This is a genomic window from Actinoallomurus rhizosphaericola, from assembly GCF_024055675.1.
GTDB classification, from domain to species: Bacteria; Actinomycetota; Actinomycetes; order Streptosporangiales; family Streptosporangiaceae; genus Actinoallomurus; species Actinoallomurus soli.
The window spans coordinates 112,370-170,040 of record NZ_JAMXMW010000019.1 but is presented as its reverse complement, the minus strand read 5'-3'; the positions used below and the strand labels follow the sequence as shown (position 1 = coordinate 170,040).

General features: G+C 67.5%; 40 protein-coding genes (1 of these 40 cut by a window edge). 15 read left to right on the top strand and 25 right to left on the bottom strand.

Annotated elements, in window-relative coordinates:
* Window positions 1–259: 259 nt before the first annotated feature.
* From NE234_RS34185 to NE234_RS34175, 3 genes are read right to left on the bottom strand one after another with little or no spacing between them, the layout of a single operon-like run.
* Window positions 260–910: an ABC transporter ATP-binding protein gene (locus tag NE234_RS34185; protein ID WP_252785033.1), complete on the bottom strand. Its 651-nt coding sequence runs from the start codon at window positions 908–910 to the stop codon at window positions 260–262.
* Window positions 897–1,823, bottom strand: coding sequence for an ABC transporter ATP-binding protein (locus tag NE234_RS34180; protein ID WP_252785032.1), 927 nt, complete (start codon window positions 1,821–1,823; stop codon window positions 897–899). Before NE234_RS34180 ends, NE234_RS34185 begins: the two co-directional genes overlap by 14 nt.
* A complete protein-coding gene (locus tag NE234_RS34175) occupies window positions 1,820–4,363 on the bottom strand; it encodes an FtsX-like permease family protein (protein ID WP_252785031.1) in 2,544 nt (847 codons plus the stop codon). Before NE234_RS34175 ends, NE234_RS34180 begins: the two co-directional genes overlap by 4 nt.
* Before the next feature lie 359 nt (window positions 4,364–4,722).
* Here NE234_RS34175 and NE234_RS34170 point away from each other — a divergent pair, with 359 nt between their 5' ends.
* Together NE234_RS34170 and NE234_RS46150 are read left to right on the top strand one after the other, a co-directional pair.
* The gene (locus NE234_RS34170) at window positions 4,723–4,890 is read left to right on the top strand and encodes a hypothetical protein (RefSeq protein WP_252785030.1); all 168 of its coding nucleotides are present in this window, start codon (window positions 4,723–4,725) and stop codon (window positions 4,888–4,890) included.
* Entirely contained in the window at window positions 4,845–5,231 is a 387-nt protein-coding gene (locus tag NE234_RS46150) for a transposase (protein WP_406567103.1), read from the top strand. The genes NE234_RS34170 and NE234_RS46150 overlap by 46 nt, the downstream gene beginning before the upstream one ends.
* A gap of 35 nt (window positions 5,232–5,266) precedes the next feature.
* Here NE234_RS46150 and NE234_RS45580 read toward each other — a convergent pair whose 3' ends face one another.
* The 15 genes from NE234_RS45580 to NE234_RS34100 all read right to left on the bottom strand — a co-directional run bounded on the left by NE234_RS45580 (window position 5,267) and on the right by NE234_RS34100 (window position 29,407).
* Entirely contained in the window at window positions 5,267–8,368 is a 3,102-nt protein-coding gene (locus NE234_RS45580; protein ID WP_252785029.1) for an FtsX-like permease family protein, read from the bottom strand.
* A 1,116-nt stretch (window positions 8,369–9,484) separates the two neighbouring features.
* Complete coding sequence (locus NE234_RS46145; protein WP_406567102.1) at window positions 9,485–10,387, bottom strand: LLM class flavin-dependent oxidoreductase; 903 nt, start codon at window positions 10,385–10,387, stop codon at window positions 9,485–9,487.
* Between the two features lie 318 nt (window positions 10,388–10,705).
* Entirely contained in the window at window positions 10,706–12,487 is a 1,782-nt protein-coding gene (locus NE234_RS34160; protein WP_252785028.1) for an ABC transporter ATP-binding protein, read from the bottom strand.
* 572 nt (window positions 12,488–13,059) lie between these two features.
* Window positions 13,060–14,004, bottom strand: coding sequence for an LLM class flavin-dependent oxidoreductase (locus tag NE234_RS34155; RefSeq protein WP_252785057.1), 945 nt, complete (start codon window positions 14,002–14,004; stop codon window positions 13,060–13,062).
* Between the two features lie 74 nt (window positions 14,005–14,078).
* Window positions 14,079–15,008 carry a sulfotransferase domain-containing protein gene (locus NE234_RS34150; protein WP_252785027.1) on the bottom strand — a complete coding sequence of 310 codons (930 nt, stop codon included), beginning with the start codon at window positions 15,006–15,008 and terminating at the stop codon, window positions 14,079–14,081.
* Window positions 15,009–15,074: 66 nt separating this feature from the next.
* Window positions 15,075–18,122, bottom strand: coding sequence for a lantibiotic dehydratase (locus tag NE234_RS34145; protein WP_252785026.1), 3,048 nt, complete (start codon window positions 18,120–18,122; stop codon window positions 15,075–15,077).
* A 302-nt stretch (window positions 18,123–18,424) separates the two neighbouring features.
* The gene (locus NE234_RS34140; RefSeq protein ID WP_252785025.1) at window positions 18,425–19,747 is read right to left on the bottom strand and encodes a lanthionine synthetase C family protein; all 1,323 of its coding nucleotides are present in this window, start codon (window positions 19,745–19,747) and stop codon (window positions 18,425–18,427) included.
* A gap of 80 nt (window positions 19,748–19,827) precedes the next feature.
* Complete coding sequence (locus tag NE234_RS34135) at window positions 19,828–20,022, bottom strand: hypothetical protein (RefSeq protein WP_252785024.1); 195 nt, start codon at window positions 20,020–20,022, stop codon at window positions 19,828–19,830.
* Between the two features lie 1,292 nt (window positions 20,023–21,314).
* Window positions 21,315–22,472: an NF041680 family putative transposase gene (locus NE234_RS34130; RefSeq protein WP_252785023.1), complete on the bottom strand. Its 1,158-nt coding sequence runs from the start codon at window positions 22,470–22,472 to the stop codon at window positions 21,315–21,317.
* Window positions 22,473–22,625: 153 nt separating this feature from the next.
* Window positions 22,626–23,717: an IS110 family RNA-guided transposase gene (locus NE234_RS34125; RefSeq protein WP_252785022.1), complete on the bottom strand. Its 1,092-nt coding sequence runs from the start codon at window positions 23,715–23,717 to the stop codon at window positions 22,626–22,628.
* A 207-nt stretch (window positions 23,718–23,924) separates the two neighbouring features.
* Window positions 23,925–24,800 (bottom strand): IS5 family transposase, encoded by an 876-nt coding sequence (locus tag NE234_RS34120; protein WP_252785021.1) that lies wholly within the window; start codon window positions 24,798–24,800, stop codon window positions 23,925–23,927.
* A 433-nt stretch (window positions 24,801–25,233) separates the two neighbouring features.
* Window positions 25,234–26,439, bottom strand: a complete 1,206-nt coding sequence (locus NE234_RS34115; protein ID WP_252785020.1) for an HD-GYP domain-containing protein — start codon at window positions 26,437–26,439, stop codon at window positions 25,234–25,236.
* Window positions 26,439–27,014: an RNA polymerase sigma factor gene (locus tag NE234_RS34110; protein WP_252785019.1), complete on the bottom strand. Its 576-nt coding sequence runs from the start codon at window positions 27,012–27,014 to the stop codon at window positions 26,439–26,441. Before NE234_RS34110 ends, NE234_RS34115 begins: the two co-directional genes overlap by 1 nt.
* Window positions 27,011–27,268 carry a hypothetical protein gene (locus tag NE234_RS34105; protein WP_252785018.1) on the bottom strand — a complete coding sequence of 86 codons (258 nt, stop codon included), beginning with the start codon at window positions 27,266–27,268 and terminating at the stop codon, window positions 27,011–27,013. The genes NE234_RS34110 and NE234_RS34105 overlap by 4 nt, the downstream gene beginning before the upstream one ends.
* A 909-nt stretch (window positions 27,269–28,177) precedes the next feature.
* Window positions 28,178–29,407: an acyl-CoA dehydrogenase family protein gene (locus NE234_RS34100; RefSeq protein WP_252785017.1), complete on the bottom strand. Its 1,230-nt coding sequence runs from the start codon at window positions 29,405–29,407 to the stop codon at window positions 28,178–28,180.
* A 253-nt stretch (window positions 29,408–29,660) separates the two neighbouring features.
* Between NE234_RS34100 and NE234_RS34095 the strand changes: the two genes are divergently transcribed.
* Together NE234_RS34095 and lanKC are read left to right on the top strand one after the other, a co-directional pair.
* Window positions 29,661–30,944, top strand: a complete 1,284-nt coding sequence (locus tag NE234_RS34095) for an MCE family protein (RefSeq protein WP_252785016.1) — start codon at window positions 29,661–29,663, stop codon at window positions 30,942–30,944.
* Window positions 30,945–31,134: 190 nt separating this feature from the next.
* Window positions 31,135–33,903, top strand: coding sequence for a class III lanthionine synthetase LanKC (lanKC, locus tag NE234_RS34090; RefSeq protein ID WP_252785015.1), 2,769 nt, complete (start codon window positions 31,135–31,137; stop codon window positions 33,901–33,903).
* Window positions 33,904–34,086: 183 nt separating this feature from the next.
* Here the strand turns inward: lanKC and NE234_RS34085 are convergent, their stop codons facing one another.
* Both NE234_RS34085 and NE234_RS34080 read right to left on the bottom strand, forming a co-directional pair.
* A complete protein-coding gene (locus NE234_RS34085) occupies window positions 34,087–35,052 on the bottom strand; it encodes a glucosyl-3-phosphoglycerate synthase (protein ID WP_252785014.1) in 966 nt (321 codons plus the stop codon).
* Between the two features lie 101 nt (window positions 35,053–35,153).
* A complete protein-coding gene (locus tag NE234_RS34080; RefSeq protein WP_252785013.1) occupies window positions 35,154–36,590 on the bottom strand; it encodes a helix-turn-helix transcriptional regulator in 1,437 nt (478 codons plus the stop codon).
* Window positions 36,591–36,741: 151 nt separating this feature from the next.
* Here NE234_RS34080 and aceA point away from each other — a divergent pair, with 151 nt between their 5' ends.
* From aceA to NE234_RS34060, 4 genes are all read left to right on the top strand, one after another.
* Entirely contained in the window at window positions 36,742–38,037 is a 1,296-nt protein-coding gene (gene aceA / locus NE234_RS34075; RefSeq protein ID WP_252785012.1) for an isocitrate lyase, read from the top strand.
* 203 nt (window positions 38,038–38,240) lie between these two features.
* Window positions 38,241–39,686 (top strand): M1 family metallopeptidase, encoded by a 1,446-nt coding sequence (locus NE234_RS34070; protein ID WP_252785011.1) that lies wholly within the window; start codon window positions 38,241–38,243, stop codon window positions 39,684–39,686.
* 426 nt (window positions 39,687–40,112) lie between these two features.
* Window positions 40,113–40,952 (top strand): hypothetical protein, encoded by an 840-nt coding sequence (locus tag NE234_RS34065; protein WP_252785010.1) that lies wholly within the window; start codon window positions 40,113–40,115, stop codon window positions 40,950–40,952.
* A gap of 168 nt (window positions 40,953–41,120) precedes the next feature.
* Entirely contained in the window at window positions 41,121–42,134 is a 1,014-nt protein-coding gene (locus tag NE234_RS34060; RefSeq protein ID WP_252785009.1) for an NAD-dependent epimerase/dehydratase family protein, read from the top strand.
* Window positions 42,135–42,154: 20 nt separating this feature from the next.
* Here NE234_RS34060 and NE234_RS34055 read toward each other — a convergent pair whose 3' ends face one another.
* Window positions 42,155–43,666 (bottom strand): lipopolysaccharide biosynthesis protein, encoded by a 1,512-nt coding sequence (locus tag NE234_RS34055; protein ID WP_252785008.1) that lies wholly within the window; start codon window positions 43,664–43,666, stop codon window positions 42,155–42,157.
* A 40-nt stretch (window positions 43,667–43,706) separates the two neighbouring features.
* Window positions 43,707–45,614 (bottom strand): asparagine synthase (glutamine-hydrolyzing), encoded by a 1,908-nt coding sequence (gene asnB / locus NE234_RS34050; RefSeq protein WP_256529875.1) that lies wholly within the window; start codon window positions 45,612–45,614, stop codon window positions 43,707–43,709.
* Window positions 45,615–45,837: 223 nt separating this feature from the next.
* Here asnB and NE234_RS34045 point away from each other — a divergent pair, with 223 nt between their 5' ends.
* From NE234_RS34045 to NE234_RS34015, 7 genes are all read left to right on the top strand, one after another.
* The gene (locus NE234_RS34045) at window positions 45,838–46,575 is read left to right on the top strand and encodes a sugar transferase (RefSeq protein WP_252785006.1); all 738 of its coding nucleotides are present in this window, start codon (window positions 45,838–45,840) and stop codon (window positions 46,573–46,575) included.
* A 4-nt stretch (window positions 46,576–46,579) separates the two neighbouring features.
* The gene (locus tag NE234_RS34040; protein ID WP_252785005.1) at window positions 46,580–47,788 is read left to right on the top strand and encodes a glycosyltransferase; all 1,209 of its coding nucleotides are present in this window, start codon (window positions 46,580–46,582) and stop codon (window positions 47,786–47,788) included.
* Window positions 47,785–48,969, top strand: coding sequence for a glycosyltransferase family 4 protein (locus NE234_RS34035; protein ID WP_252785004.1), 1,185 nt, complete (start codon window positions 47,785–47,787; stop codon window positions 48,967–48,969). The genes NE234_RS34040 and NE234_RS34035 overlap by 4 nt, the downstream gene beginning before the upstream one ends.
* Before the next feature lie 67 nt (window positions 48,970–49,036).
* Complete coding sequence (locus tag NE234_RS34030; RefSeq protein WP_252785003.1) at window positions 49,037–50,485, top strand: polysaccharide biosynthesis tyrosine autokinase; 1,449 nt, start codon at window positions 49,037–49,039, stop codon at window positions 50,483–50,485.
* Between the two features lie 78 nt (window positions 50,486–50,563).
* Window positions 50,564–51,934 carry an oligosaccharide repeat unit polymerase gene (locus NE234_RS34025; RefSeq protein ID WP_252785002.1) on the top strand — a complete coding sequence of 457 codons (1,371 nt, stop codon included), beginning with the start codon at window positions 50,564–50,566 and terminating at the stop codon, window positions 51,932–51,934.
* Window positions 51,931–53,136, top strand: a complete 1,206-nt coding sequence (gene rffA, locus NE234_RS34020; RefSeq protein WP_252785001.1) for a dTDP-4-amino-4,6-dideoxygalactose transaminase — start codon at window positions 51,931–51,933, stop codon at window positions 53,134–53,136. Before NE234_RS34025 ends, rffA begins: the two co-directional genes overlap by 4 nt.
* A gap of 105 nt (window positions 53,137–53,241) precedes the next feature.
* Window positions 53,242–55,530 (top strand): hypothetical protein, encoded by a 2,289-nt coding sequence (locus tag NE234_RS34015; RefSeq protein WP_252785000.1) that lies wholly within the window; start codon window positions 53,242–53,244, stop codon window positions 55,528–55,530.
* Here the strand turns inward: NE234_RS34015 and rfbB are convergent.
* The 3 genes in view from rfbB to NE234_RS34000 are tightly spaced (at most 55 nt apart) and all read right to left on the bottom strand, a layout consistent with a single transcriptional unit that may run on beyond the window.
* Window positions 55,527–56,516: a dTDP-glucose 4,6-dehydratase gene (rfbB, locus tag NE234_RS34010; protein ID WP_252784999.1), complete on the bottom strand. Its 990-nt coding sequence runs from the start codon at window positions 56,514–56,516 to the stop codon at window positions 55,527–55,529. The genes NE234_RS34015 and rfbB overlap by 4 nt on opposite strands.
* Window positions 56,513–57,580, bottom strand: coding sequence for a glucose-1-phosphate thymidylyltransferase (locus NE234_RS34005; protein ID WP_252784998.1), 1,068 nt, complete (start codon window positions 57,578–57,580; stop codon window positions 56,513–56,515). The genes rfbB and NE234_RS34005 overlap by 4 nt, the downstream gene beginning before the upstream one ends.
* A gap of 55 nt (window positions 57,581–57,635) precedes the next feature.
* Window positions 57,636–57,671 carry the final stretch of a class I SAM-dependent methyltransferase gene (locus NE234_RS34000; protein ID WP_252784997.1) on the bottom strand. Its footprint extends 699 nt past the window's final position, so the window shows 36 of its 735 coding nt (coding positions 700–735); the start codon falls outside the window, past its right edge; it ends in the stop codon at window positions 57,636–57,638.

The following is a 57,671-nucleotide window of genomic DNA, read 5'->3' as shown; positions in this document are numbered from 1 at the left end:
CACCTGCTCCGCGGAAGGGAAGCGGAGGTAAAGTCAGGATGTCGCTTGCGGACATCGACACGCTGCCGGTCGTGATGGACCTGGTCAGTGCGGGCACAGCCCTCGAGCTGGGGTGCAAAGCGACTTGGTGCCTCGCCGACTTGCTCGCCGTGCACTAGACCACCACAGCACCACCACGACGAAGTTAGGCGTGCCGAGCGTTCTCCATGCCAACTCGTCTGTCACTGCTCAACCGTCAGCGGCGATTGGGCACATGTTGCTAGAGCACGGCGCCGTCGCGGAGTTCGATGACGCGGTCGGCGTGGCGGACCAGGAGGGGGTCGTGGGTCGCGACGACGGCCGTGACGCCCTGGTCGCGGACGACGGCGCGGATCAGCTGCATGATCGACTGGGCGGTCTCGGAGTCGAGCTGTCCCGTCGGCTCGTCGGCGATGAGCACCTGCGGCGACCGGGCCAGGGCGCGGGCGATGGCGACGCGTTGCTGCTGGCCGCCGGACAGTTCGTACGGGCGCTGCCGGGCGTGGTCGGCGAGGCCCACCATGGCCAGCAGCAGCCGCACGCGCTCCTCGCGTTCGCGGGCGGGGGTCCGCGTCAGCCGCAGCGGCACGCCGACGTTCTCCGCCGCCGACAGCACCGGGATCAGCCCGAACGACTGGAACACGAACCCGACCGTCTCCCGGCGCATGCGCTGCAGCTCCGCCGGGCCGGACGAGGTCACCTCCCACGGGCCGACGACGACCCGGCCGGAGGCCGGGCTGTCGAGTCCGCCGATGAGGTTCAGCAGCGTCGTCTTCCCCGAGCCCGAACGGCCGCGTACGGCCAGGAGCTCCCCGGCCTCGACCGTGAAGCTCACGTCCCGGAGGACGTGGTTCGCCCCGTACGCCTTGTTCAGGCCCTCAACGGTGATCATCAGGCCAGACTCCGATGTGATCCGTCTCCAGTTCCAGGCGTACCCGGTCCTTCATGTCCAGCGCCGTGGTGAACGACCGGGGGAGCTGCAGCCGCCCCGCCCGGTCGAGCACGGCGTACTCCGCGACGACGACGTCGCCGGACTCGGAGGTGCGGCGGAGGATCTCGCTGCTCGTCCGCCCGTCGCGGATGCCGATCGTCCGGTCGACGTTGCCGGCGACCTCCGGGTCGTGGGTGACGATGACGGTCGTGACGCCGAGGGACCGGTTCGCGGTGCGGAGGGCGGCGAACACCGACGCGCCGGTCGCCGTGTCGAGCTCGCCGGTGGGCTCGTCGGCGAGGACGACCTTCGGCCGGTTCGCGACGGCCACCGCGATGGCGACGCGCTGCTGTTCGCCGCCGGACATCTCGGCCGGTCGCGCCGTGGCGCGGTCGGCCAGGCCGACCAGGTCGAGCAGTTCGAGGGCGCGCGTGCGCCGCGCCTTCCGCCCGAGACCGGCGAACCGCATCGGCATCTCGACGTTCTCCGCGGCCGACAGGTACGGCAGGAGGTTCCGCGCGGTCTGCTGCCACACGAACCCGACGAGCTCCCGCCGGAACCGCAGCCGGTCGCGGCCCGACATGTCGAGCAGGTCGACCCCGGCGACCCGCGCCACGCCCGCGGTCGGCACGTCCAGCCCGGCCAGGATGTTCAGCAGCGTCGACTTGCCCGACCCGGACGCGCCGACGAGCGCGACCATCTCGCCCTCCTCGACGAGCAGGTCCAGGCCCTGCAGCGCGATCACCTCGACGCCCTGCGTCTGGTAGATCCGCACCAGGTTGTCGCAGACGATGTGGGCGTCCGCGCCGTAGGCCGGGCCGGTGGTGCCGGCGCGGCGCTCAAGTTCCGCCAGGTCGGGTTCGTCCAGACTCATACCTCTCCGATCCGCAGCACGCCGCCGAGGCCGCGCCGCGTCGCGACCAGGGCGTCGATGAACACGGCCAGGGCCGCGAAGACCAGCAGTCCGCCGGCGAGCGACGCGGAGACCGCCAGGTCGGGCACGAAGTGCCGGACCGGCGACCCGCCCGTGTACGGGCTCAGGTCGATGGCGGGCCCCAGCAGACGCGGCAGGACGAGCCCGAGCGCCCACCCGCCGGCGAACGCGACGAGCAGCACCGGCGCGATCTCGACGACGGCCAGCCAGTGCGCCTGCCGGCGGCTCAGCCCGAGTGTGCGCAGGTACGACACGGCGCGCCCGCGGCCCCGCGCGCCCGCGAACAGCATCACCAGGATCGCGAGCGTTCCGTAGCAGGTCACGAGGGCGGCCGTCAGGCCGAACCCCTGACCGACGATCCGGCCGAGCGTCCCCTGGGTGAGCGCGGCGTGCTCCTGGCGGTACGTCGTCACGGCGTTCTTCTCGGCGGCGCCGAGGGACGGCTGGGCGGCGGCGCGCGACAGCGCCGCCGCGTCGATGTGGTCGCCGCGGACGAAGATGGAGACCGAGCCGGTGTTGCCGCCGCCGGTGGCGCGGCTGAGCGCGTCGGCGGGCACGAGGACGAACGGGTCGTCGCCGGACTGGCCGGGGAAGCCCGTGACCGTGCCGGCGTTGCGCAGCGGGATGCTCTGGCCGTAGTCGGTGGACACGCTGACCCCCGATTTCGGCGCGTGCGCGGTGGGGGAGAACAGCGCCGGGATCCCGGGGCCGCGCGGCCACACCGGCGGCCGCAGGGGCGTGTCGGCCATCAGCCGCCGGTAGGCGGGCAGGTCGACGCCGATCACGGTGAGTTCGCTGATGAGCTGGCCGTCCACGGACATCCGGGCCGCGTGGACGGTCTGCGCGGGCACGACGGCCCGTACGCCGGGTGTGCGGCGCACCCGGTCGATCACGTCCCGGCTCATGGTCACCGCGTCGACCCGCGCGTCCCCGCCCACCGAGGCGTACGTCGCGAGGCGCTGTGCACGGCTCAGGCTCGCCTCGACCGTCGAGCCGAACCCGATGACCGCCACGGCCAGCAGCACGACGACGAGCGGCAGCGCCGCCGTCGACACGCGGGCGACGCCGATGAACGGGACCGCCGACCGCCCCCGCGCGAGGATCCGCTGGACCGGCCGCAGGACGTACGGGAGGGCGCGCAGGAGCACCAGCCCGGCGGCCACGGCCAGGAGCACGGGGACGGCGGACAGGAACGGATCGACGCTCCCGGTGGCGGGGAGGCCACGCCGGCGGACGAGGTACGTCCCGGCCACCGCGAGCACGACGAGCAGACCCTCGGCCACCAGCCGCCGTCCCGGGAGACGGAGCCCGGCGGCCGCCGGCCCGCCGATCGCCGTCACGACCAGGATCGCCACCGCCGCGTACGACACGGTCTGCGCCGGGCCGTCGACGAGCAGCGCGGACAGCGCGAGGCCGACGGCGGCGGCCGGCAGCGTCACCAGGGCCGTGACACCGGCGGTGAGCCCGGCGAGCCGGAGCCGTGATGCCCCGCGGGCGGCCTGCAGGTGAAGGTCGGGGTTCATCCGCCGGAGCAGGAGCCCGACGGCGAGGGCCAGCACGCCGAGCGCGGCGGCGAACAGCCCGGAGACCGACAGGAACATCAGCGCCTGCGTCGTCCGGAGCCGCTGCACGAAGTCGTCGAGCACCCAGTCCAGCCGCGTGCTCATCGAGGTGTCCTCGCCGGCGATCTTCTCGGCGGACCGGTGGACGTCGTCCACGAGCGTCTTCGCGGACCTGGCCGTGACCCGGTCGGTGCCGGGCGTGTACGTCCAGGTGGCGTTGATCCCGAACGGCGTCCGGGTGCACAGCGCGCGGTAGCCGGCCGGGTCGAGGATCCCGGTCGCCCGGATGATGTCGTTTCCCTGCTCGGCGTCTGCCAACTTGGCATGTGATGCCCAGTAGGCGCTGGCGGGGTCCGCCGGGACGAACAGCCCCGTGATCCGCACGTTGAGGGCCGGCTGGGTCGCGGTGCGCAGGACGTCGCCGGCCGCGACGCCCAGCCGCCGGGCCGCGCGTTCGGGCAGCGCGGTCTCGAGCGTGGGGCCGGGCGGGCGGCCCGAGACGTACCGGATGTGGGCGTTCACGCTGCTGGAGTAACCGAGCGCCAGGGTCTGCCTCACGCCATGCGCGAGCGGCAGGAACGACGAGCCGGCGAACTGGTCGGCCGTGACGACGGTGTCCCGCAGCGGTTGCGGGAACGTCGCGCGCCACCGCCGCGCCGCCGTCGCGAGCCCGTCCGTACTCGCGAGGAGACGCCCACCCCGCGCCTGTTCGTCAGACGGCGCGACCGACGGCAGCCCGGACGACACGACGAGGTCCGCGGCGCCGGACGGCGCCCCGGCTACCGTCTCCCCCGCGGCGCGGTCGTACCCGGCGACGAGCGCGCGCGGCCCCGCGTCGGCCAGGAACGTCGTGGCCAGCACGAGCAGCCCGAGCACGAGCAGCGCCGGCCAGTGCGCCCGCGCGGTCCGCCCGATCATCGCTCCTTACCTTTCTTGATCGTGGGTTCGGTCCTGGTCGCTCGTAGGATCGGGAGAACCCCAGGAGAACCAAATGTGGCTTTCATCCGCTATGTCGTTGCTGTGGCTAAGGAGGATTGGCCGCCTGGTGTCCTGCGGCGGCTCGGCCGCTCATTGGGATATGCGAACACGATCGCTGTGTAAGGAAACGTCGGCAAGGTCGTCTGGTGGGACGGTGACCGGACGCTGGATAAGGGAGGTGCCGGTGCCCCGGTCGCGGTCCGGTGCGCACCCGGGCAAGGCCCACCACCACTACGCGGCGACCGACGTCGGTGGTGCCCCAGGTGGCACCCAGGCGGGTAGCCAACGACGAGGCCGCGTTGCTGATCGAGCAGTTGGCCGCTGCCGTTGTCGCCCGACTACCCGAGGAGGTGATGTACCTCGATACGCAGATTGCTGAACTCGACGTCCTCACGAAGTGGCGCGCGAAGGTGATGAAAGTATGCCCGGCATTGGCACCCTGCTCAGCGTCCACTTCATCGACCTGACTGGCGGTGGAATGACCGTTGTCGCAACACCGGGCCTCCTGGCCGATGTCACTGGCTTGGCCCCGGTATCCCGCGATTCGGGCCGCAGCAGCGGCAATCTGCACGAATCCCAGCGCTCCAGTCGCCGCCTGCTGTGCGTTTTCCATCTGTCCGCCCGAACCGCAATCCGCTGCTGCCCGCAGTCCAAGCGGTCCTACGACCGCAAGAGAGCCGAAGGAAAACGGCATGCCCAGGTCCTGCTGGCAATCGCCCGAGGTCGCCTTAACCTCTTGCGGGCCTTCATCCGTGACGGCCGATGCCTCCAACCCCGGCCACCGCAGACTCACGCCATGGCGGCCTGACGCCTTCACCGATCCTCCGGCGCCGGTTGACAACCTCATCGAGGATCCTCCAGGGGACGGCCGCGCCGCAGCGAGCGGGCGAACAGCAGCAGCACCGCGGCGATCAGCACGACGATCGCGCCCAGCATCGAGACGATCGCCGGCCACCGCAGGATGACGTGCACGGGCGGGTACGGAGTGGTGGCGGCCGCCGTGAGCACGACGTGCGGCACGACGAGGCGGGCCAGCACGACGCCGAGGAGCAGACCGCCGGCCAGGCCCAGGCCGACGAGGAACGCCTGCTCGACGGCGACGAGGCCGAGGACCTGCCGCCCGCCGACGCCGAGCGCCCGCAGGACCGCGAACTCACCGGCGCGCTCCCGCGCCGACACGGCCGTGTGGACCGCGAACCCGATCGCCGCGAGCACCAGCGCGGCGCCGAACCCGAGGATGAGGGCGCCCCGGAGCCCACGCCCCAGCGGGGCGTCGCGCAACCGGCGCCGCAGGGCGTTCCGATCGACGACGGTCTGCCCGGCGAGCGCCTTCGCGGCCGGCGCGGTATCGCGGGCCGTCAGCCACCATTCGCCGGGCGCGGGCGCGGGAACACCGGCGGCGAGATCCCGGTCGCTCAGCGCGGCCCAGTCGACCATCACCCCGGGCCGGCCTGGCGCGACCGACGGCAGCGCGGGGACGATCCCCGCGACCGTGATCGGATGGGCGAGGCCGCCCTGGTCGAGGCTGAGCCGGCCGCCCACGCCGACGTGCGCGCGGGCGGCGAGGTCACGGGTGACGATCGCCGGGAGAGGCGCGTCGGCCTGCCCGCCGCGCACCAGGGCGCTGCCGACGAGCTGGGGTGACTGCCACTGGGCGGCGGACGCGGGCGGCAGGCGCAGGCTCAGCAGCCCGCCCGGCTCGGGCCGCAGGTTCTCGGCGATGCCGTCGCTCGCCGTGATCTGCCCGGTCCACTGAACGCCCGCCGGCGAACCCAGCGCCGGCACGGTCAGCGTGAGGTCGCCCGGACGGCCGCCGGACGCGCCGACGTAGGAGAAGCGGAAGCCGCGGACCGCGATCGGGTAGGCGATGGCACCGCCGGCCCCGGCGGCCGCCGACAGGTCGACGTCCTCGGTGTGGGTGCCTCCGTCGGCGGGCACGGAGCCGACGTCGACCTCGTACGTCACGTGGAACGCGTCGGTGATGATCACCGAGAGCTCGACCGGGCCGCCCGTCCCGTCGGCGCGCACCCCGACGGACAGCCGCGACGGCCGCCCCGGGACCGGTACCGCCGCGCCCGTACGGCCCGCCGCGAGCCGCGCCGGGTCCGCCGGGAACGGGGTCCGCAGCATCCGTGCGATCTTGGCGGCGTCGGCCGCGAGCACCGTGACGTCCGAACTCGCGGTCCCGCCGAACGCCCGCAGGACCGGGCTCACCGCCGTCACACCGGGCAGCGCGGCGTACCGGCCGCCCTGCCCCGCCGTCTGCGGCGACGTGTCGTCGGTCGGCGCGGTGACCCGCAGGTCCGCGCCGGCCTGGAAGTCCGCCTGGTCGAGCTGCGACTGCCGCCACGTCACGCCGGTCGTGACCGACAGCACGCCCACCGCCACCGTCATCACCAGCAGCAGAGTGGGGCCGGCGGTACGCAGCGGCCTGCGGCTGACCTGCCGCGTCGCCACCGCGGGCGCCAGGCCGCGGCCGTGCGTGGTGGCCCGCTCCCCGGCGCGCGAGGCGACCGGCACGAGCCGCAGGACGAGGACGCCCCCGGCGAGGAGCGCGAGCGCCGGACCGGCGACGATCAGCGGGTCGATGCCGAGCCCCCGCGTCGCCGTCGCGGTGACCGGGCCGCCGTAGTGCGCGAGCTGCCAGACCGCCAGCGCCGCGAGGACGACGAGGGCCAGGTCGCCGCCGGCCCGCTGGATCGCCGCACGCCGCTCGCCCCGGCCGCGCTCGGCGAGGGCCGCGACGTACGTTCGCCGGACGCCGCTCAGCGCCGGCAGGCAGAGGGCGGCGGCGCACGCCAGCGCGCCCGCGACCGCGATCGCCCAGGCCAGTACGGGTGACGGCGGCGTGGCGGTGCCTCCCGCGACGGCGCGTACGAGCGGGGGCGCGAGGAACGGCGCGGCCACCGCGGCCGGGAGGGCGAGCAACAGGCCCTCGGACGCGGCGAGGCCCGCGATCTGACGCGTCGACGCGCCACGCGCGCGCATGAGCATGACCTCGACCCGCCGGTGCTCGGCGAGGAGCCGCGCGACGAGCGTCAGCGTGTACACCGCGAGGACGACGAGCTGCAACGCCGGGATGAGCAGCGTCGACCGCGCGACGAGCAGCGCCCGGCCGACCTGCGTCAGCAGGTCCGCCAACGAGGACTTCACGCTGTAGGAGCCGCCGAGCGCGGCCGGGAGCGCCCGGGCGCGCGCCGCGACGTCCGTCAGCTCGTTCGCGCGGATCTCCCGCGTGGACGGGGACACGAGCCAGCGCACCGTCACCGTCGTGGCGAAGCGCGCGCTGAACGTCGCCGGAGGCACCACGAGCGGGCCGAACGTGGTGTAGCCGAGGCGCTCGGCCCCGGTCGTGACGAGCCGGTCGCCGCCCCAGAACCAGTCGTCCGCGTGCCGCGCCTCGAACAGCCCGGTGACGGTGACCGTGACCGGCGGGCCGCCGACCCGGCTGTGCAGGGTGACGGTACGGCCGGGGGACAGCCGCATCGCCCGCGCGGCCGGCACGGGCAGGGCGGCCTCGATCCCGTTCGCGGTCGGCCAGCGGCCCGTGACGAGCCGGGCGTGGCCCTCGATCCCGTCGTACGTCGCGAACGTCGTGAGCTGCGGGTGCGGACTCCGCTCCTGGCCCGGCACGGCGTACGAGTCGCCGCGCGCGCTGACCACGACGGCCGCCGGGACGTGCCCGTACACCCTGCGGACGGCGGCCGTGACCGTGCGCCGCGCGGCGGGGATGTCGTGCGCGGCGATGCTGGTGGTGATCCGCGTGCCGGCGTCGTCGAACGTCGCCGCGGCCAGGGTGGCGCGCAGCCCGTCGCCCGTCACGGTCGCGGCGTAGCCGCCGAGCGCGGTCAGGATCGTGACGGCGAACAGCACGGTCGCCGAGGCCGCCAGGACGAGGAGACGATGGCCGAGCGCGCGCCGGACCGTGAACTCCGCCCGTCGCACCCCCGTCGCCTCCCTCACCTCGCCGCGATCAGGCCATCTTTACGGGAATGTCAGGATCAGGGCAAGGGCACAGTCATCCAATCTCGACACCCGCGCACCTACAAGGCCGGAGCACCGACGCCATCGCGGTTTCCCACCGGTCAGACGATCGCGCGAGGCGGGCGTTGAAAGGCGAAGGTCGGTCACATGCATCGTATGGTCGGTAGCTGCTCGTATGTCGCGGCACCGCCCAGCGGTATTCGTTGAAGCGCCTGACTCTTCCTGCGCGCGATGGTCCACTCGCCGGGAAGGGGTTCAATGATCCAAGGGTTATCGCGCGACGGATCGAAGGGAGGTGACACCTGAGGCTACAGCGCGGCAAGCAGATTACTCAGGCAGTAACCCTACGCCTGCGACCCACCGTGAGGGAACCGCTATCTGCGGCGGTGGTCCATCCAATCGGTGCCTGGCCCGCGGATCGAGCGCGAGAACGCGTCGTACGCATGTAGGTCGCGGCGGGTCTCGCTGACCGGCCGCGATATTTCGTTCGCGGCTTTCGGACTACGTCCCCGTCGGCGGGTGCGTAGATCCGAGACAGCGGCGATCGCCAAGAGGAGGGCGATGATTGCTACAACCGTCATCACGACCCATAGCATGACAACAGTCTGCAGCATCACGTAGGCGCTGTCTATACGGGGGAACGGAGTTTGGCGTAGGGCAGACCGGCAGGCGCAGTTACAGTGACCGGCACCCTCGGCGAGGCTACGGCACGGGTAGCGCGAAGCGGCGCCGCGATACGCAGCACTCTCATCGTCGCGGCTAGGACCAACGGCCTCCGTACCCTCGACCGGCCAAGCACTCATACCGCGCTGTCGAAGGTCTGGCCGCTACGGTGACCCCCTCAGCCCTTACCTGCCAGGGAAGCGGTGCCTGGGGGCTCGTTCCAGGTCAATCTCATGCCTCACCGCGAGCCGCTACCGCTCGGTCTCGACATCCCCGTTGCCCTAATCGATAGCGCTGACGTCACCTTGGCCCATATCTTACGCGAGGCAATACAGGGATACCTGGAATTGGCGGCCGGCCGAAGCCGACCTGTGCGGCACCGATGCCCCCCTGCCCGCGAGCATAACGACCAAATTATCGGCCAATAGACCGCCCACTCTCCAGCTCCTCCGATATTGCATGATACAGATCTCTAACGGCAATCAGATGACGAGTGGGATCGCTACTCATTTCAGCAAGGACCAACTCGCTAGCTCCCGTCGCGCGAAGCGCTCGAGCAGCAACCCGTGCACACTCGCCTACAGACCCGACATGACTGAGCTTGAAAAACTTCGCATTTCTAGCGCGAACCGAATCTTGCGAATCAGGGTCGACGAGAAAAGCGACAGCCACAGCGGTTTGCCCATTTGACCCGGCAGAGGCATAATCAGCCAAAACCTTAGCGCAGGCATCTACATCTTCGTTTAGGAATAGACCGTGACAATAATTGAAGCCTAGACGTGCAGCCAGTTCAGCCGATCGGACCCCTGTGCCGTGAAGCCACTTCTCACTGCCATACGGCGCCTCTTCGGTCACTCCCGACGAACTCCCCAGCAGGATAGTGAAATGTTCGATCGCAGAGGTGAGTTGCTCGTCATCTTTTCGAAAGTCTTGAATGAACTTCGCGGCAAGACCGCCAACATCACCCCTGCCGAGCCCTATGTCGAATCTTCCTTTGCATACATATGCCGCGTGCATAAAGTCGACAAGAGTAAGGTAGGGATCTCGTATCCTTAGCAGAGTCGCCGCCGTACCAACACGGATGTTTCTCGTATGGCTCCCTATCACTGCAGACATGAGCACAGGACTCGCACAGGAGCTACCAGGACCATGGTGTTCCGGCAGCCAAAGCCTCTTGTATCCAAGGCGATCGGCTTCGAGTGCACACTCGAAAGTCGAATCTCTCTTTTTCGTGATATCGGTATCGCCAGGTAGAGAAAGAGATTCGATCAGCCCGATCGACCTTTGCGCAGCTTTTCCATCGAGCACACATACCATCCAACACTCGAGACTGAATAACATACATCCGTCGGTCAATATTAGCAGCCCTAAGGGTGTCATGCGCGGTCCTAGGCCGAGGTACCTCCTCGTCCGGCGAGGCGATCAGACGAGTACGATCACAGGCGCGCATAATTCTCCGGGCGGCCTTCAGACTGTGTACGGCGCCGGCAGAGAGAGCCAAACACCTACACGATCGGGCCATTGGGACCTGCGACCAGCTGCCTGTTCATCGGGCCTGTTTTGATTGTCAGGAAGAACAGCTTTATGTCCTTAGCAATGTCGATCTGCCTGCCTTTTATATGACCAAACAAGGGACTACTCGCCGAATTGTCGGTGATACAGTTCGCTGTACAGACCTCCTGCACTTATAAGCTCCTCATGCTGACCGTGTTCTACGATTCGTCCGTCGTCTATGACTAGAATCTGGTGGGCCGCCCGGATCGTCGACAGCCGATGTGCGATCACCAATGATGTACGGCCTGCCAGAGCCGTATGTAGGGCCCGCTGTACAGCTGCCTCTGACTCGGAATCGAGCTGTGCAGTGGCCTCGTCAAGAATAGCCACTGAGGGCGCCTTCAACAACATCCGGGCGATCGCAAGTCGCTGTTTTTCACCCCCGGAGAGTCGGTAGCCGCGGTCGCCGACGACGGTGTCCAGACCGTCGGGCATGCGATCAACCAGATGCCCGATCTGTGCGGCCTGCATGGCGACGAGTAGTTCCTGATCGGTCGCGCCGGGTCGCGCGTAAATAAGGTTTGCGCGAAGCGTGTCATGGAACAAGTGAGCATCCTGTGTAACAACGCCGATGGCTCCATGCAGAGATTCGAGGCTCAGGTCCCGTACGTCACACCCACCGATCCGTACATATCCATCGGTCACGTCATACAGGCGCGACACCAGGTAGGTAATTGTCGTTTTTCCCGCTCCAGACGACCCCACCAATGCAGTCATGGTTCCCGGCGGAACCTTGAAGCTGACGCCATCCAACACTTTGCGGCTCGGCGACACTTCAATTGCAGACACTGACCCTAGCGAAGCTAGCGATATATCCTCGGCCGCTGGGTATCGAAAAACAACCTCATCGAACTCTATATCCGCCGTCTCGCTCGTGACAGACAGCGGCAGCGGATCCGGCTTCTCGTCGATGAGAGGTTTGAGGTCGAGCACCTCGAAGATACGGTCGAAGCTGGTAAGCGCGGTGATCACAGCGACATGCGCGTTCGACAGCGCCGTCAACGGGCCGTACGTCCGAGCGAGCAACACGGTCAGGGCGATCAGGCTGCCGAGTTGGAACTTGCCGTTCACCACTAGGACCCCCCCGAATCCGTATACGGCCGCCACGGACAAGGTCGCGACCACTGTGACCGATCCAAACAAAACTCCAGTGTAGACTGCCGGAATGACCCCTATATCGCGAATCTGTTGCGCTCGCTGGGCGAAGGCCGACGATTCGTCTTCCGGACGTCCATAAAGCTTTGCGAGCATTGCGCCTGCCACGTTGAAGCGCTCGGTCATCAACGAGCCGATCTCCGCGTCCAGTTCCATCTGCTTGCGATTCACGTTCTGGAGCCGACGGCTCATACATTTCGAGACAAAGATAAAAATGGGGAGCAGCGCACCAGCCGCCAGGGCAACCGACGGAGACAGCGCGAACATCGTGGTTAGTAGAAGCGCCAAACTGATGATGTTCGCCCCTACTGACGACAAAACGGTGGTCAGCGCTCGCTGTGCCCCGACTACATCATCGTTGAGTCGGCTGACCAGCGCCCCAGTCTGGGCATGTGCGAAGAACCCTACTGGCATATGCAAGATGTGGTCGAATGCCTTGGTACGCAGATCATAAACAAGGCCTTCGCCGAGCCGCCCGGAGTACCACTGCTGGGCTAGGCCGATCAATGCGTCTGCAACCGCAACGGCGGTCGTGAGGGCTGCCAGCCAAATAATAACCCTCCCGCGCTGCGGCACAATGCCTCGATCGACGATCGACTTGAGCAGTAGCGGGCTAGTTACAGTGGTGACCGCAGCGATCACATTTAGCGCGAGGAGCAGAAGGAGATCAAAACTATAACTGCGGGCATAGGAAGCGATGCGCCGCATCCTGTAGACATTGGGTCGGCCAACTGTTCTGCGCTGCTGGCGGCCTGGTCCCAGCGCCGATCCGCGGGCAGTAGCGCTCATGACAGGCTCTCCCATCCGATTGAGTCGGCGTCTAAACAAGAGACCGGCAGGGGCTGAGTACAGCCTCCGGGCGATGGAACGGCAAATGGGCGGCTAGTCGGATCTGGCACCCCCGGTGATGGCCGGTGGCCGGCTGAATCGTCGTTGTCTGTTGCGGTGATGCAAGAGCTGTCGCAAGCCCGAATCCCGAAAACAACCAACCCACATGCGAGCGAACATGCGACTGAAGGACTGAAAGATCCTTGCGATGTCCCACTGCTACCCCACCGGGCCCATCCTTTTGCCAAGCGTCAGCAAGTCCTAGGGGCCTGCCAGGCCATCGAATATCAATGGGAACTCCTTGACTGCAGTTTGTCGCCGCATACGCCCAGGCAATGCGTCAACCGAGTTCGGTCCAACCTTCCAATGCCGGACAGAACAATACGAAATATCGCTCGACACAACCCTAGGCATGGCCCAAACCTAAAGCAGGTGAGTCAAGAACGTCAGCGTCAGCATTTCAGTGCATCAAGAATGGATGTTAGATCCTGTAGCACCGAACGATAGCCGGACGTAACGCATACGCCAGTCAAGTTAAGCACAACTTCGTCGATACCTGCTTCGAAATAGCTAGATATCTTGTGAGCCACCTCATCCGGCGAACCGTAAATGAACGCGCCGCCGGCGATTAGCGCACGCGCACTCGCCTCTGGACTGCTCGGATCCGTCTTGATGTCGGCAAGTCGCAACATACTCGCATAATGCTCCAGGGCTAGGTGTCGACCACAACTTCCCATTACAACGTCAGTGCCGCTTACACCGGACCGGCGAAGCGCAGTCGGAACTATCGCGATCTTTCGTGGGATAGCTCGATGCGACTCGGCCGCTCCTGCATTAACAACTGGAACTATTTCGCGCCTGAGATATTCCGCTGGCGCGAGCCATGTTATCGCTACATCCGCTGCCGAGCCTGCTGAATGCGCCATCGGCGGACGGAGGACACCCATACCGAGCCGGATGCTTGGGGTCGGAAGATCAGGCAAGTGCATCCTGGCTCTTAGGCCAGTTGGATGCCAGGCCGTTGACGGCTCTCCGGTTAGAACTTCTCGAACCGCGTCGACGTAAGTTGACGTGACGGCTCGCGGCCGACGATAGGGGCTGCCAAGAACAGCATCTTGAAAGCCTGGCGATCCGGGACCAAACCCAACCATGACCTCTTTTTGGGAGGCTATAGCGAGAGTCCTTGCTTGCATAGCGGCCGCAAGCGGCGTTCGAAGCGGGGTCAGCGCTACCCCTATCCCGAAAGAAATATCGATGGACGCCGCTGCAGCGTAACTGAGCGCCTGAAAAGGATCTAGCACAATCGACTCACCCAGCCAGAGTCGACGTACACCTGCTTTCGATACCTGGCTCGCGAAAACAGTTGCATCCCGTGGATGCGCAGGAGAAAACGGCATCAGCACGGACACCTCACGCTTCATCTGATCACCCTCGTCATCTCTTATGCGCCTAGAAGCATCTGCGAGCAGGCCTAGCCATCACATGCATCCGACCCATCGTATTCGAAAGCCTCCAGAAGATACCCGAACCGCTTATTGAACGTTTCAACTTGGGAAGACGTAAAGACTTCCCTCCATCGACCTATCCGACCTTTATTGAAAGTAAACGATCGGCGATTGAAGATTCGGCTCGTCACTTGCTCGATGGACTCACATTCCAAATCCAGGAAGGAGATTACGGACGACACCGCAGCCAACTGTCTCTCTGCCGATCCACCGCCTTCGGGCCCTACAAGATCCTCGAAGCGCACACTGAGAACTTTTGGGTGGTTATAAAGCGTTACGCTCTGTTCGAGGTAGCTACCGAATGGCACACGCGGATCCGACAGGGCGTAATCGATTCCCTGATGTACACTCAGCCGACGGAAAATAGGTGCGAACATCTGCGTTTCTGGAAACCGGATCACATTGTACCGATCGACCGCACCGAGGAACTCCACCATCGACAAAAGAATATCCCGGGGATCTCTTATATTGAAGATCCACCTAGGGTCGCCGCCCGCGTCCCATTCTGCGAGCAACATTCTATCTGTGCGCCATACGTCGATTGCATGGAACGTCCAACACAGTCCGGTAGGCGTCTTAGAGAAAGGAGCGGACCATAGCTCGGGTCGGACGTCGAAAGGAAACCCCATCGACGGCTGGGCAATCTCGGCCATTGATAGATGACTGGACGCGAGGCGGTACTGCCAGATCTTAAAGAGCTGGTGCCAAGCCGCATCAGTCCTTGCCAGGAACTCTTCACGCACCTGTTCGGATGTCAGGTCAGGCGCCACTTCTTCCCCCAATACGTCTTTGGCGATGGCTAGACGCTCTCTGATCGAGAAGCTAGGTCGGCCTGCCGATGATGGGACGACGTCGCCGCAGACGCGAAACCCGAGTGCGACCATCAACTCTTGCACGAGGTGCGTTCCCGATTTCGGTGGTGATACAAGTAGCACACGGCACTGAGGCATTGAGCTTTCAACCTACTCTGTTTTGACGGTCGGCCTTAGCTTAATCATTTGTAGAGCATGCCGCCAAAAAGCGAGGATCTTACGCTCGCGGTCTCGGTCAATACCAAGGACTCGGTTAACGTGCATATGTCCAAGGCTTGCCAATAGTGAGCTCTGCGGGACCGTAAGTGCGCGTGATTCCTCCAGGCTGGTGATCCTGCCGGCTACGCTGGACATCACCTCCTCGCGATGGCGGCCAATGTCGACCAAGAGAGACCGCTCGGCCTCAGGAAATGCGCTCCGGCCGTATTGCCACGGGCTAATCAGGGAGCTTACCACTTGCCGTACTGGTCTAAATTCCTCTATGAAGTCCGTTTTTCCTGCGAACTTTTTCGCAGCTTCGAAACGCTCATCTAGCGAAAAACCCCAAGCGGTGTAGATGCGGTCAATACTAAAGGCCATTAGAGCATCTACATCGAGCGTTACCGCTCCGCTTGATAGTGCCCGTAGAAGCTTGCACGAATAGGAGCTATCAGCACCAAAGACGGTTTCAATTTCCCCCATCGACTCCACGCCGCCGTAGCGCTCGATCTCCCGAACGTAGGTGGCAATCGAAAAATCTTTGATGAGGCTACTGCCCACCAACCCTGTAGCCCACTTGAGCATGCGAAGAAGTACCTGTTGCGCATCTTCTGTCGTCGGTGATTTGAAACGCAAGCGGATATGGGGAAGCGGGTCGGCATATCTAATGAAGAACCATTGATCCAACTTGTCGACCGAACGCAACTCTTCATTCAGATCCGCAATCGGTCCGCTGATGAGCGAATCATGTTGACTCGGTTCTGCATAAAGCTTTGCATAGTTCCACGTTCCCCCCGGCAGGGCACACCTGACATCCCGGGGCACCGGAAAGGAGTCACGGCGCCGACCGGGCAGGATATGAGATTCTGAGCCTCGAGACGGTTCCGAACCCGATGGCAAGAGAGGCACCACCACTTCGGAGAAATAGGCCCGTTTACTTTCGTCATGCAACCACAAGGAGCTTTCGCCTACGAACGCTTCGTGAAGGATTGCCGTTTGATGTTGGCCGTGGCCGGCAGGTATTTTTTGTAGCTCACGTTGCAAAGTCACCAAGCTCGCTGGATGTTCCAAATCAATCAGAAGTCGATTGTCGGCTTCGACGATATAGACGTACCGCGGAGCTCCTGAACGTTTCCGCCATGCACTAACCGCGCGGACGAAGTGGTTCTGCCAATCCTTAACATCTAGCTTGAGGTCTTCTGCAGACAGCCGCCACTGAGCCGCACACAGAATTATGTTCCCACGCTGGATGCGAGGAAGGTACGGCATGCTTTCGAAAGTGCCCCAGGAAAAGATGTTCGGGGCGGCTGCCTTCAAGCTGGAAACTTCAAGAAGGAAGCGCGCTGGATTTGGTGCTTGTATGGGGCTTAGCAAATGACTCTGCGTCGCGATGATCTCTTTGCCAAGCTTGCGGGACCTGATATAAAAATCTGTCGGACTCGCACCAATAAGAAGGTCGGATGGATATATGACGCGATCTAGTGGAAGCGATGGCGCGGTGTTAAACAGAATTTCATAACGCCTGGATTTCGGCCTTCGTGCCACGTTGGCTGCCCTGGGTGTCTTCGCTAGGTAACTAACCTCAGCGAAGAGGCCGTCAGGGTAAACGTCCTCTTCCGCGCCTAGAAGCTTCTGCAGCTGATCTTGCTGCTCCTTAGTGAACAGATCGTGGAACCTGCCGAAGGTTCGTCCGCCTTTAGCACGTGCAGCCGCCGGCCCGACGGATACTTTGAAGTCGCCCCTATCAATGTGCTCCGGTGATGCGCTGAGGACTTCAAGATATAGGTCTACGGGGTGGAGTTGGTCGACCGACGAAGCATCAGGTTCTAGACTTTCTTCCAATGACGCTACGTCTGCATCCGATAGCTCTACGGGTTGGAAACCGTTCGAAATAGACCGGGTGATCAGTCGGTATAGGACCGCGTCGCGCTTGCTTTGCCGCAAGGGTGTGGGCAGCTCCTGGATTAGGTTGAACCGAGGTGGCTGGAGGTAAGTGTCTGGAGCGCCGAGACCATACTGGTGGCTCAGCAGTTCCAGGAGTGGAACTTCTGCGTAGGTTCCGAAGTGCTCTATGAATTCACTGTGATACCGAGAGATGTGGGCCAGGTGGTTGCCCCGTCCCGATGTACGCAAAAGCAAATCGGCTGTGATTGCTCCAGCAGTTCCGATTTGATCGCTCAGCGTTGGCGTCTCAGCAGAAAGGATAGCGTCGACATCCCACGAAGTTTTCGTTCGAGTATCACCTGTGGCCACCTCTTTTGCAGCGCGGAATTCACGGATCGTTTCTAGTGGGCAACTGATACCCATGTGATCTATTTCATCAGCGAGTGATGCAACGCGTCGCACGCTAGCTTCGAACGCCTCCAACGGCGGCGATTTCGTCAGTCGATCAATGAGACGGGCATCCAGATTCGACTCCATAGTGGGCGGCCTTAGATCGCTTATAAGAAATCCCAGGTCCTGTAGCTGTTCTGTCACAACCCTTATCTTGTCTATCGCAATTTTGGGGAATCTTTCAGCTACGGCAGCCACAAGAGACGATTTTCGGATAGGAATTTTTGATAGGTTGAAGATTACGGCCAGGAGCGGCATACTTCGTGCAGTTATTGTCTTGTAATCTTCGTCATTACCTGCACCGTTGTCGCTAAGGATGAACCTGCCGGCGCACTCATAAATAGCAGGATGAGCTATTACATTTAGTTCTAGTCTGGCGTCCTTATCTTGTTCCAGGCGTCGCGCTGCGGCGTAGTGCCATGCGATATCGGTTCGCGTAACGAAACGCGAAAGTGCAGACTTCCCCAAGCGTGCCGTAGTTTTCGTATCGAAATTTCCGAACGCTATACCCGAAAAGAGTCCGAATGGAGTGGATCGGGTGGACATTCGAACCAAATAACGCGCTATACCGCTTGCCAGCTTTTCGTCTCGCCGACTGGTGCCACCGAATCCGACGCTAAGCGCGTCGCCCAGGTCAGCGCTTGCTGCCATCAAAGCGAGCCGCACGTCTTGCTGATCTGCGAAGTGTCGCACACGCTGTCTACTGGCTCGGAGGGCGCAATCGCGGTTCCCGTCAGCGCCGGTCGATTCTGGCGGCGAGTCAGGATAAAGCGCGTGAAACGTGTCAGCAGGCAGAATCGGAGCCCGTAGCATGAAGAATCCAGCGGGCTTATAGCGTAGTCCGCGGTCTGGCCCGGCTGCGTCCCGTGCGTTTCCCGTCATGAAGTCTCCTTCAGGCTGTTTGATCGTAAACCGAAAGCTTTCACCGTGGCCGCACGCCCGCATTACGGCGGCTCTGTGTTCGATGTTCAATTCAGCATTAGTATGCGGTCCCATCGTGGCTCTACCGGCGCTGAAGCTGCGAGGAGAGCAAGAAGGACGCCGGCTGCTCCATTGAGCAGGCCAGGGTCGTCAAAGACTCCTTCGGCACCCAGATCGTCACGGAAGCCAAACGGGGCGTCTGGATGGTTACGCTCAAGCAGACGTTCGACTAGCTCTTCGATAGACTCAAGATTTGCCGCGTTTTCTCCGTCTTGCGCGAAGCGACAGGCAATGGTTATGAGCCCTGCGAGTCCATGACAGAGCCCAGCGGTCAACTGACGATGACCGTCCGCCTGGGAGCGGCGCAAGGCTGCGGCGAAGATCGTACGAGAGGTTTCCTCGAGCTCCTGATTCCTAAGCGCAACGCCTGCTAGCCATAGAGATCGTGCGATGCCTGGAGCTCCGTAACACCACGTCGTTGGTGCCAGCGCTGACATTCCCGTTGCCGGCTGATCCGCGGCGCTGTTCAGGTGAACGCCGCGCGGCCAGTTTGGGCCAAACTCATCGAACTCTGCTTGAGCCAATAGCCAGTCACATAGCTTCATAAGCGGCTGCGTTATCCCGGTCGCAAGCTGTTCAGGAGCGAACGCGAGTGCGACTGCGGAGATTACCCCAGCCATCCCATGCGCTACGCCGAGGTCATAATAACCGCCAGGATACTGCTCACGATAGACATGAATCTGCGGCAACAACCGTTGTGGAATATGCCATGGGTATACACCGCTCAGCTTTGGTCCATCAATGAGGTTCAAAAGATAACTCGTCAGTCGATCACTAGCCCAACTAGCCTCTTCGACGGCCGTATCACCGAAATTCAAGAGGCCGATGATCCCTGAAGCGCCATTGATTACGTCGTACTCGTAAAAGCTGACTCCCGGCTCGCTCCGCTCCCATTGAGTCAACTTTATTCGTGTCGCGAGCTGACGAAGAAGGGAGTTCACGATTCTCTGATAGCGGTGATCTGAGGCCGACACATAAGACGTGGCGAGGATCATGCCAGCGATGCCTTCATGCAGTCCGGGGTCAGCGATAGCCTTTTCCCTGGTAGCGTTGGCCGCCGCCTTAAGATAGCCCTTCGCGAAACCATCCCAACCTTCATGCGGAAAGCATCTATGCATTTGCTCGAATGCGATGACGAGGCTGGCATAGCCACATGCCAGGGCTTGAGGCTTCCACAGCGGAGGTGCTTCGGCTGATTCCAAAGCCGCCTCGATCACCTTAGGATCGGCTAGCCTTTCCGCGACATCTTTCGCAACCCTTTGGGCTTTATGCTGGAGGTCCGAACCGAGGAATACTTGCCAAGATTTCAAAGAGTGTGCCTTTGTACGATCACCTAGGTCGCGGGCATTCTGACGGCCGCATTGCGGCCGTCAGAATGCCGTCGACTCCCTTAGCAGCAGCCGTTCCCAGAGAGGGTCGGCGAGCTTACGGAACTGGTGCAGGTGCAGGACTGGTGGCAGGTCACGTAGTTGGTGTAGATCGCAGGGCCGCCCTGGATGGCCGGCGCTACCTCGATCCTGATGTCCAGATCAATGCCGTCCAGGTCGACAAGATCTTCCGGTGAGAGAACCTGCGTCGAGGCCATCACTTCTCCTTGGTGTGGTACACGATTGATTCGGGAGACTGCGTCGACGATTTTGTCGAAGGTGGACCTCGTATACGCACGGATTTTTCACAGGTCCGGCAATGCGATTTGAGATTCAAGTTAGTGGGTTCATATGAGAGCCGAACACCAATTTTCATAGACACCGGCTAGGCGGGCAATCAAGTACTCGTCGCATCGGAGCTTCCCCCGCAGTGCCAAGTCGACTTTTGGCGGTGCGCGATTCCCCATGACCGACAAAACCGACATCTAGGTCAGAACGTTGTGAACCTATCTTCGGTTGATCATTCTTGTCAAGAGAGTCAACTTGCCCTAGTAACGGATGACCCAGCTTGCGTTTTGGTTCTGACCGAAAGACCTCAGAACCTTTTGCTGCGCTGGCCTAAGGCATGCCCGTGTTCTCAGGAAGCCTGTGGGTGGCCAGAATCCGGCTACCGGGTCTGACGTGGGTCTCCGTTTAGCAGGGCTGGCGTCGCAGCACCCAGTACCCTGCTAAAAGGTCCGGGCCTTGCCGGGTGGGGATCACCCGGGTGCTGATCCAGCGTGAGTATCCCGTCACCAGCACCGGCGGGCGGCCAGTTCGCCAGAAACCCAACGGCACATCCACGGGCGGGAACCACAGGTTCCACTGGGCTAGTTCGCCCGGCTAATAGCTTGTGTGTGAAGCGAGATCGGGCGGCTGGTACAACGGCCGCAGCTCTCGGACCGGTCTTTGAGCACAGTCAGGCCCCGCTGCCAGCCGATCCGTTCGGCGATCGCGGTGGTCGGCATGTCAGCTGCCAGACCTGCGGCTCGACCGCATCCACGATTGAGCCTTTGGGCTTGCGAACGTACTTCGGCGGATCCTGCGCCGCCAGCGCCGTACCGTGTTCCACCGACGCCCATCTTCCGGGCGATCGCCCGGATCGGTATCCCTCGCACCGATGCAGCCAGCGGATCTCCGCCCAGTCCTCCACGCTCAGCACCCCTCTCCACTAGCTTGATCTTTAACCCGTTCGGCGTGGGCGTGGGTTCGTGGATTTCTTGGTGCGCCGCTGTCTGGTGTCGTTTCCGATGATGTGCACGTCGTGGCGTGGGGTCGGGTGGGTGTTGGCGCGGCCTGCGGGTCGTCCTGGGCCGGGCCGGGAAGGTTTCGGTGCGCCGGCCGGGCAGGGCAGTTGCGGGCGCAGGTGCCGAAATCCGCGGCGGACGCGGGCGGGGGTGAGCCGCTGTTGGGGTGCTGGTCGTTCCCAGGGGCGGCGTAGGTCGGCGGCCAGGGGGCGGGCCAGGCGCAGCTAGGTGTAGGCGGCCAGGATCAGCCAGGTCCACCGGTCGGCGGCCTGGGGGGTGCGGATCTTCGGGCAGACCCATCCGAGGGTCTGTTTGAGCAGGCGGAAGGTGTGCTCGATGTCGAAGCGGCGCAAGAACGCCTGCCAGAGCCGGTCGATGTCGGTGGGTGTGGCGTCGGTGCCGGACCACCACAGCCACACCGGCTTGGGGATCGCGCCGCTGGGCAGGCGGGTGGTGTCCAGCCGGATCACCGTCCCGTCGATGACGGGCAGGGTGCCGGTCTGGGCGACCCACGCGGAACGATGCGCCAACCGGAGGTGCAGCCGGTCCCAGGAACGGGCGGTGGCCGGCCCGTAGAGGCGGGTGTCGTGGACGGTGGTGACATCTGGGGTGCCCCAGGTGGCGGGATCGCCGAAGACGAACTCGCCGCCGTGCCGGGGTGGCCGACCCTTCGTGCCCGGTACCCAGGGCGGGGCGGCGCGTCGCAGGACACGGTCAGAGCGCATCCGGGCCAAGACCTGAACGGGCAGGTCCCGGAGGAGGTAGGCCAGGCGCGGGCCGTCGTAGCCGGCGTCGGCCACCACCCAGATGTCGGGGTCACCGGGGCGCCAGTGGCCCGCCGCGATCAGCCGTTCGATGACCTGGCGTAGTTGATCGGCCGTCACCGTGGCGGCATCCTGCTCCGGTTCCAGGCGCCGCGCGTCCAGCGGCGCGGTCCAGGAACTGCGGCCAGTTTCCAGCGCGCAGACCACCGAGTACGGCCACCCCGGGATCATCAGATGCTGGTCCTTGCCACGCCCGTAGGTGTGGCACAAGATCCGCTGTGGTGAGGTGTGGGCTTCGGGGCGCAGCCAGCAGGTGACATCGACGGCCAGCACCAGCCGGCCATCGGCCGCCCGTGGTAGCGGCACCGCCGCCAGCGCCGCACCCAGCCGCGCGATGTCCACATCACCGCGAGCCAGTGCGCCATACAGCGACCCGTACCCACGGCGATGCTCGCCGACCAGCGACAACTCCACCAGCGAGCCGACCGGGCCGTCCGCGCACAAGATCGCATCGGCCAGCTCGAACAACGCATCCGCCCGGGTGGTCAGGCACTGGTAGAACTCCCGCCGGAACCGTGACAGCTCCCCGAGCGCACGCACAGCGTCGGCATCGTGCACCCTTCCATCATGATCAACCGGGGTCACCCCACCGAGACCACGGGTTAAAGATCAAGCTAGGGCCTGTCTCGAAGTGAGTGGAGCCATTCGTTGATGGCGGTGATGTGGATGGTGGCCTCGTAGCGGACGGCGAGTTTGATGCCCCTATGGATGTCAAGCGACGGCTTGTTGTGTGCGGGCTTGGGGGTCGGGTCTGGTGATGATCTGGTAGATCTCGCGGGCGACGTAGCGTTTGAGGCAGCGGATTGCTTCGCGGCGGGTCTTGCCTTCGGTCTGGCGTTTGGCCACGTAGGCGCGGGTGCGTGTGTCCCAGCGCAGGCGGGCTATGACGATCATGTAGAGGGCGGAATTGGCTTGCCGGTCGCCGCCGCGGTTGAGTCTGTGGCGGTGGGTTTTGCCGGAGGATGCCTCGATCGGGCTGGCCCCGCACAAGGCAGCGAACGATGCCTGATTGCGGAGTCGGTGGGGGTTGTCTCCGGCGGCGATGAGGAGGGCTGCGGCTGTGTCGGGACCGACGCCGTAGCAGTCCAGCAGCTGTGGGCAAAAGGCGGTGATGGCGGCGGTGATCTGGGTGTTGAGGTCGTTGATCTCCTCGGTGAGGTTGAGGATCCGCCGCGCCAACGTGCGCAGTGTGTAGTCGGCGGCGGTGCTGGCGGTGGTGGGTGCGGCCGGGCTGAGGTCGGCGCATCGGCGGATGAGCCGTGGGTTGCTCAGTCCGGTCAGTGACTCGCGCAGCGCCGGGTCGGCGCGCACCAAGACGGCCTTGAGCTGGTTGATGGCCTGTGCCCGGGACTTGACCGCCGAGCTTTTGGCCGTCTTGAACATACGCACCATCTCCACGTGGCCATCGCCGGTCTTGGCGGCTGCGGCGGCGCGGCCGGAAAGGACGGCTTGGGCGGCCGCTTCGGCGTCGATCGCGTCGGTCTTGCCGCGCCGGCGCCGATGGGCTTTGTCGGGCTGGTTGACCTCGATGACCTGCAGGCCGGCGGCGTGCAGGTGACGTGTCAGCGCGATGCCGTAGGAACTGGTGCCCTCAACACCGGCGCGTTTGAGCGTGCCGAGGCCGCGTGCCCAGGCCAGCAGGTCCTGGTAGCCGGCTGCGGTGGTGGGGAAGCTGCGGCTGCCCAAGGCCATGCCCTGAACGGTGATCACGGCGGCGACATGGGCGTCTTTATGAGTGTCGACTCCCAGCACCACGGTCTCGTCGCTGGTGTCGGTGTGACCGCATTGAGCGGTCTGGTGCATGCTGGACAAGGTCGCCTGTCTCCTGACAGCTCGGGAACGCGGGCTGGCCGACGCCGGGCCGGGCAGGCGGTCAGGACTGTGATGGTGCCTTGTTCGCGGCAAGGCCCCTATCGGGACACGCCAGCCCGGTCCAGCGGCAGCAAGCACCGCCCCGGTGTGGCGGCCGACAGATCAAACTCAAGGCACCATGGCCAGTCGTAACGCGGGTCAGACCACCACCCGAGGCGGCACCCGAACATCCTCACAGTCGTAGCGGGTGGCGACGGCACGGTTGCGTTTGAGCCGGTTGATGCCGCACTCGACCGCGTGACGCTGCCGGTAGATGACCGGGTCGAAGGCTGGTGGCCGGCCGCCTTTGGATCCTTTGCGGCGCCGGGCGGCGTCCTGGTCGGCCTTGCTGCGGATGGTGGCTTTGATGTCGCGGCGGCGCAGGTGAGCGCGGTTGGCGCGGGAGGTGTAGGCCTTGTCGGCCAGGACCCGGTCCGGCCTGGTCCTGGGCCGGCCGGCGCCCAGCTGGGGCACGCTGATCGCCCTCAGGACCGGGATGAACTGCGGGCTGTCTCCGCGTTGCCCGCCGGTCACCACGATCGACATCGGCTTTTGGCCCTGCTCGCAGCTCAGGTGCAGCTTGGTGGTCAACCCGCCGCGTGAGCGGCCCAGCGCGTGATCTGCCGGCTCTTCGGCCAGGCCGCCGCCTGGAGGCTCGGCCTGTTCATCGGGGCGGGTGCGGGCTCCGGCGGCGTGCTGGTGGGCCCGGGCGATCGTGGAGTCCACGCTGACATCCCAGGTGATCAGACCGGCCGCGTCGGCTCGTGCTTGGAGCCCGGTGATGATCTGTTGCCAGACACCGGCTCGCTGCCAGCGGCGGAACAATCCATAGACCGCTTGCCAGGAGCCGTAACACTCCGGGACATCCCGCCAGGGCGCCCCGACACGGACCCGCCAGCGGATCCCGTCGATGAGCTGGCGTTTCGTCCACTTCGACGGCCGGCCTGGCCTGGTGGGCACGGGCAGCAGGGGTTCCAGCCGCGCCCATTGCGCATCGGTCAGGTCGAACCGCCTCGTCACCGCTAGGGTGGCCACGAGGCCTCCGGTTATGGGTTCTGCTTGGTCGCTGAACCAACTACCGGAGGCCTCACTCCTTAACGATCACGACACGCCGTCATCCCGGACACAAGCCGCACTTCGAGGCAGACCCTAGCCGGAAAGGGCTTGAGGTGGGGCCGCTTCAACGTGTCGCCGCTGGCCGTGCTTTCAGGGTCCGTCGTCACTTAACCCGCTGGATCGGCGTTACATCCTTCGCAGTGGGCTTGGACTTGATAGGTAGGTTCGAGCCCCTGTCTCCCTCGCCAGTCCACGTTCGGAAGGGACTGCATTCGACTGCGAGAGAGACAGGACATCCTCATCAGGAGCGCGACAACCGAAGCTCCTCTCCTAGATTCGGTGGCGCTCTCGACTCCCCTCGGAGCGCTGATGTATTGATCGACCCGGCGTCCAAGGATCCAGATTCACGAGGTCACGTGCGACCTGCCACGCGTAGTGGATGGCTTGGGTCGTCGTGGCTCTGCCAGGTGGGTTCAACCACTCCTGCGGGTGCGGGTGGCCTGGGCTCGGGTGGTGACCAGCCATAGCGTTCGATCACTATTACCAGCGCTTCGACCATGTCGGGATCGAGGCACTTGCCGGCTTCGTAGCAAATGCGCTCAAGGGCTTGATCGACCGGGAGCGCTGGTCGATAGGAGCGGCTGGTCGTCATCGCGTCGAAGATGTCGGCGACGGCGATCACACGTGCGTACTCGGGGATCTGCTGGCCGGCGAGGCCACGAGGGTATCCGGTGCCGTCGTACCGCTCGTGGTGATGCAAGATCCCTTGGACGGATGCGTTGATGATCCGTTGGGTGTCTTTTTCGATCGGCGCGTCGAAGACCTCTGTGATCGCCTGAACGATCTCCGGGCCGCGCGCGGTATGAAGTTTGATGCAGGTGAATTCGTCCTCGGTCAACGCTCGGGCCTTGCGCAGGATGCTGGTCGGGATGTTGAGTTTGCCGATGTCGTGGAACATGGCGGCGAAGCGGATCTCCTCCACCCGTGTGCGCGGCATGTCCAGTTCCCCAGCGACCAGCGCTGCCAGGTCCGCCACGCGCTCTCCGTGCGTGCGTGTGAAAGGGTCCCTGACCTCGATCACATCGAGCAGTAGAGCGCTGACCTGAGCAAGCGTGACGTTCTTGACTCGACGGCGTCCGAGCAGACGCGGCAAGCGCCTACCGGAGGTGGTCTCTGCCTTGAGCGTGGACGGCTGCGCTGGCGGTCGTGACGTTGAAGTGTTCATGTGTGCGGTTGCGCCCAGGTTGGTGGCGTTGAGGATCAGCCGCTGGCTGGTGAGGTCGGCGGCTCGCTGACGCAGCACGTGTGGGACCGCATCGGACGGCAGGTCTTGCAGAGCGGTCACCAGTGCGGCGGCCTCCTCGATTCCGGCCGCGCCGGCCGACATCAGAAGCGATTCGGCGAATGCCTTGTCGCCGTGTTCCAGAGCGGAAAGGCCCTGGCCGTAGGCGGCGTCTTGGGTGTCGATGAGATCGGCGAGGTCGTGGATGCGCTGCCGCTCTTCTGGGCTGGTGTCGAGCCGATGGGTTGCCTGGATGAAGCGGTCTAGGGCCGCGTTGTCCTGTGCAGGGTCAGCTGCGGTGGTCATGCGATGAACCAGTTCGTCGATGCGGTCCATCATGTCCCTCCCTCCACCGTGTCGTCTTGATCTTTGAGCTGTCGCAAACGTTTGCGGGCTGCGTTGAGCTGGGATTTCACGGTTCCCAGACTCAGATCCAGGATCTTGGCGGTCTCGACTTCACTCAGACCGCCGATCACCCGCAGAGCCGCGACCTTGCGCTGCTGGACGGGCAGTTGGCGGAACCATCGGATGAGCGTGTCGTTCAACTCGACCGTGGCCGCGGTATCGCGAGGATCGGGCACGCCCGCCAGCCGTGGCTCGGGATCCCCGCGATACCGGCGCAGCGCGTGCCGGGCCGCTTGGCGCTGCCATAGGCGTAGCGCGACCTTGTACAGGTAGGCCTTTGGCTTGGCATACCCGCTGACGGTCTCCCAGCGTTCCCGCACGATCAAGAATGCGTCTTGAACGATGTCGTCGCTGTCGCACGGAGCGCATCCCTGAGCGATCAGGTAGCAGCGCAGCTGACGATGATTGTCCAGGAAGAAACTCGTCACCTGACCGTCCCAGGGACGGCCCGCCGACAGCACCGCCGTTCCCGATGATCCATCCCGCTCTTCGGGTGCAGGCGTCACCGGACCATCTCCGCGCCGGTCCCCGAGCACGGCCGATGGGTGCCGGCAGTGCGGATCTCCCAGCCGCCGCCATCGCCTGGGTGATGGATGAAGTCCGCGCCAGGAGGCAGCGAGGCGAGCGCTGAACGAATGGTCGCCTGCCTCGCCTGCTCCAGTACCAGCGCGGCCTGGGCACGCAGGATCTGACGAAGCAACGCCATCCCCTGCCAAGTGAGCGCGGTGAACACGCTGATCACCTGAGAATCACCGCTCATGCGGGGTTACCCCCTCACGGTCGACTATCTGTCACCCGCTAAAGGCTCTCCAGCCCCCAAAGGTTGGACCTCGCCATCAGAAACCAAATCCGCAGACAGCCATGCGCTCAGCCAGGCCCGCTTCACATCGACGTTAACTGCCGACGGCGGCACCACGCAGCACCCCGCTTAGGCACTTCATAGGCATGCGATCGGCACACTGTGCCGATCGCATGCCCACGTCCTCTCGCCCCCGAGCCTCGGCGCTCATCTGAGAACCGCCGGCTCCCCCAACCATCGACTAACCCGGGCATGACCTGACCGTGCCCCCGGAATGCCCCCCATCCGTGCTCCCGTGCTCCCTCCGGGAGCGGGGAGCACCGGGAGCACGCATGGTCGCTGAACCGTCCTGAACCGACGTCAACGAGTGTCATTGATACCCACTGACCTGCCGTTTCTCTAAAAGCCGCAGGTCAGCGATTGATTGGGACGACATTGACACGGTAGAGGTCACCGACCCAAACGATCGCCCGTAAGCTCCCCAATCGTGCAGGTCAGCGGCCTCTACGCCAGGCGGGCAGACCCCTTCAGCAGTCATTACACCGCTCATGACGTCCCTGCATCGGCCGACCACTACCCGTCCCGTGAGTTGTGGTCAACATCCGTGGGTTGTGGTCAGCAGCGGTTCCCATTCCCTCGCCTGGATCTGGTGCGCCCGACCACCGCTGGAGCCCAGACGGCCAGCCACTCCGGAGGTGCCGGCCCCATCCGGTCACGACATACCTAGCGGTTAGGGGTCAGCACCAAGTCAGCACCGCGTTGGGAACCAACAGGAAACGATGGGGTCTGACGAGCAATCACCGATCGACGTGCAGCGTGATCAGACCCAGCATGGACGATCACGCATGACACGTTTGACCTGCGGAAACACTAGCGGACCGGCAATCCTGTGATCGTGCGGCCGATGACGAGGCGCTGGATCTCCGACGTGCCCTCGAAAATCGTGAAGATCTTGCTATCGCGGTGCCAGCGCTCGACCGGGTAGTCGCGGGTGTAGCCGTTGCCGCCGAGGATCTGGATGGCGTCCTCCGTCACCCGGACGGCGGTCTCGCCGGCGTGCAGCTTGGCCATCGAGCCCTCGGCGCTGGAGAACTCCTTGCCGTTGCGCGCCATCCACGCGGCGCGCCAGACCAGAAGGCGGGACGCGTCGATCTGGGTCTTCATGTCGGCGAGCTTGAAGGCGATGGCCTGGAAGTCACCGATCTTCTTGCCGAACTGCTCGCGCTCGCGGGCGTAGTCCAGAGCGTATTCGTACGCGGCGCGGGCGATGCCGACGGCCATGGCGCCGACGGTCGGGCGGGACGCCTCGAAGGTGCGCAGGGCGGCCTGGCCGGCGGCGCGCTTGCCCTCGCGGACGCGGGCGAGCCGCTCGTCGAGCTTCTCCTTGCCGCCGACGAGGCAGGAGCCGGGGACCCGGACGTTGTCGAGGATGACCTCGGCGGTGTGGGAGGCGCGGATGCCGTGCTTCTTGAACTTCTGGCCCTGGGACAGGCCGGGGGTGCCGGGCGGCACGATGAAGCTGGCCTGGCCGCGGGTGCCGAGTTCGGGGTCGACGGAGGCCACGACCACGTGGACGTTGGCGATGCCGCCGTTCGTCGCCCACGTCTTGGTGCCGTTGATCACCCACTCGTCCTTGGCCTCGTCGTACTCCGCGCGGGTGCGGATGGAGCCAACGTCGGATCCGGCGTCGGGCTCTGAGGCGCAGAACGCGCCGAGCTTGATGTCGTCGGCGGTGCCGAACATCTGCGGCACCCACTCGCCGATCTGCTCGTGCGTGCCGGTCGCGGCGACGGAGACGGCCGCGAGGCCGGAGCCGACGAGTGACAGGCCGATGCCGGCGTCACCCCAGAACAGCTCCTCGAACGCCACCGGGATGCCGAGCCCGGACGGCTCCATCCACTGGCCGGCGAAGAAGTCGAGCGAGTACAGCCCGATCTTGGCGGCCTCCTGGAGGATGGGCCAGGGCGTCTCCTCGCGCTCGTCCCATTCCTGGCCCGCAGGGCGGATGACGTCCTTGGCGAACTCGTGGACCCACTCCTGCACCGCCCGAACGTCCTCGTTCAGCTCCAGCGAGAAGGCCGGGGTGCCGTCGTCCGACATGTTTCCTCCGTTCACGGCCGGCCACGGGCGGCGGGCACGCTATTGGACCCGTTGTCTGCTTTCACCCTAGCGGCCGAGGTGCTACCGCCGGTAACAGGGTGGTCAGTGTCACAATACGACCCAGAGAAGGTTGACTTGATGCGATGAGAGTCACGAGGCTGTAACGAGCGGTACGCTCCCGGCGAGGTAAGAGGTAACTTATTTCGCGATCCGCGCCTCGTGTCCTGATCGCCCCGGAAGAACGGGAGTCTGTGTGGGTTCGCCCGGTTCCCCCCGCCGTCGGGATTCCCGCCCCACCCGCGTGCTGGCCTACGGCGCGGCCGTTCTGGCCGTCGTCCTCGTCGCCGCCCTGGTCGCCGTCTTCTGGCCCGGCGGCGAGCAGACCCACGTCACCGCCTATTTCGAGCGCGCCACGGGCGTCTACCGCGGCACCGAGGTCCGCGTGCTCGGTGTGAAGGTCGGCAAGGTCACCCGCGTGATCCCCAAGGGCAACATGGTCGAGGTCGGGATGGCCTACGACGCCAAGCGCAAGATCCCGGCGAACGCCCAGGCCGTCATCATCGTCCCGTCCCTCGTCGCCGACCGCTACATCCAGTTCACGCCGGTCTACCGCGGCGGGGCGGCCCTGAAGAACGGCGCCACGCTGCCGCTGTCCAGCACGGCCGTGCCGGTCGAGCTGGACGACGCGAACCAGTCGGTCAACGACCTGGCCAAGGCGCTCGGCCCCCAGGGCGCCAACGCCAACGGCGCGCTGTCGCGGCTGCTGAAGTCCAGCGCGCAGACCCTCGACGGGCAGGGTGAGGATTTCAAGCAGACGCTGCAGGACCTGTCCGAGGTCAGCCGGATCCTCGCCGACAACCGGAGCGACGCCAGCCAGACCGTGCGCAACCTCGCCAAGATCACGCAGGCGATGGCCGCGAGCGACCGGCAGATCCGGGCCTTCTCCGAGAACCTCGCGACCGTCTCCGGCACCCTGAACGCGGAGCGGACCGAGCTGACGGCGGCGCTGAAGAGCCTGACGGTCGCGCTGCAGGAGGTCTCGGCGTTCGTCAAGCAGAACAAGACGCAGATCGCGGCGAACGTCCAGGGACTCGCCCAGGTGACCGGCATCCTCGTCAAGGAGAAGCAGGCCCTGCAGAACTTCCTCGACAAGGCACCGGTCGCGGCCACCAACGCGATGTCGGTCTACGACTACCAGGACGGCACGCTGCACTCCCGGCTGAACCTCATGCAGTCGCAGAACATCGCGATGTGGCTGTGCTCGCTGGCGTACTCCCTCGGCGCCCCGCCCAAGCAGTGTGAGACGCTGCTCAAGCCGCTGAACGCGCTGGGCGCCCCGCTCAGCAAGATCGGGCTGGACCTGTCCGGGCTGACGGAGGCCACGACGCACTTCGACGTGGTGCCGCCGCCGGCGGACGCGTACGGCAGCGGCTCCGCCCCCACCGCGGCGAAGAGGACGAAGACGACCGGCACGGCGGCGAGCGCCAACCCGGACCCGACCTTCGGCGGGATCCTGGCGCCTCCCTCCCCGGGCTGATCCTCCCGCCCCGCCGCCCTCCCCAGCCTCATTCCCGGCAGCACGGCCAGAGGCGGACACATCCGTCGATTTCACCTATCGGTGGGTGATACTCGGTCAGACGCGCGCAAATCATCCCGTTGACCTGCCCTGACGGGAACCTGCGCCGTCGCCTCTATCCGCCCGGACTCGACCGGTCAGGAGTGGCCAGGTGGCAGTGGACATGTCCTTCCTGATCGCCGATCAGGATCACTACGAACCCTGGGACACCGCCGATCCCGGTCCGCGCTACCACGCCGGCCCCATGCCCGCCGGATGGACGCGCCAGGACTCGGGCGCGTGGACCCACTGGGGGCCGGCCGGCCTGCAACTCCCCGATCAGGGCTGGAAGATCCACGTGTCCAGCTCCCTGCCGAACGCGCAGTCGGTGCTGACGGTGGTGGCGACGGCCTGCGCCGAGGCGGGAGTCCCCTTCAAGCACCTGGCCGGACGCGAGATGTTCCTGCACGCGCACGGCAAGCACGCGAACCGCGTGCAGAGCGGCAAGTTCTGCACCCTCTACCCGCCCACCGAGCAGTGCGCGCGGTCGCTCTTAACCCGGCTGGCCGGGGATCTGACCGGGATCAGCGGACCTTTCGTGCTCTCCGATCGCCGTTTCGGCGCGAGCGAGTGCGTCTCCTACCGTTACGGGGCGTTCCGCGGTCGTCTGCGGGTCGACGCGGACGGCAATCAGGTCCCCACCATGGCCGGACCGGACGGCCGGGAGATCGATGACGAACGCCGGCCGGCGTTCCATCTGCCGCCCGGCGTCGCCGACCCGTTCCGTACGGCCGCCCCCGAGGCCGCGACCGGCCCGGTCACGCTGCACGGCTACACCTTCGAGGCCGTGATCCGGCACGGCAACGCCGGTGGCGCCTACCGCTTCCGCTCCCCGGACGGCGAGCAGGTCTTCGTGAAGGAGGCGCGGGCGCACAACGGGTACACCCCGGACGGCGCCGACGCGAAGACACGACTGAACGCCGAGTACCTGACCCTGCGCGCGATCCACGGCCGCGAGCCCGGCCTGTGCCCGCGGCCCGTCGAGCTGTTCCGCCACTGGGAGCACAGGTACCTCGTCACCGAGTTCGCCCCCGGCGTCCCGCTGTACCGGTGGATGGTGCTGAACAACCCCGCGGTGCGCATCGGGCCGGACGCCGCGGCGTTCGCCGAGTATCACCACCGCTGCCTGGCCCTGCTCGACCGGCTCGACGCGCAGCTGGAGCGCCTGCATGAACTGGGCCACGTCTTCGTCGACCTGAGCCCGACCAACGTGCTCGTCGACGACGACGATCGGCCCCGGCTGGTCGACTTCGAGGCGGTGCAACGCACCGGGGACGTCCGGAGGATCATGGGCACTCCCGGCTACCTGCATCCGGATCCACGGTCCGCGGTCGAGCGCGATCCGCGCGAACTCGATCGCTTCGGGCTGGCCGCCCTGGCGCTGTTGCTCCTGTTCCCCCTGCACGAGGTCGCCGAACGGCACCCGCGGGCCCTCGACCATCTGTACGCCGACCTCACCGAGCTCGCGCCGGTCCCCCCGAGGCTGTGGCAGTGGGCCACCCGCTGCCACGACCGGCCCGAGGCCCCTCCCCCGCCGGTGCCCGGGGCCGTACGGCAGGATCCTCGCCCGCCCACGCCGCCGACCGTACGCGAAGAGCCTCGCCCGCTCGCCTCCCGGAGTCGTGAAGACATTCGGCTGCCCACGCCGCGGGCCGTGCGCGAGGACACCGTCGCCGCGCTGCGCCGGCTGGCCGACCGGACCGCGGACGCGCTGGAGGCGACGGCTGAACCGGATCATCCCGTACGGGTCTATCCGACGAATCCGTTGGGGCATCAGACCGGCACCCGCGCCGTGGCCGCCGGGACCGCCGGTGTGCTGTACGCCCTGCACCACGCCGGTCGTCCCTGCGACCCCCAGGTGGTCCGCCGGCTCCGGGACGAGACGCTGGCCGCTGCGGAGACCGGCGCTCCCGGACTGCTGTACGGCACGGCGGGCATCGCCTGCGTGCTCGCCGGGCTCGGGGAGTCCGAGGCGGCCGGCTCACTGCTCGCCTCCGCGGCGGCCCATCCGCTGAACGACACGGTCGCGACCCTCGGCGCCGGCGGGGCCGGTACCGCGCTCGGCCTGCTGGTCCACCACGGCCGCACCGGCGAGCAGCGGTGGTTGGACCTCGCCCGGCGGCTGCTCGAACGCGTTCCCGACGGCGACGAGCTCACCTCCCGGTTGAGCCGGACCAACCGGTCCGGGCTCGTCGGCGGGCGCACCGGCGTGGCGCTGGCGCTGTACGCCCTGTACCGCCGTACCGGGGACTCCCGGCCGTTCGCCCGCGGCATGCGACTGCTCCGGGAGGAGCTGGCCTATGCCGAGCCGATCCCGGTGGACGGTCTCGGCTTCAGGCTCTCCCACGACGACCGCCGCGTCTATCCGTACCTGTTCGGCGGCAGCGCGGGATACGCCGCGGTGCTGTCCCGCTACCTGGCGTGCCGTCCGGACGCGGAGTTCGACGTGGTCGGCGACGGAGATCTCGGCGCGGCGGACACGCTGGAGCGCTGCCTGCGCGCGTGCACGGCCCGCTTCGCCGTGTTCCCCGGATTGTTCCCCGGCCTGGCGGGTCTCGCCGTGACGCTGGCGGACGCGGGACGGCGGCTGGGCCGGCCCGAGCTCATCGACGCCGCGCTCATCAGCGCCCGTGGCCTGTTCCGGTCCGCGATCCCCCGTGAGGACGGCGTCGGCTGGCTCGGTGAGCCGGGACAGCGGCTGTCCGCCGACCTGTGGTCCGGGTCCGCCGGGATCCTGTTCGCCCTGTGCCGCCTGACGGATCCCGCGCCTGCTCCCCTTGACACCCTCGACGGGCACTCGGCCGGGTCGAGGGTCGCCGTTGTTCCCGCATCGATGGAAAGGAGTGGTCGGCGTGGAAGAGGTCCTGCGTTTGCAGAGTGAGGTGGCGGTCCAGGAGGAGCTGGCCTGCGGTGTCCTCACGATGAGCAGCAAGGGCAGCATCTGCCTCTGACCCCCCGGGACCTGCCGGGCACGGTGACATCCACATCCGTGCCCGGCGTGGTCGCCGCCCGTCCGAGCACGGCTCTCTCGGCGACGGGGCCACCGCCCGTCCGCGTGCGGCTGTCAGGCGGCCGAGTCGCTGTAGGAACGGATCTCGGCCATCGGCGGGCGTTCGCCGACCGAGACGTCGCGGATTCGCACCTGGTGACCGTCGCCGTCGCGCCGGAACTGCGTCAGCACGGTCGACGGCGGTTCGAGCGGCACGATCCGGCCCTGCCGGTCGAGCCGGGACCACGCGGTCTGCATGATCTGGCCCGCCATGCCGCCGAGCGCCTCGGACGACTGATGGCTGTGCTCGCGGGTGCCGAGGTCGACCTGGGCCATCGCGTCCAGGCCGACGGCCTCCAGCACGTCGATGAGCAGGCCGAGCTCGACGCCGTACCCGGTGACGAACGGGACGCGTTCGAGAAGGGTCCGCCGTCCGGCGTACTCACCGCCCAGCGGCTGGACGAACCCGGCCAGCAGCGGCCAGTGCATGTTGATCAGCGGGCGGGCGACCAGCTCGGTCACCCGGCCGCCGCCGCCCGGGACGGACACGCCGCCGGTGTTCAGCGGGCGGTCGTAGCAGGCCTTGACGTAGGCCACGGACGGGTCGGTGAGCAGCGGGCCGAGCAGGCCGGTGACGAACGAGGACGAGAAGTTCCGCAGGTCCGCGTCGACGAAGACCAGGACGTCGCCGCGCGCGGCGTGCAGCGACTTCCACAGCGCCTCCCCCTTGCCGGACAGCGGGGGCAGCTCCGGGAGCACGGCGTCCTGGGCGACGACGCGCGCGCCAGCGGCCGCCGCGACCTCGGCGGTGTCGTCGACGGACCGGGAGTCGATGACGAGGATCTCGTCGACGAGCGGGGCTCGCTCGACGAGATCCCGCCGTATCGTCGCGACGATCTCGCCGACCGTCGCGCGTTCGTTCCGGGCGGGCAGCACGACGCTCACCGTCGTCTCGCCCTTGGCGGCCAGGAGCCGGTCCACCGGCCAGTCCGCCGCGGAGCTCATGCGGTTGCGCAGCCACGCCTGTACCTGGGGCAGCACCTCATCGTCCCCTCTCCTGCGTCAGCACTCCGGGCCCATTGACACCCGCCAGCGTTTCACCCTCGTTTCGCCGGCATCACAGTGAGGGGAAACCTGGAGCGTCACGTCTCGCCGTGCTGCTCCAGGAACGCGTAGACGTCCGCCTCGTCCACGCCGGGGAACGCGCCGGGCGGCAGGACGGCGAGGACGTGGGAGTGGGCGCGCGCCGAGGGCCAGGCGTGCCCCTGCCAGCGGCGGGCCAGCTCGGCCGGAGGCCGCTGGCAGCAGTCACCGTCCGGGCAGGCGGACCTGACGCGACGGTTGGTGTCCCGGCCGCGGAACCACCGGGAGTGCTCGAACGGGACGCCGAGCGTGATCGCGAAGTCCCGCTCGTGGCTGGGGTCGATGTGCGACAGGCACCAGTACGTGCCGGTGGGCGTGTCGGTGTACTGGTAGTAGACCGAGAACCGGTCGTCGGCGCCGAAGACCCGCCGCCCGGCCCACTGGCGGCACATCCGCTGGCCCTCGATCGCGCCGTGCTCGTCGGCGGGAAAGATCAGCCCGTCGTTGGCGTACGCCTTGTAGATCGTGCCGCTCTCGTCGTTCTTCGTGAAGTGCACCGGCAGGTCGAGATGGTGGGTCGCCAGGTTGGTGAACCGGTGCGCGGCCATCTCGTAGGAGACGGAGAACACGTCGCACAGGTCCTCGATCGACAGCTCACGGTCGGCCTTGGCCTCCTGGAGGTACGGCACGACCGTGCGCTCCGGCAGCAGCGTGGCGGCGGCGTAGTAGTTGGCCTCGACCCGCTGCCGGAGGAAGTCGGCGAAGTCCCTCGGCACGGCGTGCTCGAGCGCGATGTGGCCGAGCGTCTGCAGCAGGATCGTACGCGGCGTGTGCATGCCGAGCTGCTCGCGTTCCAGGTAGATGCGGCGGTTGCGCAGGTCGGTGACGGACCGGACCGAGCGCGGCAGGTCCTGGACGTACCGCAGGGTGAAGCCGAAGTGGGTGACGAGCGACAGCAGCATGCCCTGGGAGAGCGCGCCGCCGCGGTAGCCGGCGGCCTCCAGGGACTTGGCCGCGACCCGCTCGATCTCGCCGAAGTAGTTGCCCCGCTCGTGCATCTGGCGGCGCAGCTCGGCGTTGGCCTTGCGGGCGTCCTCGGGGCTGGCGGTCGGCTTCGTACGGCTCCGCTTCACCTCGTCGTACAGCGCGAGCACGTGCTCCAGGACGTCGTTGGGCACCCGCTTGCCGACCTTCAGGTGCGGCAGGCCGAGCGCGCGGTAGACGGGGTCGCGCTGGGCCTCCTCCAGGGCGATCTCGAGCTGGGCACGCCGGTTCGGCGGCTGTTTGCGGAGAAGTTCCTCGACGGGGACCTCGAGCGCGGAGGCGAGCGCCTGGAGCAGTGACAGCTTCGGTTCGCGCCGGCCGTTCTCCAGGAGGGACAGCTGGGAGGGTGCCCGGCCCACGCGTTCTCCCAGCTCAGAGAGGGTGTAGCCCCGTGCGCGGCGGAGGTGCCGAAGCCGCTGGCCGAACGTCACGAGGTCTAGACCATTCGTCAAGTTCAGCGCTTCTTCTTTTTGAAAGCCCGTCACAGCTTCATCCTAGCGAAATTTATGCGCTTCTTCTTGTTACTGACCGGTTCACTACGCGCCTCCGAAGCCAGAGAGTAGGACACAAGCACCCAGGGGACGACAAAGGAGGGCAGTATCCATGAGCGACCGTCGCCTCAAGGGAGCAGCCGAAGAGCTGCAGCGTCAGTGGAAGACCGACCCGCGGTGGGCCGGCGTCGAGCGGACCTACACGGCCGAGGACGTCATCCGCCTTCGCGGCTCGGTGCAGGAGGAGCACACGCTCGCCCGCCTCGGCGCGGAGCGTCTGTGGACGCTGCTCCACGAGGGCGCGTACGTCAACGCGCTCGGCGCGCTGACCGGAAACCAGGCCGTCCAGCAGGTGCGGGCGGGCCTGAAGGCGATCTACCTGTCCGGCTGGCAGGTGGCGGCGGACGCGAACCTCAGCGGGCACACGTACCCCGACCAGAGCCTCTACCCGGCCAACTCCGTCCCCTCCGTCGTGCGCCGCATCAACAACGCGCTGCTGCGCGCCGACCAGATCACCTGGGCCGAGGGCGACGAGTCCGCTCCGCACTGGCTCGCGCCGATCGTCGCCGACGCCGAGGCCGGCTTCGGCGGGGTGCTGAACGCCTATGAGCTGATGAAGGCCATGATCGCCGCCGGCGCCGCGGGGGTGCACTGGGAGGACCAGCTCGCGTCGGAGAAGAAGTGCGGCCACCTCGGCGGGAAGGTGCTCATCCCGACCGGCCAGCACATCAAGACGCTGAACGCCGCCCGCCTCGCCGCGGACGTCGCCGGCGTCCCGTCCCTGATCATCGCGCGGACCGACGCCCAGGCCGCGACGCTGCTGACGAGCGACGTGGACGAACGCGACCGGCGGTTCACGACCGGCGACCGCACCGCGGAGGGGTTCTACCGCGTGCGGAACGGCATCGAGGCGTGCATCGCCCGTGGCCTGGCGTACTCCCCGCACTCGGATCTGCTGTGGATGGAGACCGGCACGCCCGACCTGGACGTGGCGCGGCGCTTCGCCGAGGCGATCAAGGCGGAGTACCCCGACCAGATGCTGGCCTACAACTGCTCTCCGTCGTTCAACTGGAAGAAGCACCTGGACGACTCCACGATCGCCAAGTTCCAGCGCGAGCTCGGGCACATGGGGTACAAGTTCCAGTTCATCACCCTGGCCGGCTTCCACTCGCTCAACTACTCGATGTTCCACCTCGCCAAGGGCTACGCGGAGGACGGCATGACGTCCTACGTGGAGCTGCAGGAGGCGGAGTTCGCCGCGGAAAGGGACGGCTACACCGCCACCAAGCACCAGCGTGAGGTCGGCACCGGGTACTTCGACCTGGTCAGCACGGCGGTCTCGCCGGACTCCTCGACCGTGGCGCTCAAGGGATCCACCGAAGAGGAGCAGTTCGCCGCCGCGCACTGAGAACCGCCTCCCCAGATCGGCGTGGTGGCCCCCGGTGACTCCGGGGGCCACCGCGTGTTCTCTCCCGAACTCCGGGATTTCCTCCGCTGAACTGCGGGATCACGACCGTCTGCCACTTTCGGTGCTGAAAGTCTGGACAATCCCGCGGCGCGTACGCCAGAGTCGCAAGGTCCACTCGATTTCTGCACAAGGAAACCCCCCACATGCGCAGAACATCCCGGCTGGTGGCCGTCGGCGCGACCCTCGCCTCCGTGGCGGCCATCTCCCCCGCCGCGTCCGCCGCGGCACGGCCTCACTTCTCCCCCGGCGCCCCGGGCATCGGCGACCCGTACTTCCCGCTGGAGGGCAACGGCGGGTACGACGCCCTGCACTACGGCCTCGACCTGAAGTACGACCCCTCGACCAAGCGGCTCGACGGCGTCGTCACCATGACGGCGCGCGCCACCCAGGACCTGTCCCGCTTCGACCTGGACCTGCAGCAGCTGACGGTCTCCAAGGTCACGGTGAACAGCCACAAGGCGGAGTTCACCCGGGACGGCCAGGAACTGGTGATCACGCCGAAGAGCGGCCTGCGGAAGAACCGGCGCTTCACCGTCACCGTGACGTACGGCGGCGTGCCGCAGACGATCGTGGGCTCGCCGGTCGTGTTCGGCTCCCCGTACGGCTTCGTCCACACCGACGACGGGGCGTTCATGGGCGACGAGCCGAACGCCGCGTCGACGTGGTTCCCGAGTAACGACCACCCGTCCGACAAGGCCGCCTTCACCTTCAAGGTGACGGTGCCCAAGGACCTCGGCGTGATCGCGAACGGGCGGCTCGTGTCCCAGCGCACGAAGGGCGACCAGAGCACCTTCGTCTGGGACGAGAAGAACCCGATGGCGACCTACCTCGCCACCGCCGACATCGGCAAGTGGACCTTCAAGAACGGCAAGACCCCGCTCGGCATCCCCGAGACGGTCGCCGTCGACCCGAAGCTCGTGGGCCGCGACCCGAACCACCCGGACCCGATGACGTTCTTCTGGGACACCACCGCCGAGGCCACGGACCTGTGGGATCAGCTGTACGGGAAGTTCCCGTTCGACTCGACCGGCGCGATCGCCGACCTGGCGACGTACAACGGGCAGGCGATCGGCTTCTCGCTGGAGACCCAGACCCGGCCGCTGTACTCCGACGTGCGCAGCACGAACACCATCGCGCACGAACTGGCGCACCAGTGGTTCGGGGACAGCGTCTCGGTGCAGACCTGGAACAACGTCTGGCTGAACGAGAGCTTCGCGACGTTCTCGCAGTGGTACTGGGCCGAGAAGCACGGCGGCCGGACGGTGCACGACCAGGCCCTCGCCACCTACAACGGCCACTCGGCGACGGACAGCTGGTGGAACGTCGTGATCGCCGACCCGAAGCGGGACACCATGTTCCACGACCGGGTCTACAGCGGCGGCGGCATGGTGCTGGAGTTCCTCCGGGAGAAGATCGGTGACGACGCCTTCTTCACCCTGCTGCGCACCTGGGCCGCCCAGCACCGCCACGGCAACGCCACCACCGACCAGTTCACCACGCTCGCCCAGAAGATCTCCGGCCAGGACCTGAGCGGGTTCTTCAAGACCTGGCTCTGGTCTCCCGGCAAGCCGGCCCTCCCGCAGGGCTGACCCTCCCGCAGGGCTGACGTTCCGCTCCGGTCCGCCGGGGACCCTTTCGGGGTCCCCGGCGGACCACTGTCCGGGCCTCCCGCCGGACCGTCACCCGGGTCCCCCGGCCCCTCACGCGTTTTCCGCGTATTCAGGGCGCTATCCTCCGGCCACCGAATCGAGGGCCACTTAAAAAGTGGTCCGCGGCGGCAAAGAACCGGAAATCCGCGATGCCCTGATGCGGTGTGATGGCCTGCGCGATGTTTCTCTATCCGATGTCGGCGGTGCCGCGAGGACAATTCATCACCGACAAGAGGAATGTCCATTCTGTTCGGGGGGAGCCTCATGGGTTCATTCGCTAGAACGGCTGGCAGCATAGCGGCTGCCACGCTGATGGGGGCGGGAGTAGCGGCGGCATCGCCGCCCTCGGCCTACGCACAGCCCGTCGTGACGGTGCCGTGCAGCGGACCTACGGGCGGGGCGTCGGGCCTGGTGGAGGCGGTCAAACAAGTCAACGCGGACGGTCGCGGCGTAATCCGGCTGTCCGCGAACTGCAACTACGACTTCACCGCCCCAGCGGAGACGGGGACACGCGGCGGAGACGCGCTGCCGATCATCAAGGGCGAGATCACCATCATCGGTGGGCCCTCCACGCACATCCGGCGTACCGGAGGCCCCAAGTTCCGCCTGTTCGAGGTCTTCACCGGCGCCCAGCTGACGATCAGAGGGATCTTCGTCGAGGGCGGCGACTCCGGGGACTTCACCGGCGGAGGCATCCTCAGCGCACGCGGCACCCTTCACCTGTTCCAGGTCACCCTGCGGAACAACACGGCGGACAACGGCGCGGGGCTCAGCAACGACAGCGGCACGGCGGTGGTCTCCTACACCCTGATCACCGACAATACGACCGTTCATCCGAACGGTTCGGGTGGCGGCGGCGCCGCGATTTACAGCGACGGCCGTCTCTCCGTGGACTTCAGCCGGCTGAGCCGCAACAGCGCCAACAGCAGCGGCGGCGGCGTCTACAACGAACTGGGCGGATCGGCGACCTTCTTCCGTACGACGCTCGACGAGAACACCGCCAAGATCCATGGTGGCGGCCTGCTGAACGGCGTCGGCGGGCGCGCCAGGCTCGTGCGCACCCTTGTCGAGGACAACCGCGCGAGCGACGGCGGCGGCATCTACCGCGACCAGGAGGCCGGTCCGGTGCTGCTCGACGACAGCCTGGTCATCAGGAACGCTCCCAACAACTGCAGGCCGGTCGGCAGCGTGCCGGGCTGCTCCTGACGCGAGTGTTCGACCGTCTTCCGCAGCGGTGACGGCACACGGTCATCGGCCGGCCTGGGGCGGCGGGGAACGGACTTCCCGCCACCCCAGGCCGTTCGCGGTTCGGCCATCCGATCCGCGGCGACGCTCACGGAGCCCGGGAGGCGCGGCATGCCGGAAGGCTGCAGGATGACATACCTGGTGACGGGCGGGGCGGGCTTCATCGGGTCGCACCTCGTCGACGCGCTGCTGGCCCGCGGCGACTCCGTCATCGCCCTCGACAACCTGGCGACGGGAAGCCCCGCCAACCTGGGCGAGGCGGCGAAGAACGCGGGCTTCCGCTTCGTCCACGGGTCGGTCCTCGACGACCTCGTCGTCGACGAACTCATGAACCAGTGCGACGCCGTGGTCCACATGGCGGCGGCCGTCGGCGTACGGCTGGTGGTCGACGAACCCCTGCGGTCACTGATCACCAACATCCGGGGGTCGCAGATCGTGATCGAGGCGGCGCACCGGTACCGCCGCAAGGTGCTGATGACCAGCACGTCGGACATCTACGGGAAGAACTCCTCGGGTCCCCTGCGGGAGACCGCGGACCGGATCCTCGGGCCCCCGTCCATCGTGCGCTGGGCGTACAGCACGGCGAAGGCCGTGGACGAGATCCTCGCCAACTGCTATCACCGGGAGCGCGACCTGGCGACGGTCGTCGTCCGGCTGTTCAACACGGTCGGCCCGCGGCAGAGCCCCGCGTACGGCATGGTCGTTCCCCGGCTGGTCCGGCAGGCCGTGCGGGGCGAGCCGCTGACCGTGTACGGGGACGGCCGGCAGACCCGCTGCTTCACTCACGTCAGCGACGTCGTCGACGCGCTGCTGCGGCTGCTGGACGAGCCCGCCGCCGTCGGGCAGACCTACAACGTCGGCTCCTCACGCGAGATCAGCATTCGGGAGCTCGCCGAGACGATCGTCACGCGGACCGGCAGCGCGTCGGCGCTCCAGTTCGTCCCGTACGACCAGGCGTACGAGTCGGGGTTCGAGGACATGCAGCGGAAGGTCCCCGACACCACCAAGCTGCGGATCCTCACCGGCTGGCTGCCGCGACGCTCCCTGGACGACATCCTCACCGACGCCATCGCCCACGCGCGGCGCGAACTGGCCGCGCGCTCCGGACCGGCGGCGCCGCGCGCGGTCGCGATGCGGACCTGAGCGCGCGTCCCGCCATCGCGTCAGCCGGCCCTCCAGGACGGGACGCGGCAGGCCGTCGCCCACAGGAAACGGACGTCGGAGCACCGAGGGAGCAGGTCGCTCCACGGCCTCCGGGTGACCCGCAGGAACCAGAGGACCTGGAGCACCGCGAGCACGGTGTAGGCGACGCTGGAGGCGAGCGCCGCGCCGACGGCGCCGCAGGACGGGATCAGCGCGAGGTTCACGGCGACGTTGACCGTGAGGGCCGCGACCGCCGTCATCGAGTTCCACAGCGGGCGGTCGAGCCGGAGCAGGAAGGCGCCGACCGGCCTGCTCGCTCCGATCGACCACAGGCCGGGCGCGAGCGCGAGCAGCGGACCGACCGCCCCCGTGAACGCCGGACCGTACACCGCCGGGACCAGGAGCGGCGCGGCGGCGCAGAGCAGTCCCACGGAGCCCGCGGCGACGAGCGCCGCGATCCTCGTGGACCGGACGGTGAACAGGGCCGCCGCCCGCTCGTCGTCTTCGAGCTGCCGCGGCATGGCGAGGTTCGCGAGGACGTCGGGCGGGACCCGGCCCAGCTCCATCAGCGTCACGGCCACGGCGTACAGTCCCACCTCGGCCGTCGTCGTCATCGCGCCCAGGATCAGGACGTCCGCCCGCAGCAGCAGGAACATCGAGACCAGACCGGTGTGGTAGCGCAGGCCCAGACGGAGCGTCCGGCGCGCCACCGCGAGGTCGCAGTGGCGCAACGCCGGACGGGCGGCGGGCAGGAGGACCACCAGGGGCAGCGCGGCGGACACGGTCCACAGCGCGACCACCCACCCCAGCGTCACCTCGCCCAGCGCGGCCAGCAGGACCAGCGAAGCGCAGTGCACGCCCACGCTCAGCAGTCCGCTCCGGTTGTTGACCTCGATCCGCGTCCTCAGCACCATGAGGCGGGCCAGCAGCTTCTCGGTCATGGCGCAGGGGATCCAGGCCAGCGCCACGGCCAGGAGGCCGAGCCCGGGCACCGGGACGACGCCGGGTCCCAGCCCCACCACGACGATCGCCGCGCCGACCGCGCAGACGCATCCGAGTGCCGCGCCGAACAGCACGCTGTTCGCGGTGACGGTGGCGGCGTCGCGGATCCGGGACCACAGTGCGACGTGCGCCTCCTCGACCGACAGCTGGCCGAGGTGCAACGCGACCGTCGCGACGGCGATCAGCACCGCGTACGCGCCCCGGCCCTCGGGCCCCAGCGACCGGTTCACGACCACGCTCATCAGCGCGCCCAGAACGAACCTGACGCCATAGGAGCCCAGGGTCCGGACGGCCAGCCCGCCGAGGCTCCGAACGCCCCGGCCGTCCGGGGTCCGCGTCGCCCGGTCCTCCGGCGTGCGGGTGGCCCGGTCCGCCGGGGTGCGGGTGGCCCGGTCCGCCGGGGTGCGGGTGGCCCGGTCCGCCGGGGTCCGGATGGCCGGGCCTCCCGGAGGCCGCGTGGCCCCGCCGTCCGGGGTGCGGGCGCCGTGACCGTCCGGGGGGCGGGCGCGCCGGCCGGCCGCGTCGTTCACCGCGCCGGCCGGGTGCCCGGGCGGCCGGCGCCGCGCCGGTTCACGGCCGGGACGCGAGGTCGTGGTCGATTCCCGGTACGGGCGGGTCGAGGAAGACCCGGCACCAGAGTTCGAACTGCAGCAGCGCCCAGATGCGGCCGGCGTGGTCGTGTCCGCCCGCGTGGCGTCGCAGCAGCCCCCGTACCGCCTCCGGCCGGAACAGCCCCCGTGACCTCGCCGTGCGGTCCGTCAGGACGTCCCACGACAGGTCGGCCAGATCGGTGCGGAGCCACCGCGCGAGCGGAACGCCGAACCCCATTTTCGGCCGGGTCACGAGCCCGGGCGGCAGCCAGGGCGCGACGGCCTTCTTCAGCAGGTACTTCGTCGTTCCCGAGCGGACCTTGAGCCGCGGCGGGAGCCCGGCGGCCCACTCCACGAGGTGATGGTCGAGGAACGGGGAGCGCGCCTCCAGCGAGTTGGCCATCGTGGCGGTGTCCATCTTCACGAGGAGGTCGCCGGGGAGGTACGTGTTGAGGTCGACGTCCATGACGCGGCCCAGGACCGAGCCGGCGCGGGAGGCGGCGAACGCGTCGTCGAGCAGGCCGTGGCTGTCGACGTCCGCCAGGCTCGCCCGCAGCGGGCCGGAGTACAGCGCCGTCTTCTGCTCGGAGGTGAAGGACGACATCAGCCGCGCGTAGCGTCGCGACGCCGGGTGCCCCAGGAGCCCGATCGCCCGCCCCGCCCTCTGCAGCGCCGAACGCGGGGCGCCGCGGGCGGCGAGCGCGGAGCCGGCCCGGTCGAGCGGTCCCCGCAGGAACGTCAGGCCGGGGACGCGACCCGCGCGGGCCATGAGCAGATAGCGCAGGTAACCGCCGAACAGCTCGTCGCCGCCGTCCCCGTTGAGGACGACCGTCACCTGCTCCCCGGTCATCCGCGCGAGGTGGAAGGTGGGGATCGACGACGAGTCCGCGAACGGCTCGTTGTAGTGCCAGGACAGCGCGGGCAGCACCTCCAGGGCCGAGGAGGTGACGACCATCTCGTGGTGGTCGGTGCCGTAGTGCCGGGCCAGCATCCGCGCGTAGCGCCGTTCGTCCAGGCTCTCGTCGTCGAAGCCGACGCTGAACGTCTTGACGGGCCCCGCGGAGTGCCGGGCCATCGCGGCGACGACCGCGGAGGAGTCGATCCCGCCGGACAGGAGGGCCCCGAGCGGCCGCTCGCTCACCATGCGGACCCGTGTCGCGTCCAGCAGGCGGACGCGGATCTCTTCGGCGGCCTCCTCCTCGGACGTGACCTCGCGGGGCGTGCAGTCGACGCGCCAGTAGCGCGTCGTCACGGCGACGCCGTCCTGCCAGGACAGCAGGTGGCCGGGGGACAGCTTGTGCACGCCCCGGAGGATCGACCAGGGAGCCGGTACGTACTGATAGGTCAGGTAGTGGTGCAGCGCGACCGGGTCGACCTCACGGCGGATCGCGGGGTCGCGCGTGAGCGCCTTGAGCTCCGAGGCGAACCAGAGCGTCCCGCCCTCCGTGCGCCAGTACAGGGGCTTCTTGCCCATTCGGTCGCGGCCGAGGAGGAGCCGCCGCCTCCGCGCGTCCCAGATCGCGAAGGCGAACATGCCGCGGAGCCGGTGGACCAGATCGTCGCCGAGCTCCTCGTACAGGTGCACGAGGCACTCGGTGTCGCCGTTCGTGGCGAGGCGGTGACCGCGGCCGCGGAGCTCGCGCCGTAGCGCGGGGAAGTTGTAGATCTCCCCGTTGAAGACCGCGACCACGGTCCGGTCCTCGTTGTAGACCGGCTGACCGCCGCCCGGCACGTCGACGATGGCGAGCCTCCGCATGCCGAGCGCGGCGTGGGCGTCCTCGTGGAAGCCCTCTCCGTCCGGCCCCCGGTGAGCGAGCACATCGCACATGCGGCGGACGAGGCACGGGTCGGGACGGTCCGCCGACACCACGCCCGCTATGCCGCACATATACACCCCCGATAGGCATTCGGAATTTCAGCACCGCGAGATGCCGGGTTCAGAGCATTGCACCGTCCGCCCCCGGAGCGACAACTCGCCGAAGCCGCCTCGATCAACAATTTCCGTGCGACTGACCAAGCGTTGATCTTGGAGATGGGGCGGCCATTCACAAGGCGGTGATATACCTGGGACCTGGGAGTGGAGATTCTTCAACTCACGCCGGGGAACAATAATGTCCATATTCGCACCGGGCGCACAGCCGGGTCAGGCCACGCCGACAGACCGGCTCGAAGATCGCATTGCGGACATCGACGCGCCTTATCATGCTACGGGCCATCCACCCGGAAAACGCCTGCTGAGCGGGGACGGAGCACGACGCGTCAAGCACGCCGCCGACCGAGTGCTGGCCGTTCTCCTGCTTCTCATATTCTCCCCGCTGATGTTGGCCATCGCCATTGCGGTGCTATTGAGCAGTCCGGGCCCGGTACTGTTCGGTCACGAACGCATCGGCATGAACGGCAGGCCATTTCGGATGTGGAAATTCCGCTCGATGAGAGTGAATGCCGCAGAGCAGCTCGCCGAACTGTTGCGCATTCACAGTCGAGGAGACGAGCCGCTGTTCAAGATTCCCGACGATCCCCGCATCACGCGGCTCGGCAGGTGGCTGCGCCGGTGGTCCCTCGACGAGCTGCCCCAGTTGTGGAACGTTGCACTCGGCCAGATGTCGCTCGTCGGCCCGCGTCCACAGGTCGACGCCGAAGTGCTCCTCTACGACCCGGACGACTACGGCAGGCTGCGGGTGCGACCGGGCATCACCGGGTTGTGGCAGGTCAGCGGCAGGTCTCGGCTGTCGTGGAAGGACGCGATCCACCTTGACCTGCACTACGTGAACAACTGGTCGCTGCTGCTCGACGTCCGGATCCTGGCCCGCACCCTCAGCGCCGTGCTGGCCGGTCGCGGAGCGGGGTGAACCGATGACACGAATGCAAGTGGAGGCCCCGTCGGACGGCCGGCCGGACTTCGGCGCGATTCCCGCCCCGCGCGGGCGAGGCGAGGGAAGCAGCCTGAAGGTCGCACTGGTCCACGACTGGCTCACCAACCAGGGCGGGGCCGAGCGCGTCCTGTGGAGTCTGCACAAGGCGTTCCCGGACGCACCGATCTACACGTCGGTCTTCGCACCCCGGGCGCTGCCACAGTTCGCGCAGGCCCAGGTGCGGACGTCGTTCTTGCAGAAATGGCCGCTCGCCGCCACCCGGCACCAGCTCTACCCGGTTCTCCGGACATTCGCCTTTGAATCATTCGATTTCAGCTCCTACGACGTCGTCATCTCGAGCTGCTCGGCCGAGGCGAAAGGCATCGTGACACGCCCCGAGACGCCGCACATCTGCTACCTCCACACGCCGACCCGTTATTATTGGAGCGACCACTACCGCTATGCAAAGAATCCAGGTTTCGGGCCCTTGAACCCAGTTATCCGATTGGCCATGCCCGCTTTCATCAGGCATATGAGGATGTGGGATCTGGCCGCGACCGCACGCGTCGACGCCTTCGTCGCCAACTCGGCATTCGTCGCGCAAAGGGTAGAAAAGTACTACCGCCGGAACGCCGTCGTCATCCACCCGCCCATTCAACTGTCGCGTTTCTCGATCGAAAGCGACGGGCCGGACGACTTCTTCCTCATCGCCGGGCGGCTGGTCCCCTACAAGCGAGTCGACCTGGCGGTGCGCGCCTGCCGGGACCTGGATCTGCCCCTGGTGGTCGCCGGAACGGGCAGCGAGCTGCCCCGGCTGCGGGCGATCGCCGGCCCGAGGACCCGGTTCACCGGCTGGGTCGGCGACACGGAGATGGCGGGCTACTACCGCCGGGCCAGAGCGCTGATCCACTGCGCCGAAGAGGACTTCGGCCTGATCCCGCTCGAGAGCATGGCGAGCGGACGGCCGGTCATCGCGTTCAACGGGGGCGGTCTGCAGGAGACCGTCGTCGAGGGGCTGACGGGGACGTTCTTCGACCGGCAGACCGTCGACTCCCTTAAGGACGCGCTGCGCCGTTTCGAGGGGATGCGGTTCGAACCCGGGGCCCTCCGGGACCACGCCGCCCGGTTCGACGAGGCGATCTTCATCGAGAAGATGAAGGACTTCGTCACCGCGCTGAGCCGGAGGCCGACGGAGGTGCGGACGGCATGACCCACGTCCCACCGGCCGGCGACGCACGCGCAGCACTCGCGCCGGACCGTACGGTCAGGCCGGTCCGGCGGGCCGCGCTCGCCGGCGAGGCCACGTCGCCGCGTATCCGGGTCGCGCTGACCGGCAAGGTCCTGAGCCGCAACGTCGGCGGCAACACCACGTACGCGGAGCGGCTCTATCACCACCTGGCCCGCCTCGGGGTGACGGCCGACGTGATGACCCCGCCGGGTGACGGGCGCACGGGCGTCGTACGCGCGCTCGCCTACGCCGCCGCGGAGGGCGTCGCCTGGCCCCGGGGCGTGGACCGCCGGCAGGCCGATCTGCTGCACTACCCCGGGGACACCGGGGCGCTCTTCCCCGCCCGGATACCGATCGTGGCGACCGTCCACGGAGTTCCCTCGGTCCGCGTTCCGGGTCTGCGCCGTGCCGTGTGGGAGCGGACGTGGCGGATGCGCGTGGCCCGGCTGACCGATCTCGCGGCCGCCGTCATCACCGTCTCCGCGAATTCCGCGCGGGAGATCGAGGCGGAGTTCGGCGTTCCGCCGGACCGCCTGCACGTCATCCCGCACGGCATCGACACCCGGCGCTTCCATCCCGACGGCTCCGCGGACGGCCGGCTCCTCCATCGTCTTCGCCTGCCGGAGCGCTTCGTCCTGTACCTCGGCAACCTCGATCCCCGCAAGAACGTACCGGCGCTCGTCGAGGCCGTCGGCCGTCCGGAGATCAGCCGGCTGGGGGTCCCGCTGGTCGTCGCCGGTGGATCCTTCCGCGGGTCCGGGCCGATCGAAGGACTGCTGGCGGACGCCCCTCACGTGCGGTACCTCGGCCAGGTTCCGGCGGAGCTCGTCGCGCCGCTGATGCGGGCCGCGGCCGTGTTCGCACTGCCGTCGGGCCACGAGGGGTTCGGGCTCCCGGTCGTCGAGGCGATGGCCTGCGGCACACCGGTCGTCACCTCCGACCGGGGCGCGCTGCCCGAGGTGACCGGAGACGCGGCCCGCGTCATCACCGACCTCGGTCCGGGTTCCATCGCCGGGGCGCTGCGCGACGTCCTCACCGACGACGCCTTCGCCTCGGTCCTGCGGACCCGGGGTCAGGTCAACGCGCGGCGGTTCACGTGGGCCGAATGCGCCCGAAGGCATCTGGAGGTCTTCACCGGCCTCGTCCCGGGAGCGGCGGCGTGATCGGTCGCGGAGCTCATTGGTACGTCGGCGCGTCACCGTCGACAGCGGACATCGACTAGGAGATCGCGTGACGATCAGTGATTTGGTACGTGGGCTCCGCCGGCACCTGGTGCTGCTGGCGATCGCACCGGTGCTGGGCGTCGTCGTCGCCCAGCTCATCACCATGCTGCAGTCACCGACCTACGAGTCGAAGGCGTCGGTCTTCTTCTCCCTCTCCCAGACGACGGACCGGCTCGACCAGGCGTACCAGGGCACGCTGCTCAGCCAGCAGAAGGTCCGTTCGTACGCCGACATCGTGACCACGCCGACGGTCACGGAGCCGGTCCTCAGGGAACTGGGCCTGCGCATGCGGCCGGACACCCTCGCCAAGCGGTTGTCGGTCGAGGTGCCCCTGGACACCGCGCTGCTGAACGTCAGCGCCTCCGCCTCCAGCCCGGTGATGGCCGCGCGCATCGTCAACAGCGTGACCCGGCATCTCGCCAAGGCGGTCTCCGACCTGGAAGGGCCACAGGCGGGCCGGCCCTGGGCGATCCAGATCCACGTCGTACGCCCAGGCGCGGTCCCGGCCGAGCCGAGCAGCCCGAAACCGATGCTCAACATCATCATCGGCCTCGTTCTCGGCGTGATCGCCGGAATCGCGGCGGGCGCGCTGAAGGACGCCCTCGACACCCGGATCGGCCAGGCCGCGGACGTGAGCCGGATCAAGGGTCTCGCCGTGCTCGGCGAGGTCCCGCGCGAATTCGCCGCGCGCAGGCACGTCCTCGCCGACGACACCGACCGCTTCGGCAAGCGCGCCGAGGCGTACCGCAAGCTCCGGACCAACCTGCGGTTCATCGGCGTCGACCGGCCTCCGCGAACGATCGTCATCTCCAGCCCGCACCGGGGCGACGGCAAGTCGAGCACCGCGTTGAACGTCGCGTTCTCCCTCGCCGATGACGGTGCCCGCGTCGTCCTCGTGGACGCCGACCTGCGGCGCTCATCGATCGCCGCCTCTCTGGGGCTCGTCGAAGGAGCCGGCCTCACGAGCGTGCTGGCGGGTCAGGCGAAGATCGCCGATGTCGTCCAGCAGGCCAAGAGACGATCAACGATCAAGGTCGTCACCAGCGGTCCGGTGCCGCCGAACCCCAGCGAACTGCTCGGCACGCGGAGGATGCAGCAGGTCCTGGAAGAACTGCGGGAGCACGCCGACTACGTCATCGTCGACTCTCCCCCGCTCCTCCCGGTCGCCGACGCGGCGGTCGTCGCGTCCGGCTGTGACGGGGTCATCCTCGTCGCACGGGCGGGACGGACGAAGTACGACGAACTGCGGTCCGCGGCGGAGAGCCTCGCCGCCGTGAACGCGGAGACCCTGGGCGTCGTCGTGAACATGACGAAGCCGAGCAGCAACGACCGCTACTACCGCTACATCTCCCCCGGCAGGGTCCCCGGGGCAAGGAACTCCGAGAGCCCGGTACCGCGGGGTTCCGACGGCCTCGAGCCGGTGCCGAGCGCGGCAACGCACGAGCCCACCGCCTGACCATCCGTGCCCGGCGGACTCATCGGAGGAGGTCGCCGTGGCGGGGTTCCACGAGACACGATCAAGGCTGGAGCGTCCGTGACCACTCGAACATTCGCCGCCCTCGGTGACCGGCCGGGGGCGACCGAAGCCGAGGCATCCGGCCCGAGTCCGCTCCGGGTTCGCGATGGCGCCTGGTGGCTGCACCCCTCCTGGACCGCGATCCTCACGGTGCTGCCGTGCCTCGCCGTCGCCTGGATGACTCCCGGCGAGGACTACCTCCTGTGGTGGCGGACTCCCAAGTACTTCGGCTCCGTGACCGCCCTGACCAGCCTGTTGCTCCTCGGCGCCTTCGTGGCCGGCGCCATGGTGCCGTCCCTCGCCCGCGGCCGGGTTCCGGTCCGGGGCCCTCGGCTGACCACCAGCGCGGCGCAGCGGCGGATCCTCCGGCGGGCCGGCAACGTCTTCCTGGCCCTCACCGTCACCGGGTACGCCGTCTGGATGCTCCTCGCGCTGTCGCGCGGATACGGCGTCGCGCAGTTCATCAGCGCGATGCACCTGGACCAGGGCGCGCTGATCGTGGAGAAACAGGTGTACTTCTCCACCGCCCCCGGCGTCACGACGCTGACCCAGTTCGGGCCGCTGGCGCTCGTGTGCCTGCTGCTCGACCGCCGGATGAGCGGCCGGCGGCACCACTGGTCCCTGGCACTGCTGGCGGTCCTGACGCTGGTCAGGGTGTTCATCAACGCCGAGCGCCTCGCGCTGTTCGAGATGGCGATCCCGGCGGTGGTGCTGGCCGCGGCCACGCGGACCGGGACCACGCGCCGGTCCCGGCGCAAGCTGTTCTGGGCCGCCCTCCCCTTACTCGCTCCGCTGGCGCTGGCCGTCGTCTTCGCCGTCTTCGAGTTCACCCGGAGCTGGAACGATCGCCATCCCCAGTACGGGGACGTGGGTTTCGGCGAGTTCATCATGCTCCGGCTCGGCGGGTACTACGCCACCGCGTCCAACAACTCGGCCATTCTCCTCGCGCGCCTCGCGCCTTACACGAAGGCGCCGTTCTTCACGGTTCCGTTCATCTGGAGCGCCCCGGTACTCGGGTCGCTGCTGGACCCCCGCAGCGTCCTCGGCATCAGCCTGGACGAGTGGTCGAAGGTCCTGCAGCAGTACGGCAACCTCGAATTCGTCAACAATGGATCCCTTCTTCTGGCGGTCGCGGACTACGGCCTGGCCGGCGCGCTCATCTGGTGGACGGTCCTCGGACTCGCCCTCGGCATCTGTTACCGCGCACTGCGCTCGGGCGACGTGGGCGCGCTGATCCTCTACTCGGTCCTCTACATCGGGCTGCTCGAGATGGGACGCATCTTCTACTGGGGGCTGGGCCGGACGTTCCCGGTGATCATCGGGGGCCTCGCCGTCTCCTGGTACCTGCGCCGAGCGCTCCGGGCACCGGAAACGAGCGCCGAGTCGTGAGCAGGACGACGGACCGGGCGACCTCCACCGGGACGACGGACCGGACGGCTCCGACCGGGACGCCGGCCGTGCCCTTCAACCGCGCGTACGTCACGGGGACGGAACAACGGCACATGACGGCGGTGCTCGCCAGCGGGCTCCTGGAGGGCGACGGCCCGTTCACGAGGCGGGCGAACACCCTGATCGCCGAGGTCACCGGCGCTCCCGCCGCGCTCCTGACGACCTCGTGTACGCACGCGCTGGAGATGAGCGCGCTGCTGCTCGACCTCGCGCCGGGCGATGAGGTCATCATGCCGTCGTTCACCTTCGTATCGACGGCCACCTCGGTGGCGTTGCGCGGTGCGGTCCCGGTGTTCACCGACTGCCGCCCGGACACCCTGAACCTGGACGAGCGCCGGATCGAAGCGGCGATCACCTCCCGCACCCGGGCGATCGTCGTCGTCCACTACGCGGGCGTGGCCTGTGACATGGACGCCATCACGGCGATCGCCGACCGGCACGGCCTGACGATCGTCGAGGACAACGCGCACGGGTTCGGCGGCCGTTACAAGGGCCGCCCGCTCGGCTCCTTCGGCGCGCTGGCCACTCAGAGCTTCCACGCCACGAAGAACGTTCAGTGCGGTGAAGGCGGCGCCCTGGTCATCAACGATCCGCGGCTGGTCGAACGCGCGGAGATCATTCGCGAGAAGGGGACGAATCGCAGTCAGTTCTTCCGCGGCATGGTGGACAAGTATCGCTGGGTCGAGAACGGCTCCAGCTACCTGCCGTCCGAGCTCCTGGCCGCCTTCCTCGTGGCGCAGCTGGAGGCGATGGAGGACATCCAGCGCCGACGGCACCGCATCTGGGCGTCGTACGATCGGCGGCTCGCAGACCGGGTCGAGGAACGCGGGATCAGGCGGCCCTTCGTCCCCGCCGGCTGCGAGCACCCGGCGCACCTCTACCACCTGCTGCTGCCCGATCTGGCCAGCCGTCAGGCCTTCCTGCGTCACCTCGCCGATCGGGGGGTGCAGGCGGTCTTCCACTACCAGCCCCTGCACACCTCGCCCGGCGGGCTGCGTTACGGGCGCATCGCTCCGGGAGGTTGCCCGACCACCGAGAACGTGGCCGACCGGATAGTCCGGCTTCCGCTCTCCGCGGCGATGTCCGACGCCGAGGTGGACGCCGTCGTGGAGAGCGTCCTGTCGTATGACGGCCCCGGCTGACCCGCCCGGGAAGGCCGGGCACCCCCGCTCTCCCCGGCAGGAGGCGAGATCCGTTCGACGCCCACGGTGGGCCTTTGTCCCGAGAGAAGATCACAAGGGGTTTCATTGACACCGGTTCAGACGGCCCGCGACGCGACAGGGCAGGTCAGGAGGGCGAGGTCCCGGCTCTCCGTCCGCGAGGCCCTGTCGTCGGGCTGGCCGCCCGCCGGATCGGTCCTGGCGCTCACCGTGGCGGTACTCCACCATTACGGCGTCGATCACCGCCAGACGGCGGTGTTCGGGGTGTTCTCGGTGCTCGCCGTGACTCTGCCGGGCACGCTCCTCGTCCGTGCCCTCCGCGGTGGCGCACGGCATCTCGCCGAGGACGCGGCGGCCGGCACCGCCCTCGGGCACGCGATCACCGTGCTCGGCTACCTCCCCGAGCGCTGGGCCGGGCTGCCGCTGCTCGTGCCGGCGTGGCCGATCGCCACGATCATCGCCTTCGTGGCCATACCGGCGCTCCGCCCGTACTGGAGAGGGGCCGGCCGTGCCGGCCGGGTGCCCGCGGCGTTCTCCTGGGGCCTGGCGGCGTTCGTCGCGCTGGCCGTGATGGCGAGCGGTACGTCGTTCTTCCGTGATCACCGGCTGGCCTGGCCCGGATACGCGGCGCCCTACATCGACATGCCGTTCCACCTCGGCCTGCTGGGCGAGCTGAAGCACCACGTCCCGCCGGCCTCGCCCTTCGTGCTCGGCGAGCCGCTGCACTACCACTGGTTCGTCTACGCCGACATGGCGGCCACCAGCTGGGCCACGGGAATCGAGCCCGAAGTCCTGCTCTACCGCCTCTACCTGCTGCCGGTCCTGGCGGCCTCGATCGTCCTGACGGCGATGATCGCCCGACGCCTCACCGGCGGGTGGTGGCCGGGCCTGGCGGCGCTCGGGCTCGCCGTCTTCGCCCGCTGCCCCAGTCCCTGCCCCTGGGCGCCGGGCCTCGGAGCGGACATCGTCCTGCGGGACGAGGTCCCGTGGTGGAGTCCCACCCAGGCCTTCGGCGCGATGCTGTTCGCCGCCCTGGTCCTCCTCCTCATCGATCTTCTCCGGCGGCCGAGGGCGGCCCGTGGCCCGTGGGTCCTGTTCGCCGTCCTGCTCGCCGCGACGCTCGGTTCCAAGTCGGTCTTCCTGCCGATCCTCCTCAGCGGCCTGCTCTGTGTGCTGGCCGTGACCGCGCTCGTACGGCGGCGGCTCCATCGAACCGCCGCCGTGGCCGCCGTCATGGTCACGACGGCTGTGCTGTTCGCGCAGATAGCGATCTTCGGTGGGACCTCCGACGGACTGGTCGTGCACCCGCTGTCGATCTTCGGCACGGTCGCCGCGGACGTCGGCGCGACGACGGGCCCGTCATTCTCCCTCAAGCTCGCCGTGGTCTTGATCTGCGTGTTCGGGCTGGGCTGTGTCTGGGTCGGCCTGATCATGCTCGCCTTCCGGCCGGCGGCCGTGCTCGACGCACCCGTGCTCCTGCTGCTCGGCGTCGGCGTCTCCGGAGCCGCGGCGGGCCTGATCCTGCGTTTCCCCGGTAGTTCCCAGCGTCAGTTCCTGTACGGCGCGGCACCGTACCTCTGCCTGGTCGCGGTGCACGGTCTGGTGGCCGTGCTCCCGCCACGGGAGGACGCGAGATTCCGGCGCGCGCTGCTCGCCGCCATGGGCGGTGGCGTGGCTCTGATCCTGACGATCCGCTGGCTGAACGACGGGCCGAGGCCGGCCGCGGGCGTGACCGTGCAGCGCGTCGTCGGCCCATTCCTCGTCCTCGTCTGCGCCGTCGCGGTCCTCCTGGCGGCGTTGGCCGTGGCCGGCCGCCGGCGCCTCGCCCTGCGACCGGCTTCGCCGGCGATCGCCGCCGCGTTCGTCATGGGGCTCGTGCTGCCGACGACCGCCGCTCATGTGCGGGACGCCTGGCGCGGCGTCGTGCAGACGTCACCGACGACCGTCATCACCCCGGGCACCATCGCGGCGGGGCGCTGGCTGCGCGACCATTCCCGCCCCGGCGACGTGGTGGCGACCAACTCGATCTGTACCACGTCGCACCCCGGACGTTGCGACGCTCAGCACTTCTCGGTGGCCGCGTACACCGAGCGCCGCGTCCTGGTGGAAGGCTGGTCCTACGAGGCGAGGACCCCGGAGGAGGCCGCGAAGACGCACGTGGAGGACGCCGCCGTGCCGTTCTGGGACCGTGGCCGGCTGGCGGACAACGACGCGGCGTTCCATCGTCCCTCGCCCGTCACCGTACGATGGCTTCGCGATCGGTACGGCGTCCGCTGGCTCTTCGTCGACCGGCGCCACGACGGCCCCGCCCCTGCGCTCGCGCACCTCGCGCGGCTGCGGTTCACGGCCGGAGACTGGTCCGTCTACGAGATCTAGACGAGCCCATTCCGCCGGTGTGCGATCAACGGCCGCCACCAGGCCTCGTTGTCGGCGTACCAGCGCACGGTCGCCGCGATCCCCTCGTCGAAATCCACCTCGGGCCGGTAACCGAGTCCGCGGACCTTGGTCGTGTCCAGCGCGTAGCGGCGATCGTGGCCGGGGCGGTCCTCGACGTACTCGACCATGTCCCACCCGGCATCGTGCGCGGCGAGCAGTCTCTCGGTGAGCTCCAGATTCGTCATCTCGGCGCCACCGCCGATGTTGTACGTCTCGCCCGCGTCGCCCTTCTGCAGGACGAGCTGGATCGCGCGGCAGTGGTCGTCCACATGCAGCCATTCACGGACGTTCCCGCCGTCGCCGTACAGCGGGATCCTGCGCCCGTCGAGCAGGTTGGTGATGAACCGCGGAATGACCTTCTCGGGGAACTGACGCGGCCCGTAGTTGTTCGCACAGCGCGTGACGCGCACGTCCAGCCCGTAGGTGCGGTGGTACGCGTGGCAGAGGAGGTCCGCACCCGCCTTCGACGCGGAGTACGGCGAGTTGGGCAGCAGGGGATCGGTCTCGGGCCACGATCCCTCCTCGATCGAGCCGTACACCTCGTCCGTGGAGACCTGCAGGAACGTCCGGACCTCCGCCTCGACGGCCGCCTGGAGCAGCCGCTGCGTCCCCGCCACATTGGTGTCCACGAAGCCGGCGGCATCGTGTATCGACCGGTCGACGTGAGACTCCGCGGCGAAGTTGACGACGACGTCGTGCCCGGGGAGCAGCCGCCGCAGCAGGTCACCGTCCGTGATGTCCCCGCGTACGAACGTGAACGCCGGATCATGCGCAGCGAACGCCAGGTTGGCCGCCCGGCCGGCGTAGGTCAGCTTGTCCAGCACGGTGACGGTCACGTCCTCGAAGCCGGGGTAGGCCCCGCTCAGCAGGGCGTGAACGTAGTTCGATCCGATGAACCCGGCTCCGCCGGTGACGAGGAATCTCATGCCCGTAGTTGCACCTTGCTGTGATCGCCCACCATGAGCCGGTGGGCGTTGGGAACACGCGAGGCACCGGTCACCTCGACGTCCCGGCCGATCAGTGAATGCTCGATCCGGGGAACACCCCGGATCGTCGAACTCCCGAGGACGATCGAATATTCGAGCTCCGCGTCCTCGATCACACAGTCCTCCGCGATGGACGTGAACGGTCCGACGTAGGAGCGGACCACCTTCGTTCCGGACCCGATGACGATCGGCCCGCGCAGCACCGAGTCCTCGACCACGGCGCCCGGCTGGACGACGACCCGTCCCTCGATCTCCGTGCGCCCGCCGATGGTCCCCTCGGTGCGGGCCTCGACCCGTTCCAGCACGATGCGGTTGCACTCGAGGATGTCCCGCAGGCGGCCGGTGTCCTTCCAGTAGCCGCTGACCAGGTAGGAGTGCACCGGATGGTCATGGTTGATCAGCCACTGGACCGCATCGGTGATCTCCAACTCGCCGCGGGCCGACGGGGTGATCGCGCGCACCGCCTCGTGCACCGCGGAGGAGAACATGTACACGCCGACGATGGCCAGATCGCTCCTCGGTACGTCGGGCTTCTCCTGCAGGCTGCGGATGGCACCGGTGGGGTCGAGCTCCGCCACTCCGTAGAACTGCGGCTCGGCGACCCGGCTGAGGAGCAGTTGCGCGGCGTACGTGCCGGATCGGAAGGCCGCCACCAGGTCCGCTATCCCGCCGATGAGCAGGTTGTCGCCGAGGTACATGACGAAGTCGTCCTCGCCGAGGAAGTCCCGGGCGATCAGGACGCAGTGCGCCAGGCCCAGCGGCGCCTCCTGCTGGATGTAGGACACCTTCAGTCCGAACTCGGTCCCGTCGCCGACCGCCGCCCGTACCTCCTTGCCCGTGTCCCCGACGACGATGGCGGTCTCGGTGATCCCCGCCTCTCTGATCGCGTCCAGGCCGTAGAAGAGCACCGGCCGGTTCGCGACCGGCACGAGTTGCTTCGCCGACGTGTGAGTGAGCGGACGCAGGCGTGTGCCACGCCCTCCGGCCAGGACCAATGCCTTCATGGGGTCACCTCGTTGGCGGCTGGACGACCATGTGACGCGCGGTGCCGTCCGCGCGTCACGTACGGCCGCGCCCGTCGAGTTCGCGGGAGAA

Excerpts from the sequence above, each read along its gene's own strand:
- NE234_RS34185 (WP_252785033.1), bottom strand. The coding sequence starts at position 910 with ATGATCACCGTTGAGGGCCTGAACAAGGCGTACGGGGCGAACCACGTC.
- NE234_RS34180 (WP_252785032.1), bottom strand. The coding sequence starts at position 1,823 with ATGAGTCTGGACGAACCCGACCTGGCGGAACTTGAGCGCCGCGCCGGC.
- NE234_RS34175 (WP_252785031.1), bottom strand. The coding sequence starts at position 4,363 with ATGATCGGGCGGACCGCGCGGGCGCACTGGCCGGCGCTGCTCGTGCTC.
- NE234_RS46150 (WP_406567103.1), top strand. The coding sequence starts at position 4,845 with ATGCCCGGCATTGGCACCCTGCTCAGCGTCCACTTCATCGACCTGACT.
- NE234_RS46145 (WP_406567102.1), bottom strand. The coding sequence starts at position 10,387 with ATGGTATGTGTGCTCGATGGAAAAGCTGCGCAAAGGTCGATCGGGCTG.
- NE234_RS34160 (WP_252785028.1), bottom strand. The coding sequence starts at position 12,487 with ATGCGGCGCATCGCTTCCTATGCCCGCAGTTATAGTTTTGATCTCCTT.
- NE234_RS34155 (WP_252785057.1), bottom strand. The coding sequence starts at position 14,004 with ATGCCGTTTTCTCCTGCGCATCCACGGGATGCAACTGTTTTCGCGAGC.
- NE234_RS34135 (WP_252785024.1), bottom strand. The coding sequence starts at position 20,022 with ATGGCCTCGACGCAGGTTCTCTCACCGGAAGATCTTGTCGACCTGGAC.
- NE234_RS34125 (WP_252785022.1), bottom strand. The coding sequence starts at position 23,717 with ATGCACCAGACCGCTCAATGCGGTCACACCGACACCAGCGACGAGACC.
- NE234_RS34115 (WP_252785020.1), bottom strand. The coding sequence starts at position 26,439 with ATGGACCGCATCGACGAACTGGTTCATCGCATGACCACCGCAGCTGAC.
- NE234_RS34105 (WP_252785018.1), bottom strand. The coding sequence starts at position 27,268 with ATGAGCGGTGATTCTCAGGTGATCAGCGTGTTCACCGCGCTCACTTGG.
- NE234_RS34100 (WP_252785017.1), bottom strand. The coding sequence starts at position 29,407 with ATGTCGGACGACGGCACCCCGGCCTTCTCGCTGGAGCTGAACGAGGAC.
- aceA (WP_252785012.1), top strand. The coding sequence starts at position 36,742 with ATGAGCGACCGTCGCCTCAAGGGAGCAGCCGAAGAGCTGCAGCGTCAG.
- NE234_RS34070 (WP_252785011.1), top strand. The coding sequence starts at position 38,241 with ATGCGCAGAACATCCCGGCTGGTGGCCGTCGGCGCGACCCTCGCCTCC.
- NE234_RS34060 (WP_252785009.1), top strand. The coding sequence starts at position 41,121 with ATGACATACCTGGTGACGGGCGGGGCGGGCTTCATCGGGTCGCACCTC.
- asnB (WP_256529875.1), bottom strand. The coding sequence starts at position 45,614 with ATGTGCGGCATAGCGGGCGTGGTGTCGGCGGACCGTCCCGACCCGTGC.
- NE234_RS34045 (WP_252785006.1), top strand. The coding sequence starts at position 45,838 with ATGTCCATATTCGCACCGGGCGCACAGCCGGGTCAGGCCACGCCGACA.
- NE234_RS34040 (WP_252785005.1), top strand. The coding sequence starts at position 46,580 with ATGACACGAATGCAAGTGGAGGCCCCGTCGGACGGCCGGCCGGACTTC.
- NE234_RS34035 (WP_252785004.1), top strand. The coding sequence starts at position 47,785 with ATGACCCACGTCCCACCGGCCGGCGACGCACGCGCAGCACTCGCGCCG.
- rfbB (WP_252784999.1), bottom strand. The coding sequence starts at position 56,516 with ATGAGATTCCTCGTCACCGGCGGAGCCGGGTTCATCGGATCGAACTAC.
- NE234_RS34005 (WP_252784998.1), bottom strand. The coding sequence starts at position 57,580 with ATGAAGGCATTGGTCCTGGCCGGAGGGCGTGGCACACGCCTGCGTCCG.